Source organism: Myroides sp. WP-1, from assembly GCF_014145635.1.
Classification (GTDB): domain Bacteria; phylum Bacteroidota; class Bacteroidia; order Flavobacteriales; family Flavobacteriaceae; genus Flavobacterium.
Map to the genome: position 1 here is coordinate 1 of NZ_JACHTC010000023.1, position 43,463 is coordinate 43,463.

The 43,463-nt window shown below is 35.7% G+C and carries 37 protein-coding genes, 1 rRNA gene and 1 pseudogene; 24 read left to right on the plus strand and 15 right to left on the minus strand.

Features of this window, described 5'->3' with window-relative positions:
* A pseudogene (locus H4K33_RS14830) lies at positions 1-118 on the plus strand (IS30 family transposase); the annotation flags it as partial.
* 316 nt (positions 119-434) lie between these two features.
* Here the strand turns inward: H4K33_RS14830 and H4K33_RS14835 are convergent.
* The 4 genes from H4K33_RS14835 to H4K33_RS14850 form a co-directional block, all read right to left on the minus strand.
* Positions 435-1,010 (minus strand): RNA polymerase sigma factor, encoded by a 576-nt coding sequence (locus H4K33_RS14835; protein WP_182650374.1) that lies wholly within the window; start codon positions 1,008-1,010, stop codon positions 435-437.
* Positions 1,007-2,113 (minus strand): glycosyltransferase, encoded by a 1,107-nt coding sequence (locus H4K33_RS14840; protein WP_182650376.1) that lies wholly within the window; start codon positions 2,111-2,113, stop codon positions 1,007-1,009. Before H4K33_RS14840 ends, H4K33_RS14835 begins: the two co-directional genes overlap by 4 nt.
* Positions 2,114-2,175: 62 nt before the next feature.
* The gene (murB, locus tag H4K33_RS14845) at positions 2,176-3,186 is read right to left on the minus strand and encodes a UDP-N-acetylmuramate dehydrogenase (RefSeq protein WP_182650378.1); all 1,011 of its coding nucleotides are present in this window, start codon (positions 3,184-3,186) and stop codon (positions 2,176-2,178) included.
* A 25-nt stretch (positions 3,187-3,211) separates the two neighbouring features.
* The gene (locus H4K33_RS14850; RefSeq protein ID WP_182650381.1) at positions 3,212-4,294 is read right to left on the minus strand and encodes a DNA replication and repair protein RecF; all 1,083 of its coding nucleotides are present in this window, start codon (positions 4,292-4,294) and stop codon (positions 3,212-3,214) included.
* 134 nt (positions 4,295-4,428) lie between these two features.
* On the opposite strand from H4K33_RS14850, the gene H4K33_RS14855 reads away from it, so the two are divergent.
* The 6 genes from H4K33_RS14855 (at position 4,429) to H4K33_RS14880 (ending at position 10,597) form a co-directional block, all read left to right on the plus strand.
* On the plus strand, positions 4,429-5,217 hold the full coding sequence (locus H4K33_RS14855; protein WP_182650383.1) for a tetratricopeptide repeat protein: 789 nt from the start codon (positions 4,429-4,431) through the stop codon (positions 5,215-5,217).
* 1 nt (position 5,218) lies between these two features.
* A complete protein-coding gene (ribH, locus tag H4K33_RS14860; protein WP_182650385.1) occupies positions 5,219-5,707 on the plus strand; it encodes a 6,7-dimethyl-8-ribityllumazine synthase in 489 nt (162 codons plus the stop codon).
* Between the two features lie 156 nt (positions 5,708-5,863).
* Positions 5,864-7,984 (plus strand): DNA mismatch repair endonuclease MutL, encoded by a 2,121-nt coding sequence (gene mutL / locus H4K33_RS14865; RefSeq protein WP_182650387.1) that lies wholly within the window; start codon positions 5,864-5,866, stop codon positions 7,982-7,984.
* A complete protein-coding gene (locus H4K33_RS14870) occupies positions 7,984-8,733 on the plus strand; it encodes a rhomboid family intramembrane serine protease (protein WP_182650389.1) in 750 nt (249 codons plus the stop codon). Before mutL ends, H4K33_RS14870 begins: the two co-directional genes overlap by 1 nt.
* 1 nt (position 8,734) lies before the next feature.
* Positions 8,735-9,559, plus strand: coding sequence for a rhomboid family intramembrane serine protease (locus H4K33_RS14875; RefSeq protein WP_182650391.1), 825 nt, complete (start codon positions 8,735-8,737; stop codon positions 9,557-9,559).
* 3 nt (positions 9,560-9,562) lie between these two features.
* Entirely contained in the window at positions 9,563-10,597 is a 1,035-nt protein-coding gene (locus H4K33_RS14880) for an endonuclease/exonuclease/phosphatase family protein (protein WP_182650393.1), read from the plus strand.
* Here H4K33_RS14880 and H4K33_RS14885 read toward each other — a convergent pair whose 3' ends face one another.
* Positions 10,598-11,734 carry an MFS transporter gene (locus H4K33_RS14885; RefSeq protein ID WP_182650395.1) on the minus strand — a complete coding sequence of 379 codons (1,137 nt, stop codon included), beginning with the start codon at positions 11,732-11,734 and terminating at the stop codon, positions 10,598-10,600. It lies immediately after the preceding gene.
* Positions 11,735-11,822: 88 nt separating this feature from the next.
* Here H4K33_RS14885 and H4K33_RS14890 point away from each other — a divergent pair, with 88 nt between their 5' ends.
* A complete protein-coding gene (locus tag H4K33_RS14890) occupies positions 11,823-12,596 on the plus strand; it encodes a helix-turn-helix transcriptional regulator (protein ID WP_182650397.1) in 774 nt (257 codons plus the stop codon).
* Between the two features lie 39 nt (positions 12,597-12,635).
* Here the strand turns inward: H4K33_RS14890 and H4K33_RS14895 are convergent, their stop codons facing one another.
* Positions 12,636-13,811, minus strand: a complete 1,176-nt coding sequence (locus H4K33_RS14895; protein ID WP_182650399.1) for an MFS transporter — start codon at positions 13,809-13,811, stop codon at positions 12,636-12,638.
* A 431-nt stretch (positions 13,812-14,242) separates the two neighbouring features.
* Positions 14,243-14,728: a GNAT family N-acetyltransferase gene (locus tag H4K33_RS14900; protein ID WP_182650401.1), complete on the minus strand. Its 486-nt coding sequence runs from the start codon at positions 14,726-14,728 to the stop codon at positions 14,243-14,245.
* A 364-nt stretch (positions 14,729-15,092) separates the two neighbouring features.
* Here H4K33_RS14900 and H4K33_RS14905 point away from each other — a divergent pair, with 364 nt between their 5' ends.
* Both H4K33_RS14905 and H4K33_RS14910 read left to right on the plus strand, forming a co-directional pair.
* Positions 15,093-15,656: a DUF1572 family protein gene (locus H4K33_RS14905; protein ID WP_182650403.1), complete on the plus strand. Its 564-nt coding sequence runs from the start codon at positions 15,093-15,095 to the stop codon at positions 15,654-15,656.
* Positions 15,657-15,752: 96 nt separating this feature from the next.
* Positions 15,753-17,786 (plus strand): dihydrofolate reductase, encoded by a 2,034-nt coding sequence (locus tag H4K33_RS14910; RefSeq protein WP_182650405.1) that lies wholly within the window; start codon positions 15,753-15,755, stop codon positions 17,784-17,786.
* 48 nt (positions 17,787-17,834) lie between these two features.
* On the opposite strand, the gene H4K33_RS14915 is transcribed toward H4K33_RS14910, so the two are convergent.
* Positions 17,835-18,614, minus strand: coding sequence for an AraC family transcriptional regulator (locus H4K33_RS14915; RefSeq protein WP_182650407.1), 780 nt, complete (start codon positions 18,612-18,614; stop codon positions 17,835-17,837).
* Positions 18,615-18,702: 88 nt separating this feature from the next.
* On the opposite strand from H4K33_RS14915, the gene H4K33_RS14920 reads away from it, so the two are divergent.
* A complete protein-coding gene (locus H4K33_RS14920; protein ID WP_220485340.1) occupies positions 18,703-19,911 on the plus strand; it encodes an MFS transporter in 1,209 nt (402 codons plus the stop codon).
* A gap of 217 nt (positions 19,912-20,128) precedes the next feature.
* Here the strand turns inward: H4K33_RS14920 and H4K33_RS14925 are convergent, their stop codons facing one another.
* Positions 20,129-21,376, minus strand: a complete 1,248-nt coding sequence (locus tag H4K33_RS14925; RefSeq protein WP_255493770.1) for a PKD domain-containing protein — start codon at positions 21,374-21,376, stop codon at positions 20,129-20,131.
* Between the two features lie 230 nt (positions 21,377-21,606).
* On the opposite strand from H4K33_RS14925, the gene H4K33_RS14930 reads away from it, so the two are divergent.
* Both H4K33_RS14930 and H4K33_RS14935 read left to right on the plus strand, forming a co-directional pair.
* Complete coding sequence (locus tag H4K33_RS14930) at positions 21,607-22,311, plus strand: DsbA family protein (RefSeq protein ID WP_182650408.1); 705 nt, start codon at positions 21,607-21,609, stop codon at positions 22,309-22,311.
* A 125-nt stretch (positions 22,312-22,436) separates the two neighbouring features.
* Positions 22,437-23,174, plus strand: a complete 738-nt coding sequence (locus H4K33_RS14935) for a toxin-antitoxin system YwqK family antitoxin (RefSeq protein ID WP_182650409.1) — start codon at positions 22,437-22,439, stop codon at positions 23,172-23,174.
* Positions 23,175-23,298: 124 nt separating this feature from the next.
* On the opposite strand, the gene H4K33_RS14940 is transcribed toward H4K33_RS14935, so the two are convergent.
* Complete coding sequence (locus H4K33_RS14940; protein ID WP_182650411.1) at positions 23,299-23,982, minus strand: hypothetical protein; 684 nt, start codon at positions 23,980-23,982, stop codon at positions 23,299-23,301.
* A 168-nt stretch (positions 23,983-24,150) separates the two neighbouring features.
* On the opposite strand from H4K33_RS14940, the gene H4K33_RS14945 reads away from it, so the two are divergent.
* The 4 genes from H4K33_RS14945 (at position 24,151) to H4K33_RS14960 (ending at position 30,406) form a co-directional block, all read left to right on the plus strand.
* Positions 24,151-25,365 (plus strand): exonuclease subunit SbcD, encoded by a 1,215-nt coding sequence (locus H4K33_RS14945; protein ID WP_182650414.1) that lies wholly within the window; start codon positions 24,151-24,153, stop codon positions 25,363-25,365.
* A 7-nt stretch (positions 25,366-25,372) separates the two neighbouring features.
* A complete protein-coding gene (locus H4K33_RS14950; protein WP_182650416.1) occupies positions 25,373-28,414 on the plus strand; it encodes an SbcC/MukB-like Walker B domain-containing protein in 3,042 nt (1,013 codons plus the stop codon).
* 86 nt (positions 28,415-28,500) lie between these two features.
* Positions 28,501-29,451 carry an energy transducer TonB gene (locus H4K33_RS14955; RefSeq protein WP_182650419.1) on the plus strand — a complete coding sequence of 317 codons (951 nt, stop codon included), beginning with the start codon at positions 28,501-28,503 and terminating at the stop codon, positions 29,449-29,451.
* 463 nt (positions 29,452-29,914) lie between these two features.
* Positions 29,915-30,406 (plus strand): lipocalin family protein, encoded by a 492-nt coding sequence (locus H4K33_RS14960; protein ID WP_182650421.1) that lies wholly within the window; start codon positions 29,915-29,917, stop codon positions 30,404-30,406.
* 142 nt (positions 30,407-30,548) lie between these two features.
* Here H4K33_RS14960 and H4K33_RS14965 read toward each other — a convergent pair whose 3' ends face one another.
* From H4K33_RS14965 to H4K33_RS14980, 4 genes are all read right to left on the minus strand, one after another.
* On the minus strand, positions 30,549-30,944 hold the full coding sequence (locus tag H4K33_RS14965; protein ID WP_060872976.1) for a biopolymer transporter ExbD: 396 nt from the start codon (positions 30,942-30,944) through the stop codon (positions 30,549-30,551).
* Positions 30,925-31,635, minus strand: a complete 711-nt coding sequence (locus H4K33_RS14970) for a MotA/TolQ/ExbB proton channel family protein (protein WP_182650423.1) — start codon at positions 31,633-31,635, stop codon at positions 30,925-30,927. The genes H4K33_RS14965 and H4K33_RS14970 overlap by 20 nt, the downstream gene beginning before the upstream one ends.
* 90 nt (positions 31,636-31,725) lie before the next feature.
* A complete protein-coding gene (locus H4K33_RS14975; protein ID WP_182650425.1) occupies positions 31,726-32,871 on the minus strand; it encodes an MFS transporter in 1,146 nt (381 codons plus the stop codon).
* A 159-nt stretch (positions 32,872-33,030) separates the two neighbouring features.
* Positions 33,031-34,698, minus strand: coding sequence for a formate--tetrahydrofolate ligase (locus H4K33_RS14980; RefSeq protein WP_182650427.1), 1,668 nt, complete (start codon positions 34,696-34,698; stop codon positions 33,031-33,033).
* 244 nt (positions 34,699-34,942) lie between these two features.
* Between H4K33_RS14980 and H4K33_RS14985 the strand changes: the two genes are divergently transcribed.
* On the plus strand, positions 34,943-35,524 hold the full coding sequence (locus H4K33_RS14985; protein WP_182650429.1) for an alkylphosphonate utilization protein: 582 nt from the start codon (positions 34,943-34,945) through the stop codon (positions 35,522-35,524).
* A gap of 21 nt (positions 35,525-35,545) precedes the next feature.
* On the opposite strand, the gene H4K33_RS14990 is transcribed toward H4K33_RS14985, so the two are convergent.
* Positions 35,546-35,968 (minus strand): NUDIX domain-containing protein, encoded by a 423-nt coding sequence (locus H4K33_RS14990; protein WP_182650431.1) that lies wholly within the window; start codon positions 35,966-35,968, stop codon positions 35,546-35,548.
* A 327-nt stretch (positions 35,969-36,295) separates the two neighbouring features.
* Here H4K33_RS14990 and H4K33_RS14995 point away from each other — a divergent pair, with 327 nt between their 5' ends.
* The 6 genes from H4K33_RS14995 to H4K33_RS15020 all read left to right on the plus strand — a co-directional run.
* Complete coding sequence (locus H4K33_RS14995; RefSeq protein WP_182650433.1) at positions 36,296-36,877, plus strand: cell wall assembly protein; 582 nt, start codon at positions 36,296-36,298, stop codon at positions 36,875-36,877.
* A gap of 40 nt (positions 36,878-36,917) precedes the next feature.
* A complete protein-coding gene (locus H4K33_RS15000; RefSeq protein ID WP_182650435.1) occupies positions 36,918-37,292 on the plus strand; it encodes a CD225/dispanin family protein in 375 nt (124 codons plus the stop codon).
* A gap of 5 nt (positions 37,293-37,297) precedes the next feature.
* Positions 37,298-37,672 (plus strand): DUF2752 domain-containing protein, encoded by a 375-nt coding sequence (locus H4K33_RS15005; protein WP_182650437.1) that lies wholly within the window; start codon positions 37,298-37,300, stop codon positions 37,670-37,672.
* A gap of 230 nt (positions 37,673-37,902) precedes the next feature.
* Positions 37,903-39,921 carry a S8/S53 family peptidase gene (locus tag H4K33_RS15010; RefSeq protein WP_182650439.1) on the plus strand — a complete coding sequence of 673 codons (2,019 nt, stop codon included), beginning with the start codon at positions 37,903-37,905 and terminating at the stop codon, positions 39,919-39,921.
* Positions 39,922-40,158: 237 nt separating this feature from the next.
* Complete coding sequence (locus tag H4K33_RS15015; RefSeq protein ID WP_182650441.1) at positions 40,159-42,171, plus strand: S8 family serine peptidase; 2,013 nt, start codon at positions 40,159-40,161, stop codon at positions 42,169-42,171.
* Positions 42,172-42,883: 712 nt separating this feature from the next.
* Positions 42,884-43,463: ribosomal RNA gene (locus H4K33_RS15020) — 16S ribosomal RNA — on the plus strand; the annotation flags it as partial.

Here is a 43,463-nt window from a genome sequence, read left to right on the forward strand (position 1 = left end):
GATTAAGTGGATTGAAAATAAACTCAATAATCGACCTCGTAAAAGACTTGGATACCTCACGCCAAACGAAAAATTTAAACAAATTATTAATCAGAATTCTGTTGCATTTGCAAGTTGAATTCAGCACTTAATACGCCTAACAACAAGACAATTACTCCAAGTTTACTTCCTAGTTTTCGCGATTTTGTATCCATAATGATCACTTTATTAGTTCATTTTTGTCTATCAAATATAAAGGACAAAAATGTCCTTTATATTGATATTTATCAGTTTATGACTGAAATACAACATTTTATTTTTTTAATTCACGAAGAAAGATGGGAGAGTAGAGGTCGCAATGAGAGCAGCTTCTAAAGGGTAAAAAAAAAGACTACTTCATGAGGTAGTCTAAATTTATGAATAAAACAATACGCGTTGCGGGTATTGTTGTTTTTTTAAATTGTAAAGTTTTGATCAATTTGTTTCAAAATAATTTCTGCTAACAATTTTTTTGCACGCATAATTTTAATTTTGACATTGTTAAGGGGTTCGTTGAGAATACTTGCAATTTCGTTATAAGACAATTCCTGAAAAAAACGCAACTCAATTACTTCTTGATAGTGGGGTTTTAAAAGGCGAATGTAGTTTTTAAAAATTTCGAGGTTTTGCTCTCGAATTAATTCGTCTTCTATTGTATCGGAATCATCAATGATATTATTGTATTGTTGATTCTCATCTGTGATGTCCACAAAATGCACGTTTTTTCTTTTGCGAATTAAATCAATATGCACATTTTTGGCAATGGTAATCAACCACGTGTTAAAAGCGTATTTGTTGTCATAAGATTCAATACTGCTAAACGCTTTAGAGAACGTTTCAATGGTGATATCTTCTGCGTCCGTTTCATTTCCAGCTTGCTTTAGAATGAAATGATAAACTTCAGACCAATACTGGTTTAATAGAGAAGTAAAAGCAGATTGATCACCTCTTTTAGCTGCTTCTATATTTTGATTTGTTGCACTTGTTTTCAAATTTTCTTACGTGTGATGAAATGTTTAAACGCAAAATAATGACCAGATAGTATATGGATTATTTCAAAAAAAGGAAATATCCAAATCAAATCTTTTTCATTGAAGTTTTTTAACAATTTTGCAAAGTAGAAGGTAGTAATTATATATCGAATTACCACTATTCCTACCACAAATTCCCATTGATATAAATGAAGTAAAAGGATTAGAAGGACAACGTATAGGGCCAAAACACTAAAGTGATAAAAACGCACTTTCATTTGGTTGAAAATACCTAGGCGTTTGAGTAATAAACCGTATTTTTTCTGTGTTTGAAAAGCACTGTTCCAAGAAGATTTTTCGTCTAATGTGTTCATGCTTTCAGCGGCAATGGTAATAGCCGTATTTGATTTTGTAGCGATTTGTCTGATAAACTCTTGTTCTTCTCCCTGAACGACTTTCATTTCTTTGATGAATCCATTAACCTTGTAAAACAGACTCTTAGTATAGGCTTGATTATAGCTGTTCCCGTAAAGGGGTTTACCCATTTCGATCCACACAAAATTGTGTAGTGATCTTAGGAAATATTGAAATCTCGCATATTTATTGCTCCAACTTTTTTTCTTTTTAGCTAGCGAAGTGTGCGCTAAAACTACTTGTTTTTTAGCAGAGAAATGAGCCGTCATACTGGCAATCCAAAACGGGGAGTTGGGAAGTATTTTGGGTTCCGTAAATAAAAGATGTTCAAAAGACGTGATTTTGATACCCAAGGTTAAGGCATACTTTTTATTACCCCAAAAAGCTTCGTTGTTTTCTACGTTGACTAATCGGGCAAATTTGTGTTGTGCTACAAATTGTTCAAGTATCTCTAAACTTTCGTCTTCTGAAGCGTTGTTAACTAAAATAAGTTCGAAACTGGTATACTCTTGTGTGAGCATGGCGTCGAGGAAAGCAGGAAGTTCTGCTTCATTATCTTTGATATACACAACAACAGATACAGGAATATTCTGTTGTGTTGGCCTGTTTTTTAAGGCACCATTAAAGGCAATATTGCTGTATAAAACAACGTAATAAAGCACGTGAAACAGTAAAATACCAATCAGTATGTAAAATAAGATGGTTAGCATGGTGTGTATACAATTTTATCGAGGAGCAAAGGTACCAATAATCACTTTTTTGTGCAATACCTCTAAAAGATATTGACTTCCGCTTCTAAGTGAATATTAAAAATGTTAAAAACTTCATTTTGAATGCTTTCGGAAAGTTTTTTGATTTCGATGCCTTGAGCCTTACCGTAATTAACCAAGACAAGTGCTTGCTTACTATGCACTCCAGCATCTCCAATTCGATAACCTTTGTACCCAATAGTTTCAATTAACCAACCTGCAGGGATTTTGGTGAATTGTTCGTCTATAGGGTAGGCCGGAATTGTCGGATACTTCACGCGTAAGCTCTCATACAATTCATTGCTGATAATCGGATTTTTAAAGAAACTTCCACTATTTCCCAATTCTGCTGGGTTAGGTAACTTACTACTTCGAATCGCTATGACAGCTTCACTAACATCTTGAATTGTTGGAGTTGTAATCCCCCTCTTTTCCAATTCGCCGTTGATTACGCCATAGTTGGTATGTAAGTGGTGATTTTTCTTTGTTAATTTGTATGTCGCTGAAAGAATAATGTACTGATCTTTGGCTTCTTTTTTGAAAATACTCTCCCTATAGTCAAATTGGCACTGGGCATTGGTAAATTCTTCAATTTTTAATGTTTTTATATTCAAAGCTTTACAGCAAACCATCGTGTCTTTTATTTCCACCCCATAAGCACCGATATTTTGAATAGGAGTCGTACCAACATGGCCTGGAATCAACGATAAATTCTCCAGACCTCCGTAGTCTCTTGCTAAGGTCCATTGTACAAAGTCATGCCATACTTCACTTGCATTGGCTTCAATCCAAACGAAATCGTCATTTTCTTCAACTATTTCTATACCTTTGATATTGAGCTTAATGACTAGATCTTCAATGTCTTGGGTTAGCAGCATATTACTTCCTCCACTTAGAATAAAATATTCTTGTCCAGGTGTAGATTGAATAATTGTCGTTAATTCAGTAAGGGTGTTCGCTTGAACAAAGCGCTTAGCTTGTACATCAAGGCCAAAAGTATTGTAGGGTTTTAGAGAGACATTTTCTTGAATCATAGCGTATTCTTGTATCAGTTTGTTTTTATTCTACGGTAAAGATTTTGAAATCTTGGTTGATCGAATTGAGTAAAGCTTCTGTTCGATCTAAATGGGTATCTGTAATAAACATTTGCCCAAAGGTATCTAAGTTAACTAGCTCTAAAATTTGACGTACACGAAGCTCGTCTAATTTGTCGAAAATATCGTCAAACAATAAAATAGGCGCGATGCCATGTTGCTTTTTCAAAAATTCAAATTGAGCGAGTTTTAAGGCGATCAAAAAAGACTTTTGTTGTCCTTGGGAACCAAATTTTTTAATAGGACTTCCCTTGAGTAAAAAAATCAAATCGTCTTTGTGAATTCCCACAGAAGTGTATTGCAAAGCACGATCTCTTTGTATGTTTTGAATAAATAATTCACCCATACTATGATGTTCTAATTGCGATTCGTAAACCAAATTAACATCGTCTTTGTTTCCTGTGATCAATTGATGATAGTGATTGAAAATCGGAATAAACTCTCGTAAAAAATCACGGCGAATTTCATAGATTGGTTGTGCAATCGATGCAATTTGCTCGTTGTAAATTTCTAGCGTATCTCGGTCAAAATAGTTATTGGTTACAAAGCTTTTCAACAGCGCATTGCGTTGTGTAATCAATTTTTGATGCTGAATAAGCAATTGCAAATAATTGCTATTCATTTGAGAAATCACGCTATCTAAAAATTTGCGTCTTGTTTCACTTCCTTCAATGATCAGATCACTATCCGATGGAGAAATAATAACCAAGGGAATAAAACCAAAGTGATCCGAAAAGCGCTCGTAATTTTTATTGTTGCGTTTGAGTATTTTTTTTTGTCCTTTTTTTAGACTACATAAAATCTGCTCGCGTTGTCCATTTTTTTCAAATGTACCATCGATGACAAAAAAATCTGCTCCGTGTTTGATGTTTTGAACGGCAATCGGATTAAAATAACTACGACCATAGGCAATATAGTAGATCGAATCCAATATATTGGTCTTGCCAACGCCATTTAATCCAATAAAACAGTTTATTTTAGCATTAAATTCAAAAGATTTATCTTCAATATTTTTAAAATTTAGAAGATCTATTTTTTTTAAATACACGGGAATATAGGTATTTTTAACGAGTGAGTGATTGTATTGTCTAATTTGGTTGCAAATTATCAAAAATATTAATAGTAAGCACTTTTATATTACAATAAAAATCATATTTTTGCCTTTCATTAAACTTTTTATACATGGCAACTTATAATAAAAGAGGTTATAAAGCTCCTAAACCGCAAGACGAAACGGTAGATAACGAATTTGATCAGTATAGTTCAGTTGATACTTCTAACAGTACTACGGCAGAGGTATTTAATTCCTTAGATCAAGGAGCAAATAAAATGGAAGGTTGGGTAGCGAGAAATCAAAAAGCAATTTTTGGTATCGTTGGAGCAATCGCTTTGGTTACTATTGGTTATGTTGGATATAATAAGTTTGTAGTTGAGCCTAAAAATGAAGAAGCAGCAAATGAGATGTTTCAAGCTCAAGCATACTACACTGACGCTTTCAAAAATGAAGCGGACAAACAAAATCTATTTAACTTAGCTTTAAATGGAGGAGAAGGTAAATTAGGATTCTTGGGAATCATCGATAACTATAAAGGTACATCGTCTGCTAATTTAGCGCACTACTATGCAGGAACAACTTACCTAAACCAAGGAGAGTTCAAAAAAGCAATTGAGCAATTAGAACAATATAAATTGGGTTCTGACATCATGATCGGGTCATTGGCATTAGGTGCTATCGGAGATGCTTTCTCTGAATTAGGACAACATGCAGATGCTTTTGATTACTACAAAAAAGCAGCAGAACACAATAAAAATGATTTCAGTACACCTAGATTTTTATACAAAGCGGGTATTTCGGCTTTAGAAGATGGGAAGAAAGCGGAAGCATTGAAAATGTTTAATGAGGTTAAGAACAACTATTCAACAGCTATGGAAGCGACATTAGTTGAGTCTTTAATCGGTCTTGCTCAATAATATGGCAACAGCGAATAAAAACTTATCGGCTTACGATAAAACAAAATTACCTTCAGCTACAGAGATGAAAGTTGGAATAGTAGTTTCTAATTGGAATGATACTATTACAGAAGGCTTATTCGAAGGAGCGAAGAAAACACTTGTAGATTGTGGACTCCAAGAAGAGGGACTGATCCGTTGGGATGTGCCAGGAAGCTTTGAATTAGTTTTCGGTGCAAAACGAATGATTGAGCGCTTTGAAGATTTAGACGCCGTGATTGTGATCGGATGTGTAATCAAAGGAGAAACGATGCACTTTGAATTTGTATGTGAAGGTGTTACACACGGAATAAAAGACTTGAATTTAATAGCAGATATTCCAGTTATCTTCTGTGTACTCACAGATAACACGCTAGAGCAATCACTGGCTCGAAGCGGTGGTGATATGGGAAATAAAGGGGTTGAGGCCGCGGTCACTGCTCTGAAAATGATTGCTTTAAATCGTTTATAATAAAACAAAGATAAGCCTGTGTAAAAGCAGGCTTTTTTTTATCATGCTTAGGCAATAAGTGAAAAAATAGTTAAGGAAGTAATTCCCCTATTTATTTCTTTAAATTTGTAAGCATAGAGTTAAAAGTTTTAATCAAAAAAAATCTTCATTTTTTAAATGTCTAATATTATTCGATTATTACCAGATCACGTAGCCAATCAAATTGCCGCAGGAGAAGTGGTTCAACGACCTGCTTCTGTTGTGAAAGAATTGATAGAAAACGCTGTCGATGCTGAAGCAACCGAAATTAAATTGGTGCTAAAGGACGCTGGGAAAACCTTAATTCAAGTAATCGATAATGGTAAAGGAATGAATGAAACAGATGCTAGAATGGCTTTCGAACGCCATGCTACATCTAAAATATCCAAAGCGGAAGATTTATTTGCTTTGCATACGAAAGGTTTTAGAGGAGAAGCCCTCGCATCTATTGCGGCTATTGCACATGTAGATTTAAAAACCTGTCTTCGAGATAGCGAATTAGGTACTCACCTAATCATGGAAGGATCTAAAGTAATCACACAAGAAGTTGCAGTAACTCCTCCAGGGACAGTTTTTTCTGTAAAAAACCTATTTTTTAATATTCCTGCACGTCGAAATTTCCTTAAATCAGACAATGTTGAATTTCGCAATATTGTAGATGAATTTGAACGAATTACATTAGTGCATCCTGATATTAGTTTTACGCTTATTCACAATGGAAGTGAAGTGTTTAATTTACCAAGCTCTAATTTGCGTCAGCGTATTGTCAATGTGTTTGGTGCTAAAACAAATGAGAAACTTGTTCCCATTGAAGAAATTACGGAAATTGTAACGATTCGTGGTTTTATAGGTAAACCTGAATTTGCTAAGAAAAGTAGGGGCGAACAGTTTTTCTTTGTCAACGATCGATTCATTCGCAGTGGATATTTGCACCATTCCGTTTTAGCTGCCTATGAAGGATTGCTAAAGGATGGAACACATCCCACTTACTTTATCTATCTCACCGTGCCAACGAATTCAATTGATATTAATATCCATCCTACTAAGACGGAAATTAAATTCGATGATGAACAAGCACTGTACAGTATCTTGCGATCGTCGATTAAGCACAGTTTAGGGCAATTTAACGTCGCACCTGTGCTCGATTTTCATCGCGATGAAGGATTAGATGTTCCGTATGAATTTAAAGACAGAGAAGCAGAAACACCCTTGATCGAGATTGATACACACTATAATCCCTTTACCAATGAAGGAATAAATCCAACAGAAGAAGTTTACAATCCGTTTAAGCAAACACCAAGTAGTTTAACTGGTGGTGAACGTTCTGATTTTGTAGACCGAGGATTTAACCCTTTTGAAGAGAGTTCTTTTTTGCGAAAAGATACTCCAGAAGTGGAAGAAGAAGAAGAGGAGGAAAAGGAAGATATCTTTGAAAGTAAATTGACAACAGCGAAGTCAACCATTGATTTTTCATCCTTTAAACAAGAAGGAAGAAAAGCCGATGAAGCCGTTTTCTTTGCAAGTAAATCCAATAAAACAGAAATTAAGAAATCGTCAGCCAACGAGGTTGGTGCATGGCAAGAAGTTTTTGAAGGATTGAAAGGAAAGGGAAGTTCGCTTGATGTCAGCGGAATTACATTTGAAGAAGAAGAGGTTACTGGAAGTTTGTTCGACGAAAGTACAGAAACAACGTTGGCCTCTCGTACGTTTCAAATTCAGCGAAAATACATCGTCAGTCCGATTAAATCAGGGATGGTAATTATCAACCAAGGAAGAGCACATCAGCGTATTTTATATGAGAAGTTTATTGGAAATATAACCAAGTCCAATGCTGTTTCGCAACAGTTGCTTTTTCCATTGACCTTATACTACGCGCCTTATGAAGTCGTTTTATTAAAAGAAATACGCGCTTCTTTAAAGCAAATGGGATTTGATTTCGAAGATATGGGCGAAGATCACGTTATTTTATCAGGATTACCTGTTAACGTAGCAGAAAGTGAAGCGCAAATTGTATTAGATGATTTAATCATGAGCTTTCAGGAGGGAATTCCAGAAACAAATTACATCCAAACAGAACGCATAGCCAAAACACTGGCACAAAGTTTGGCTGTAAAATCGGGAACCATTTTAAATGAAACCGAACAAGAAGATATTGTTAATTCTTTATTTGGATGTAAAGAACCCAACATATCACCATTTATGAAACCTACTTTTATAACCATGAAAGTAGAAGATATTGAACGAAAATTTATACTGTAATGAGACTAACAGAAGGAGTAAAACAGTTATTGATTATAAACATCCTTTTATTCGTAGGAAGCATGCTAGTACCTGCTACTTATGATTATTTGGCGATGTACTATTTTGAGAATGCTAAATTTCAATTTTGGCAACCGTTGACTTATATGTTTATGCATGGTGGATATATGCATATCTTTTTCAATATGTTTGCGCTATTCTCATTTGGAACCACATTAGAAACAATTTTTGGAACAAAGCGTTTATACGCTCTTTTTCTAATTTCAGGATTAGGAGCAGCCTTGTTACATATGGGAGTAAATTATTATTCTGTAGCCCAAGGTGTCAATCAACTTGTAGCAGCGGGTTATCAAGAAATGGAAATTTATAACCTGTTGAAAAGTGGAATGTACAACACTGGATGGGAGTCCGTTTTAGGTTCTAGAGATTTGAGTGCGATGATTACTGCTTTTAATACGCCAGTTGTCGGGGCTTCAGGAGCCGTTTACGGGTTTTTAGTAGCCTTTGCGTATATGTTCCCTAATGCGGAATTGATGATGATGTTTATTCCTGTACCAATTAAAGCCAAGTATTTTGTACCTGGTATTTTAGCTATTGACTTAATTGGTGGATTAACAGGAGGGTTTAGTATTTTTGGTGGAGGAACAGGTATTGCTCACTTTGCACACGTAGGTGGTGCATTAACGGGTTTCTTACTTGTGCGTTACTGGAAGAAAAATCAGTTCAACCAAAATCGTTGGGATTTGTAAAATGAAAGCAATAGAGGATTTAAAGCGCAAGATCAATTTAAGCGATAAGGTACAACTACTTATTATCGTTAATATTGTTGTCTTTGTCTTGCTATATGGACTATCAATTCTCGCAACAGCTGTGTATCACAGCATTTTTCCCTATGTGGCTTTTGTAGCTAATGGGGTAGAGTCACTTACGCGTTTTTGGACGTTTATTTCCTATTCTTTTGTACATGCAAATATTTGGCATCTACTGCTGAATATGATTATGCTCTTTTTTGTGAGTAATCTCTTCTTTACTTTTTTTACCACGAGGCAATTCTTGTTTGTCTATTTTGTTGGTGCACTTGGAGGAAGTTTACTGTACTATTTATCATCTTTCTTTTTCTCGATGGGATACGGCTTAGTAGGTGCTTCAGCTGCGGTTATGGCTCCTTTAATCGCTGTAGCTAGTTTTGCACCCAAAATGGAAGTGCGCCTAGCTTTAATCGGAAGAATAAAAATGATCTATATCGCCGCGGTGATTATTGTAATTGATCTTTTTCAACTCTCATCAAGTAACGTTGGTGGACATTTAGCGCATTTAGGTGGTGCTTTAGTAGGCTTTGGTTACATTGCTTTGTTGAAGAATGGCGTGGACTTAGCCAAACACAAAAAGAAGAGCGCTAAAAATAAAACAACATTTAAAAAGGTTTATGTCAATAAACAGGTAGATAAAAACGTTAATAGAGAAGAATCTGCACAAAAACAAATCGATGCTATCTTGGATAAGATTAGTAAGTCAGGTTATGAGAGTTTAAATAAGGAAGAAAAAGAATTCCTTTTTCGTCAAGGAAATAAGTAAGAAATGAAAAAGCTATCTTGGTTTAATAGAGTTGTGTTTTTCTTTAATGTTCTGGTTGCTATCGGAACATTATTGGGCTATCTATTGCCTTTTTTAGCGCCCAAGTTATTTCCATTTCTTTCCGTGTTTACCCTGATGCTTCCTTCGTTGCTATTATTGAATTTTTTCTTCTTAGTGTATTGGAGTGTTCAGGTGAAAAAGCAAGTGATCTTATCTGCGTTAATCTTGCTTTTAGGTGTTACTTTCATTACTAAATTCTATAAAATCACAGGAAAAAATGAACCTACGGCATCCGATGATATCGTATTGATGACCTACAATGTTCGCTTATTCAACCTTTTTAAATGGATTCCCGATGAATTTGTTCCGCAAAAGATCAAAGAATTCGTAGACTTACAAGATCCTGATATTCTGTGTTTACAAGAATACTCAAAAAGTGCAGCCTTAGATTTTAAACAATATCCGTATAAATACGTCGTTTCACATGGTGATAAAATCATGACAGGACAGGCGATTTATTCCAAACATCGCATTATCGATAAAGGAGAAATAAATCTTCCCAATTCAAATAACAATGTGATTTTTGCCGATGTTCTCATTCAATCTGATACAATTCGCGTATACAGTATTCACTTACAATCCATTAGTATTAGTCCGGATATTCACGAGAAGTTGGATGAAGAAAAATCAAAGCGCATTTTTAAGCGTATTTCTACTGCTTTTAAAGAACAACAATTACAATCTGAGTTGATTCAATCGCATATGAAAGACGCTACTCACCGCAAAGTAATTTGCGGCGATATGAATAATAGCGCCTTTTCTTATGTGTATAGTAATATTAAAGGCGATTTAAAAGATGCCTTTATAGAAGCAGGAAGTGGGTTCGGAAAAAGCTATGATTTTCCTTATTATCCTATGCGTATTGACTATGTTTTTGTCGATCCTAGCATTCAAGTTAAATCGTTTAAAACGTATAGTGATTTTCAAAATTCAGATCACTTTCCTATTGTAACTCGCTTGTCATTAACAGACCGATAATTACTGTTTTTTGGATAAGGTGAGGGCCAAAAGCAACGCAATTCCCGAAAATAAAAGCAGTACATAACCTAAATCAGGTAGCAAACTACTAATATATAAACCCAAGCCAATAAGTAAATAGTAGAGAAGTCCAAACAGAGCTCCTGCCGAACCAATGGACGTTTTATACTGAACAAGGGCTTGACTTAAAATATTGGGAATAGCTATACCAAAAGCCGCAACAATCAATAGAACAGGAACTAAAAACCACATTGAATCCAAGAGTAATACAGTAATACCCGCTTGGATAAAGGCCAACACGGCAGAACCTAAAATGAGTCTATTACTTGAAATTCCTCGCTTAATGCAACTTTTGTTAAAGTAACTACCTACAAATGACCCCAACGCCAATACGATTCCACTATACCCATAAATGGAAGCATCATATCCGTGCGATTCAAAGATGAAAGGCGCAAAGGAATAGTAGCTAAACAACATTACATTATAACTCATTACTAATAGTGCAAAGCGCCAAATACTGCGATCTGTATATATTTTTTTAGCGAGTTGAAGCAATATCCTCAGGGTAATTTTATCTTGGGTTTGTTTGGTTTCAGGTAATTGGTAGTATGCTTTTACAACCAAAAATAAGGCGAGTAACGCCAGTAAAGCAAAAACGCCAACGTGTTCAAATGTCGAAACTGTAATTCCCCCTAGTAACAATCCTATGACAGGGCTGATCGATAAAGCAATTCCCATAATAGAAAAAACTTTGTTGAGCTCCACGCCCGTATATACATCTCGCATCATGGTTTGGGTAATGACAGATCCCACAGCAATACCAAAAGCAGCAAGAACTCTAGCTCCAAGCACAATTTCAAAAGTAGGAGCGACCAACGCGATGACTGATGCAACCATATACGTTGTTAACCCCCATATCATTGCTTTTCTTCTTCCTATGTAATCACTTTGGATTCCCCACCAAATAACACCTAAAGCAAAAGCTATAAAATAAGTGCTAATTGTGAGTAACGCTTTTGTTTCACTAACTTGATAATGTTGTGTAATACTAGGTAGAGCTGGGCTATAAATGGTCTCGACAAACTGCGGAAACATCATTAAAAGAACCATAAAGCTCAATTGTACTTTTGTTTTCATTTCTTTTTTTATTTCTCCTGCAAAATTCTGATCAATTCCTGTTATCTTTATAACAGTATAAAAACAAAAAATATCAAAAAACGGACAAATGGCGTATCTGAGTAAAGAACAAGAATTGAATTTAGAAGCAATCCATCAAGAAGTTATTGGTTTAGCATCTGATTTAGTACAGCATGATTCTGGATATCACAGTCATGAAAAGCACGCTCAAATACTTTATGCCCCTAGTGGATGTATGACATTACTCACGCGAAATCGCCAGGTGATCTTACCTCCACAAAAGTTATTGTATATACCCGCAGGACTTGAGCATCGGGTAACGTTTCGCAATGTTGTTGCCTATCGATCAATTTACTTAGCTGTAGATCAACCGCAATTAGAGGGGATAAACTTGCAAGTGCGAGGAGTATCTCCTCTGTTTGCAGAAATTATCGAACGTATTTGTTGGTGGGAATGGACTGGAATACACACTGTACAACAGCAGCATATTTTACGTGTGTTTTGGGACGAATTCCAAGAAGCGAAAGAAGAATCTTATGCTTTGGAGATTCCCGCCGACTATCGCCTGCAATCGTTTATGAATGCTTATATGATAGAAAAAAAGGTTCCTCCTTTTTTAAATGAACTCGCTCATTATGTAGGAGCAAGTGAAAAAACAATTACCCGTATATTTAAAAGAGAAACCAAAATGACCTATCAAGCCTGGCGTCAACAATGGAGATTGTATCGCGCCATTGAACTCCTAGCAGAAAGCGAAACTATTTCGGAAGTTAGCGCCCAATTAGAATTTTCTTCAGACAGCGCTTTTATTGAATTTTTTAAAAATCATACAGGAACAACACCCGCTAAATATTTTTTGTAAACACCATCTCATCGACTCACCATCTCATCGACTCACCACCTATTTTACCGAAAACTTTCTAGAAAACATATACACTAAACTCAATACAATGATTGCGGTACTTACATACATGATTACCGGAATATGTTCGATGTGATCTTTGTAATACCAACCAGCGGCAAAAGCACCTCCACCAATTCCTGCTTCTAAAGCGATATACATAGTTGAAACAGCTCTTCCACGTTGATCAGGTGAACTAAAGTCGATTGTCCAAGCATTCAACGCTGGCGATAAGATTCCCAAGGATATACCATACATAAAGGCCCCCATGTACAAGCCGTTCACTGTTTGAAAAAAGGCGATAATCAAAAGAGAGATGATAAGTAAAACTAACCCAATATTGATAATCAAGACACGTCCATATTGATCCGATACCTTACCTGCAAAAAAGCGCACCAATAGCGAAGAAATGGTAAAGATCATAAAGAAAACCCCTTTATTTTCAATACCAAGATGTCCTGTCCAATCGGGAATTAATGTAAGGATAACTCCATAGGCAATATAGGAAAGAAACGTCACTAAAGCAGCTGGTAGTACATTAAAGTCAAACAGATCTTTGCGGGAAATTTTGAAGAGAGAAATAGAAAACTTTTCTTTTACCTTTAATGTTTCCTTCATATTGAGTAAAATGAGGATAGATAATAAAGCAAATAAAGCAGAAGTATAGAATAAAAAATTAATGGAGGTATAAATCTTAATCGTACTTCCAATAGCTGGGCCAATAGCCATTCCTGTGCTAAAACAAATACCGTGTAAGCCCAAGGCTTCTCCCCAGCGTTCTTTCGGAACAATATCTGCTACATAAGCCGCTGTTGCTGTCGGTTTAAAACCAGTTGAAAATCCGTGTAACAAGCGCAGGAATAAAAAGCCCGATACAGTGGTTAAAATAGGATATAGCAAGCTGCAAATAAAACAAACAATAGAACCAATAGCCATGATTGGTACACGTCCGATCTTATCGGTTAACTTACCACTAAAAGGTCTTGAAATCCCTGCTGTAATAGTAAACAAGCCAATGATTAATCCCTTATATTCTGCTCCACCTAAACTCGATAAATAATCAGGTAACTCAGGAATTAGCATATTGAAACTAGCAGAGAATAACAGCGAACTTAAACAAACCAACATAAATTGAAGGTTGTATATCGGATGTTCGGATCGGGAGAATAATGACATAGTTGTAGTAAATTGCAGCAAATTTATTGGAATAAATCGGGGTGGGCAATTTTTTGTTGTTGAGATGATGAGGTGTTGAGGTGTTGAAATCGGAACGCAGTGTAGATTCATCGAACACTAAAACCAATATAAACTAGGTGAGATAGATGTTGAGATGTTGAGATGTTGAAATCGGAACGCAGTGTAAATCGAAACGCAGTGTAAATCGAAACGCAGTGTAAATCGAAACGCAGTGTAGATTCATCGAACACCAAAACAAATATAAAATAAGTGAGATATATTCATCGAACACCAAAACAAATATAAAATAAGTGAGATATATTCATCGAACACTAAAACCAATATAAACTAGGTGAGATAGATGATGAGGTGTTGAGTTAGAATTAAAAAAATATATCAAAATTCACCAATCTCTCCTAACCGCAAACCGATTACAAAAAGTACTCAAAGTAGCTCTTGTTCTCTTTTTCTTCAATAAACGAAAAATTCATTCGGTTGATCATGCGTACAGATTTTTCATTGGCAGTTTGTGCAACTGCAAGGATACGCTTGACTTGTGGGTGTTGTTGTTTGATCAACTCTATTAATCCCCACGTACCTTCTGTGCCATAACCACCTTTCCAAAAAGCTCTTCCAATTGAGAAACCAATTTCAGCAGATGTATCATCAACAAGTGTATAAACTGCTGTTCCCATTAATTGAAGCGTTTCGCGATGTACAAATCCGCAGCGAAATTTCTTACCTAATGCATTTTCTTTTTCTACTTGTTGAAGGTATATTTTTACATCTTCCAGGGTTTCAAAAGGAAGTGTCGTTCGATATTGCATGGCATCTTTATCGGAATAAATTTCGAAAAGTGCTTTTTCGTCTTCTGTTGTTAGAAATCTAAAATACGTACGTTCCATTCGTAGTAACATAACACAGTCTATTTGAGTTTTTACAAAATAAAGAAATAGATTTTTCCTTTTGCGTTTTTTCAAAAGATTTCTTTGAGAAATACGACTTTCATTCCTCATTTAAAAAAAAAATGCCCTATACGATATTTGGGGGGCGTATAGGGCAAAAGTAGTATGAAAAAAAGTTTTTACTTGAAATACAATTACTGTGCCAAATAAGTAAATTAGACATTAAAATTAATATAATTATGGAAGAATTTTAGAATTAAAATACAAGTTCGGTAGAAGTGAAAGCAGAATATTTGTTTTTTTAAAAAAGCATTTATTTTATTTATAAAATGAATTAAATTAGTGGAAATCAAAATACTAAATCAAATTATAAATCATGACAATACAGGAAGTACAAGGCATTCGCAAGCAGTTTGAATACTACCGTATGCTTGCAGATAAAACGATTTTACTACTTTCACAGGAGGAGTTGAATTGGCAATACAATGAAGAAAGCAATTCTATTGCGATGTTGATGAGACATTTAGCGGGAAACCTAGCTTCTCGGTTTACTAATTTCTTTACAGAAGATGGAGAAAAACCTTGGAGGGATCGCGATAGTGAATTTGCTATTGGAGTTTACGATCGCCATGAACTAATTACCAATTGGGATAAAGGTTGGTCTATTTTATTTCAAGTGATCGATTCTATTACAGAAGATAATGTAAATGCTATTGTCAAAATTCGAAACCAAGATCACACGGTGGGAGAAGCGCTTTATCGTCAACTTGCGCACTATCCGTATCACATTGGTCAACTTGTGTTTTTAGGAAAACTTATTAAAAACAAAGACTGGCAATCTCTTTCTATTCCCCGCAATAAGTCTAAAGATTACAATCAGGAAAAATTTAATAATCCAAGTTCAGATTCACATTTTACTGATGATTATTTAAAGAAATAGAAGAAAAAAAATAGAATCTTGTTTTTTGACTGGGATAAAAGATGGGGGTATAACCGTTTTTTATATATTTGTTGAAAGACGAATAAAGCATAAATTATGAAATTAAACACAATGGCATGTATTGTATTAGCTTCGGCAATGGCATTATCATGTGGAAAAAACAAAGAAGAAGAAAAAAAAGATACGGTGGAAGCAGTTGAAAATTTCGAATTTAGTGTAGATCAATTTGCTGATATTGAAGTTTTGAGATATCAGATTCCGGGTTGGGAAGACTTGACACTAAAAGAAAAGGAATTGGTATACTATTTAAGTCAAGCTGGATATGCAGGACGCGATATTATTTGGGACCAAAACTACAAACACAACCTTAAAATCCGCAAAGCATTAGAGCATGTTTATGTAAACTATGCTGGAGATAAGGAATCAGACGATTGGAAAAACTTCGTTGTATATGTAAAGAGAGTATGGTTTTCTAATGGTATTCACCACCACTATTCAAATGATAAAATCAAACCTGCTTTTACGCAAGGGTATTTTAACTCTTTGTTAGAAGCAACTAATACTACATTAGATGCTGCTGTTGTAGATATTTTATTCAATGATGTCGACAGTAAAAAAGTAAACTTAGACTTAGCCAAAGGTTTGGTAGAAGGTTCTGCAGTGAACTTCTATGGTGAAGGAATTTCTGAAGCTGAGGTAGAGGCATTCTACAACAACATGAAAAGCCCAGATCCTTTACGCCCTTTATCAACTGGACTAAATTCTAAGGTGGTAAAAGAAAACGGAAAACTAGTTGAAAAAGTTTGGAAAAGCGGTGGAATGTACGGTCAAGCGATTGATAAAATTATCTATTGGTTGGAAAAAGCAGTTACAGTTGCCGAAAATCAAAAACAAGCTGATGCCTTAAAATTACTGATCAAATATTACCAAACGGGTGACCTCAAAACATGGGACGATTACAACGTTGCTTGGGTTGCTGCAACAGATGGGAATATTGATTACAACAACGGTTTTATCGAAGTTTACAATGATCCATTAGGGCATAAAGCATCTTATGAAAGTGTAGTACAAATCAAAGATTTTGATATGTCTAAGAAAATGGAAGTACTTTCAAAAGAAGCACAATGGTTTGAAGATAACTCACCTTTAATGGAAGCGCATAAGAAGAAAAATGTAACAGGGGTTACCTATAAAACGGTAATTGTCGCTTCTGAATCTGGAGATTCATCTCCGTCAACACCAATTGGAGTAAACCTACCAAATGCAGATTGGATTAGAGCAGAACACGGATCTAAGTCAATTTCATTAGGAAACATCATCGATTCATATAACCACGCAGGTGGATCAGGTAAATTGAAAGAATTTGCTCACGATGAAGAGGAAGTGAAATTAGAAGAAAAATACGGAGAGTTAGCAGATAAATTACATACGGCTTTACACGAAGTAATCGGACATGCTTCTGGACAAATTAATCCAGGTATTGGTCAACCAAAAGAAACACTAAAAAGTTACGCTTCAACATTAGAAGAAGGCCGTGCTGATTTAGTTGGGTTGTTCTACTTATACAATCCTAAACTACAAGAAATCGGACTGGTAGAAGACTGGAAAGCTGTAGGTATGGCGGCTTATGATGGTTACATCAGAAATGGTTTGATGACACAGTTAGTGCGTTTAGAACCAGGAGCTGATATCGAAGAAGCTCACATGAGAAACCGTCAATGGGTGAGTGCTTGGGTTTTTGAAAAGGGTAAAAAAGACAATGTAATTGAAAAGGTAGTACGCGACGGAAAAACGTATTTCAATATCACAGATTATGAAAAATTACACGCTTTATTCGGTGAATTGCTAAAAGAAACGCAACGTATTAAATCAGAGGGTGATTACAAAGCAGCCAAAGAATTAGTAGAAACTTACGGAGTAAAAGTAGATCAAGCGATCCACAAAGAAGTATTAGAACGTAATGCGAAGTTTAATTCTGCTCCATATAGAGGATTCGTAAATCCTTATATTGTACCTGTTACAAATGATAAAGGAGAAGTTACGGATTACGTAATTAAACAACCAAAAACGTTTGAAGAACAAATGCTATTCTACGCAAAAGAATACAATTTCTTACCCGTAGAAAATTAAAAGAATACACAAAAAAGCCAACTTGTTAAGTTGGCTTTTTTTATTGCGTTATTTTGGATCTGATTCGAAATAGTCACTGGGGCGTTTACCTAATAATTTAGTAAATACGTTGCTATAAGATTGGGCACTGCTATACCCAACATGAAAGGCGATCTCCCCAATGTTCAACTGCCCTTCACTGAGTAATTCAAGTGATTTGATGATGCGTACCATTTGAATATACTTCGCCAAACTTATCCCCGTTTCTCTTTTAAATTGACGTTCTAATGTGCGTATACTAACAAAACCTTTTGAAGCTAATTCTTCAATAGAAATAGGTTTGCTATATGCCTGATGGATATAGGCTGTTACGGCTACCAAATTAGGTGATTTGGGTACAGGAGTAATTAAGGGAATGGACTCTTGAATAAAGGACGGAAGTTCTTCCAAAATGGCAAGTAAAAAGGTTTGTTCACTTTGGCGATACTCCATATTCAACGACCATTTTTCGGTGTACATTATCATTTCTTTCAACACAGGTGGAACGGAAAATAAATACAAATCATCATAAAAGGAAGGCATACCGTCAGTATTGAAATAAAGAGTTCTCAAGGATACAGATTCGGATGCAGAAGTCGTTTTATGAGGGAGATTAGAAGGAATCCATGCCGCGTGATGTTGTGGCAACAAAAATTGATTGTTTGACGTGTGCAAATACTGATAGCCCGACTCAACAAAGACTAGCTGTGCCTTGTGATGCTGGTGAAATTCGTTGTTGTGCTTCCAGTTTTCTGCATGCCAAACAAAGCCATTTTTTTTGACTTGATCTACTAATTCTGGTCCATACATACTTGTCGTTTTAGTTATGATATATGGCGAATATAATCATTTTTTTCCTTTTACTTTTGAACTTGTAAAACAAACGCATCTAATAAATATGAATAATACGATAGTAAACAAAGGAGAAAACGGTTCAAAAGCGAAAGAAATTTTGATGTTGCTTGGTGTGATTTTTATTGCATCAAATCTCCGCGCACCTCTAACTTCTGTTGGCCCTGTTATTGGTGAGATCAGTCAATCACTGGCATTATCTAATACAACAGCAGGATTGGTTACCACAATTCCTCTTATGGCTTTTGCCTTTTTATCGGGTATTGTACCTAAGTTTTCTAGAAAATATGGTATGGAAATAGTCTTATTGATTTCCTTGATTTTGTTGAGTATAGGATTGTTTATTCGTCCATTGGGAAATATTGTTTCTCTGTTTCTAGGAGCTGCTTTGGTTGGAACTGCCATAACTGTTGGAAATGTTTTAATGCCGGCCTTTATCAAAAATAATTTTCCACATAAAGTAGGAAGTATGATGGGAATTTATTCCGTCGCTATGAATTTAACGGCTGCTTTAGCCGCAGGCTTTAGTATTAGTTTGGGTTCTTATACCGCAATGGGATGGAAAGGATCGATCGGTATTTGGTTGATACTTTCTTTAGTAACAATTTTTGTGTGGCTTCCACAAGTAAAAAAGAAGAAAATAGAAACAGTAAAAGGAGATTTTGCAGTTGAAGAGCAAACCGTAAATCTTTATAAATCGAGTTTAGCTTGGGCAGTAACTGTCTTCATGGGAGTTCAATCGTTGTTGTTTTATTGTTTAGCTGCTTGGTTACCTAAAGTAATGCAAACATGGGGGATGTCCGTTGAAGATTCAGGATGGATTTTGTCTTATGTTCAATTTGCTCAATTGCCGATGACCTTCATTGGTGCAATTATCGCAAGTAAAATGAACAGCCAAAAACTATTGGCCTATGTTGTAGGAATTTTATTTATAGTTGGAATCAGCGGTATTTTAATTTTCCGTACCGATTATATTATTCTTTGGTGTATTCTGATCGGATTAGCAAGTGGTTTGGCTTTTAGTCTGTCTATGTTATTCTTTGTATTGCGTACCAGAAGTACCGTACAATCTGCAGAATTATCGGGAATGGCACAGTCTTTTGGATATTTAATCGCTGCATGTGGTCCTCCTATTTTTGGAGCATTATTTGATTTTTCCAACGATTGGATCTACTCACTTGTATTCTTGTTGATCATGTCAGGTACTCTTTTAATTTCTGGAATTATCGCAGGAAAAGACACTTGGGTGAAATAAAAACACACAGGTGTATGGCACGTAATTTATATATGTTTTGGTCAAAAAAAAAGGAAGCTCATGGCTTCCTTTTCTTTACTCTATAAAGTTGATGGTTGGGTAATAAGTAGACAACTGTATAAAAAATGTATAAGGTGAATTAATAATTAATTTATACACAGTTGTAAATCTAGGTAAAAAAAGTGAAAGATTTGTTTTCTTTCCTTAAATATGACGATTATTTTACTACAAATCGATAGTTTTCTTGTCCATTTGTTGTTTTAATTCGCAACAAATAAGAGCCTTTTGCAAGGTGGCGAACATCTAACTTGTAATAACCTTCGTGTGTGTTAACCACAGTAGATATGCTTTTCCCCGCAAGATCATAAATCTGAAAAGTTACTGTCAAAGCTGTTTGAACAACCAGATAATCTTGTGTTGGGTTGGGGTAAATGGTAAAATTAGCATCGTCAAATTTCAGGAGACTCAAATTCTCAATGGTGATTGTGTCTTGATAAGTATAGGTATCATTGCAACTGGTTATGGTAGCTGTGACTGTATATTGACCTGTCTCTGTATAAGTGTGTATAGGATTTAATTCTGAGGATGTTGTACCATCGCCAAAATCCCACGTTACTTTTGTAGTGTTAGGTGTAGTATTAGTGAAGTGCACAGTTGCTGAATCAGTTATCTCATATTCGAATTTTGTGTTGTTGTAATGTATACCTACAAACCAACGCTCGAGGTCATCGTAAACGATTTCTTTTACAATACGCTTAATATTATTCGCCTGATCCGTTGAAAGAGAACCTTTGAAAGTAACTAAAGTTGGATCTTTTTTGTAAATAATCGTATAAAAAGTATAAGCGGCAACCATAGATCCTAGCGGAGATGGATGTGAATTATCTGAAGTATACAATTCGTAAGTAGGATATAGCTGACGAATTTTTCGCCATACTCGTCCCACTGGAGAAACGTGTGCTCTGTTGATCGTAGCCATTTCCATATAACTGTCATATATTTTATCATCCATAGCTTCATAACTACAGAATTGCGTTAACCCTTGTTGACAATTTCTAGGAACTCCTTGCTTATGACCCCATGTCATGTAAAATAGTGTCTTGGCACATGGTGAAGAGTTTTTTATGCGATCATTTAAAACAGCCGCATAAGGATATGAATAACTACTTTCTAAGGCTGGACGCTGACTTTGCTCTTGTAAAACAACATAGTCCCAAGATTGACTATTGATTTTGTCCGTTACTTCTTGGCTATATAAATGATCTTGAAAACTAGCCCCTCCAGGTGTAGTTTGTTCAAAAAAGAGCTCGTCTTGGGTAGACTCCGCCGCTTTTTTAATCAAATTAGGAAGATCATTGTAGTAGGTGTAGCTATTACCAATAAAATACACTCTTTTAGATACTTGTCCATAGGAAAAAATAACGGAAAGCAGAAAGATAAAAAATAAGTAAAGTTGTTTCATCATTTGCAGTGATTTTTAGTTTGGTTAAAAATATTAAAAAAATGTTAATATAAATTAGCGTTGTTAAATTAAAAATGAGCAATTTGTAAGGTAACAGTTTTGTATCAGGTTGTTTGATTGCAATAACCACTTGGTAACTGTTAAATGTGTAGGCTAAAGTGGGAGGTAAATCGTATCTTTGAAAGATAAGGGGCAGAGAAAAACGCTTCTCATTAATTTAAAAAAGTAGAAAAATGAAAGTAGAAATATGGTCGGACGTTATGTGTCCTTTTTGTTATGTTGGAAAAAAACACTTTGAAAATGCATTAGAACAATTGCCTTTTAAAGACAAAATAGAAGTGGAGTGGAAGAGTTTTCAACTAGATCCAACTTTACCTGTTGAAGGAGCTTCTCAATCAACGATTGATTATCTAGTAAATAGAAAAGGCATGCCGAAAGAACAAATAGAAGGAATGATGAATCACTTACAACAAGCGGGAGCTGCAGTTGGAATTGATTTCAAACAGGATATTTCTATTCCTGTGAATACTTTTAGAGCCCACCGTTTGATTCACTTCGCTCAAAGTCAAGGCAAGGGAAATGAAATGGAAGAAGCCTTGTTTTTAGCTCACTTTACAGAAGGAAAGAATGTAGGGAAAATAGAGGTTTTAACAGAGTTAGCTACGAGTATTGGTTTAAATAAAGAGGAAGTAGTTGCTTTATTAAACAGCGAAAACCAAACGCAAGAAGTGAAAAATGATATTGAAGAAGCTCAAGCATTGGGAATCTCAGGAGTACCTTTCTTTGTCTTAGATCGCAAATACGGTATTTCGGGCGCTCAACCGATTGATACATTTGCAGAGGCTTTAACGCAAGCGTATGAGGAAAGTCAGCCTAAATTCGAAATGAAAGGAAATACAGATGCCAATGCATGTGGTCCTGATGGATGTGAAATCTAAAGAGCAGAGATAAAAAACTGTTCGCTTACATATAAAATAGAAAGGCTGATGAATCATCAGCTTTTCTATTTTATATGTAATTCCAATGTGAGTAAATGATTAAATGTCAATTGACATAAACAAGTATGAAAAGAACCTTATTAGTTGTAGCAGTTGCGTTTTTCTTATTCAGCTGTAAAGAAAGAGAAATTAATTTCAATCAACTCGAGTTTAGAGCCGGAGTGTATTCCGAAGTGAATCAACCTACTCCTTATACGGGGATTGTTAAACAATATGATGAAAACGGCGTTTTAAAAGAAGAAGCCTACTTACAAGAGGGAAAACTCGATCGTTTTTTTACCTCCTATTATGAAAATGGACAAGTATGGGAAGAGCGAAAGTTGAAAGACGGAAAGAAAGAGGGAGAGTCCTTTGTTTATTATGAAGATGGGCAGGTGAGAGAGCATTCCCATTGGAGTAAGGGATTGCAAATAGGGGTTTTTAAAAAATATTATCCCAATGGGAATTTAGCAGTTGAGACCCCATTTAAAGAAGGAAAGGAGGACGGATTGCATCAAGCATTTTATGAAAATGGACAACTTTATGAGAAAGGCCTTTTTATAAAAGGAAAGAAACAAGGTTTTTTTATTGGGTATTTTGAGGATGGAAAAATAAGAGAAGAAGCAAATTGGAATGAGGGTTTAAAAGAAGGTTCATACAAAGACTACTATAAAAATGGCTATCTAAGCACTGAGGCTACTTTTATCAACGGAAAAAAGGAGGGTATTGTCAAAGAGTATCATTCAACCGGAACTTTAATGATCGAATCCTTATGGGAGAACGGAGAACAAGTAGAGATAATAAAAATATACGAAGACGACTAGTCAAACGCAATGGGCTATAGGATAAGCTTAAGGAGTCAATCAGCAATAAAAAAAACCGTTGTCTAACAACATGAATTTGTTTAAGACAACGGTTTTTGTTTTGATGTGAGTTCGTATAGTTTAGCTATGCTTTATCTGCACGAACCTGTATTTCTTCTTGTATGAGGTTAAAAACTTCTGTAAAATCGCGTTTGATGTTGGGGTTTGTTGTGAATTCATTCGTAGACAATAGCATGATTAACAGTTCTTTGCTTGTCATGTTGTTTGCTTTTTGTGCATCTCTCAGTACCGTTTCTGAGATTCTTCTTGAGTCAAGCATACTGTATTTCCACTGTCCGTCTTCTTTAAAAAAATGAGCAGGTTGCATACCGAAAATAGTTCCTGTAGCTTCGTATTCCTCAATCTTTAAGTTGGCAAGCACAGCACTAGAAAGTACCTCTATCTTTTTATCGTCCACTGCCGAGTTTAAAAATAAAGTTTCAACAAATTTCTTCGTATCTATTGTTTGTAAATCTTCATCGCTTAGTAACAGCAAACCTGTAGCAATGTTCATTTGCTCCACTAAAGTTCCTTCAATGTTTTTAGCTTTGACATTCGCCAATATTGCTTCATAGTGTGCAATAGACTCTTGATCTAAATTGTCGTATAACAAGGTTCCGTTTTTATTGAGTAAAGCACTGTTTATCTTGTCGTAAACAATGTTAATCTCATCGTAGGCCTCTGCAAGGGCTACAGGATCTAAGGTTTTCTTATTTTGACAAGAAACAACTAGCATCAAAACAAGAAGAAAAGGTATAATCTTTTTCATTTTTAAATTTTATGCAAAATTAACTATTTAATGAGATTGCACTATTTTTTATTGCTTGAAAATATTTTCAACTCTTCATCGATCACTACTTACCAATAACCGATCACTAAAAATACTAGCGATTCCCCGATATAACCTTTATCTTTGAAAGGTAAACACGAAGGGAGCATGAAAGTTAAGATACTACATACAGCAGATTGGCATTTAGGAAAGCGATTAGACAATTTTTCGCGTATAGAAGAACAGCGCGCAGTACTTGATGAAATTTGTGTTCTTGCAGAAGAACAACAAGCGGATATTATCGTAATTGCAGGAGATCTATTTGACGCATTTAATCCTCCAACAGAGGCCGAAGACTTGTTTTATCGCACCTTGCGTCGGTTAACGCAAAATGGATGTCGTCCTGTTTTGGCAATAGCAGGAAATCACGACAGTCCGGAGCGAATTGATGCGCCAGATCCTTTGGCACGAGCGAGTGGAATTCTCCTTATTGGACTACCTAACACGGTGGTTCAACCGCTAGAAGACAACGAGTATTATACTTTAACAAAGTCAGTAGAAGGATTTGTAGAACTTCAATTGGCTCACATTCCTTTTCCCATTCGGATTATTCACACGCCTTATGCTAATGAAGTACGCTTAAAAAAAGCACTGAATGTAGCGGATAAAACAACCGCTTTAAGTGAGGTTTTACAATCCAATTGGGAACATCTCGCACAAGAATTTTGTGATGAACAGGGAGTTAATATGCTCGTTTCACATTTGTATATGATGAAAAAAGGAGGAGAAGAACTCGAAGAACCCGATGGGGAGAAACCCTTGAAAATTGGAAATGCAGATTTGATTTACAGTGATAGTATCCCTGCACAAATCCAATATACAGCTTTAGGACACTTACATCGCGCCCATCAAATAGGAGAAGCAGAACGCCCTGTCGTTTATGCAGGTAGCCCCCTTTGTTATAGCTTTAGCGAAGCAGGGCAAGAAAAGTATGTGATGCTAGTGGAGATGGAACCCAACATACCCGCAACATATCAAAAAATAACATTGACAAAGGGACGCCCTTTAACTCGGAAAAAATTTGATAACGTTGAAGATGCTGTCAACTGGTTGCAACAACATCCACATCATTTGGTTGAGTTAACCTTAGTGAGTGAGACGTTCTTAAAAGCAGATGACATGAAGCGTATTTACCAAGCACACGACGGAATTATAACCGTTATCCCCCTAGTAAATCTCACCAATCCGGATGCAACAAAAAAACACCAAGTGAATTTAGAGCAAGATATTCAAGGTCTTTTTGTCGATTACTTTAAACAAAAAAACAACGGACAAGAACCTAATGAAGAAGTGATGGATCTGTTCAAAGAAATTATAAACTAACGTTACCATGATACCTATACAATTAGCTTTAGAAGGTTTTTATTCCTACCAAGACAAGCAAGTGATTGATTTTACCCAGTTAATTCAAGCGGGCTTATTTGGGATTTTTGGAAAAGTAGGATCAGGTAAATCTTCTATTTTAGAGGCCATTTCCTTTGGATTATACGGCGAGAGTGAACGGCTCAATGCCCGAGATAATCGCGCATATAATATGATGAACCTAAAATCAGATCGCATGTCGATTGATTTTGAGTTTTTTAATTTTAAAGAAGAAAAATATCGCATTTACAGAGAGTTTAGACGAAATTCTAAACGTTTTGACGATGTAAAACGAGGAGATGCTATTTTGTATCAATGGAAAGAGGAGCAGTGGATTCCCTTATCCCATACGGATGTAGAACGTGTGATTGGGTTGAGTTATGATAACTTCAAGCGAACGATTATCATCCCTCAAGGTAAATTTAAAGAGTTTATCGAATTAGGAGGAAAGGATAGAACCAAGATGATGCAGGAGATTTTTGGATTAGATCGTTTTGATTTAACAGGAAAAACCAAAGCATTATACAGTGAAACGCGACAAAAGTTCGATCATTTACAAGGGCAGTTACAGCGCTTTACGCCTTTGACCATAGAGCAAATAGAAGAACAAAAAACACTACACAAAAAAGAAGAACAACAGCTAACCCAACTAGCCGTAACCTATAAAAAAGAACAAGAACTCTATCAGCAATTAAAAGCAGTAAAAAGCGATTTTGAAACCTTAGAGGAAAGTCGAAAAGAGTTAAAAATAGTAGAAGAGCAAGCGGGTAATGTACGCGAGCAAGAACGTGAATTAGCACAATACGAAAAAGTAGATAAAACATTCCGTTCTTTACTGCAAGTAAACCAACAAACAAAGAGTAAGCTCGAAGAAAAACAAGCGAGTTTATTGGAAAAGAAAAAAGAATGGCAAACCAAACAAGAACAGTATACCCAAATTAAAGTGGAGTTTACTGCCGTTGAAAAACAGTTCGAGTCAATAGAAAAAGAGAAAGTAGAACTCGTTGAATTACAGGTAGTACAAGCGATTCAAGAAGCTAGCCAAGCTCAAAAGGCTTTGGCAGAACGGTTACAGAAGGGAAGGGAAGTAGTTGTTGAAGCGAAAAGTGAATTAGAGAAACAACAAACCCTGATTGAACAAGGAGAGCAACAACTTCTACAATTGAAGCAGAATCGCATGGATCCGATGCGTTTAATGGCGCTAGATAAATGGTTTACCGATTTTGAATACTTAGAACGCGGTACGCTCGAATTAGCAGAGAAACAAACACAAGTTCAACAAGAGATCTTGCGTTTGGATAAAGCATTAGAACAGGTTGATTTTACAACAGAAGAGCTATGGAAAGCTGGATTAGTAGAAAAGCGAGCATTAAATCAACAACTTCATTCTTTGATTACCAAAGAAATAAATCAATTACACGTGACGCAACAATTGTCACATTATGCTTCAGCTTTGCATGAAGGTGAAGCTTGCCCTTTGTGTGGTGCTTTAGAGCATCCTGCTATTTTAGTAGGTGAAGATGTATCTAAAGTAATAGGTGAATTAGAGTCAAAATTGCAAAAGATCCAAGAGGATGAACAGGCTTTGAATCGAAAAGAAAGAGAAATACAGGCGTTATTAGATAAAAAACACTTGGTGCAAGTACAGGCTAACGAGCTTCTGCTCCAAGTTCAATCCAAACGTGAATTGATAGTTAAACACCGAGAACTATATTGTTGGAATGAAGTTGAATGTGGCAATAAAGGACAGCTTGAGCAGTTTAAGCAACAAGCCATTGAACAGAATAAAGCTATAGAAAGAGCAGAATTACAGCAACAACAAGTAATCAAAGACGCCGAAAGCATTAGACATAATGTAAGTAAATACACTGAAGCATTAGTAGATATCGAACTCAAACAAGCAAGATTAGAAGCAGAAATAGCGAGTAAAGTACAGCAGATTCACCTGATTGATCTCCGTGAAAAATTAGCTCTTGAAAAGACAGTACTGGAGCAAGACATACAAAGAAAAGGAAAGTATATTGTTGAGGTAGAACAATCGTACAAAGTACTTGCCCAACATTTACAACAACTAGTACCAGTTTTAGCTTCATTAGAAACTGAAGTGAAGAATGTACAAGCCACAGTAGAAGAACTGACAATCGCTCTTCAAGAAACAACCCTTGTTATGGATCGAGAACTCAAAAAATTCAATTTCCAAAGCATACATGAAGTCGAAGCAGTTCTCGTTAAAAATATACAAGTCGAAGAAACGCGTGCTAGTATTCAGGCCTTTATTCTAAAGTTGGAAGTATTGCGAAATCAAGTGACACAATTATCAACTAAACTCGAATCTGTAGCTTTTGATCTGTCTCGTTTTCAGCAACAGGAAGCTAAAGTAAACGCATTAGAAGAGCAAGTAACGAACCAATCGACTTTAGTAGTGAAATTAGCAGGTGAAATTGAGCGCTTAGAACAAGATTACAAAGAAAAAGAACGCTTGTTAGAAGCATTTAATCATTTGGACAAGCGGCTAAAAAATATCAACCTCTTGGATAATATGTTTAAAGGAGCTGGTTTTGTTAACTATGTTTCGAGTATTTACTTGAGTAATCTATGCGAAATTGCAAACCAACGTTTTCATCGTTTAACCAATAATCAACTGAGCTTGCAATTAAACGAAAGTAATGAATTTGAAATTATTGATTATTTGAACAACGGAAAAGCACGCAGTGTCAAAACGCTATCAGGCGGACAAAGTTTTCAAGTATCATTATCTTTAGCTTTAGCACTAGCCGAAAGCGTGCAAAGCCTATCTAAATCAAATAAGAACTTTTTCTTTATTGATGAAGGATTTGGGACACAAGATACTGAATCAGTTAATATCGTATTTGAGACGTTGAGTAGTCTGCACAAAGAGAATCGAATCGTTGGGATTATCTCCCATGTGGATGAATTACAGGAGCGAATTCCCCTGTCCTTGTCTATTGTGAAAGATGAAGAGAAGGGAAGTAGAGTAGTTACTTCTTAAAAAGAAGTGAAGAAAAATATAGGAACCAAAAAAATAAGTACATTTGTTAGAACAAATGAACGAATTAATAGGATCGAATAGTTGATATGAATGTAAAATATACAAAAGAAGAAAAGACGTCCATCGTTATAACATTGGGAATTACCCTTTTATTTTTCCTTCTTTTATTTTTTATCAAATTTATAGATAATCACACGTCATACACTAGTTTTGGTGGAGGCGGAGGTGGCGGAGATGGTGTTGCTATTTCACTAGAAGGAACACCTGGAGATCATTTGACAACTTCTTCACAACCAGTGGTAGAAGTAGAAGAAGAGCAGCAAATTGCCAAGGCAGAACCTGTAGAGGAAAAAGAGGTTTTGGCGTATGAAAAAGGAGAAGAAACGGCGGTTGTAGTGACGAAGAAAGACGAAACGAAGAAAACGAAGCCAGTTGAAGAAAAGCGATTGGAAAATGTAGCGAAGAAAACAACGGAAAAGAAAGTTGAAACAACCGAGAAAAAAGCAACAACGCCAGCTAAAACTGATGTTTCCAATACCACAAAAGATGCTATTAGTAGCTTTATGAATGGTGGAACAGGCTCAGGAGGAGGTGGAACAACAGGAAGTGGAAAAGGCGGATTATCAACAAATGGAGGATATTACGGTACAGGTACTGGAAAGGGAACAGGAAGCGGTAGCGGTGTTGGAAGCGGAACAGGAACAGGTATCGGAAGCGGATCTGGAGGAGGAGTTGGAAACGGACATGGAGATGGTAGAGGAGACGGAATAGGATACTCTTTAGATGGACGAAGTGCAACAGTCAAAGCAATCCCCAAGTATACTTGTAATGAGATTGGAACCGTTGTGGTTGAAGTATGGGTAGATCAAGCTGGGAATACAGTAGAGGCAAGAGCAGGTGTAAAAGGAACAACCAATACAGCAAATTGTTTATTAGAACAAGCTAAAATAGCAGCCTTGCAAACTAAATGGCAAGCGAATGATAAAGCTCCTGCCAAACAAATAGGAAAAATCGTGTATCAGTTTAAACTGAATTAATAAACAACGGAGAATAGATCTTTACCTCTATAAAGAGGTGCACTAAAACTCTAATAAAAGTAAACAACAAAGCCTTGAAGTTTCAAACTTCAAGGCTTTGTTGTTTAAAGGAGAAACTATTTAGAAGCGTTGAGTTAAAAGATAATATAGAATATGAACCCAGAGGATTCGCTAGTTGTAATTGAAAAATTGAATTAGGAGGGTAAACAAGGTACAATTGATAGGAAAGAAGTAGAGGTATTTTTATTAAATCCCAAAATAGGAAAGTTAAGCGAAATAAAATCAAGTTAAACCTGAATTTCAAACCGTATGGAGATTATACAATTAAAGAAAAACTCAATTAATGATGTTTTGAATTAATTATGTTAATAATTATTAAATTTATAATATATTTATATCTTTAATATGTTTATTTTATTTTTATTATCTTATTTTTGGTTAATAATTATAAAATATAAATATTATGAGAAAGATTTTTATGATGTTAGTTGCGGCTATTATGACCTTTGGTAGTGTTGGTTGTGCTAATGATGATGGCAATTCTGTTTCTAATCCCAAACCAACCCCTCAAATATCTCTTCAAGATGCAATTAAAGGAGAATGGGTAGAATCTGAAAATATCTATTTGGATAAAGACAAAAAAGAAGTTGAGGTTTTGGAACTAAACTCTAGAGGTTGTCCAAATAGGATGATGAATTTTAGAGATCAGCTTGTAACTGAAACTATTAATGATAAAATGGAGCCAGATTCTCCTTGTATTGAATACAAATATAGAGGGAAATACACTATTGTTGAAGATATACTGAATATTGAATATGGAGATTATGATGCTATTATGGTAGAAAGGTATGAAATAGAGGAAATAACAGCAGATAAATTAGTCTATTTAATGGAGGATTACTTTGTAGATGGAACGCTTTTAGGTTATTTCAAAATTGTTTTTGTTAGAAAATAAAAAAATAGAAAGCGATTACTTTTCAAAATGAATCTATTTTGAAAAGTGCATTAATAATGGATTAAAATAAAGAACGAGCATTTTTACTACTAAAAATGCTCGTTCTTGTTTAAATAATTTGAAGCTGATAAACGCCTACTTTTTATTGCTTTTGTGTAGCAATTACAAACTTGATGTTGTTCTTAACGCCAATTTGTAAAACATCTACTAATTCTTGTATCTGTGAATTAAACGGAATGCGAATAACTACAGATTGATCCGTATTACCGCCTAGCTCCGCTAATAACGTTTGTTCCAGTTCTTCATAGGGAACTTCCGTCTTATTAATGAAGAAACGCTTGTCTTCTGTAACTGAGATGGTCAAATGTTGCTTGTTTGTCTTCTCGTTTGACGCCGCTTTAGGAAGCATCATCTTTATCACATTGGGATTGGCTAATGTAGATAAAATAAGAAAAAACAAAAGCAAGAAGAACATAATATCACTCAGAGAGGATGTTGCGATTTCTGCTTTAAATCGTTTATTTCTTTTGATTGCCATTTGGTCGTTGAATTGCATTAATAAAATCTAAAATCGTTTGTTGCGTGTTCAACAAATAATTATCAATAGATGTATTCAATAAGTGGTAAGCTGCATACGCGATAATACCCACAACCAAACCAGAACCACTACTAATCATCTTTTCATAAAGTCCTCCAGAAATATTTGCAATACTGATATCCTCTGAAATACTAATATTGTAGAAAATACGAATAACCCCTAAAATCGTTCCAACGAAACCTAATGTTGGTGCAATACCTGCAATCAATCCAAGGTGGCTCATTTTTTTCTCCATTTTTCCAATTTCAATATTCGCTAGGCGCTCCATATTTCCTTCAATCTCCGTAATAGGTCTTCCGATAGAGTGTGTCCCTTCTAAAATTACCTTCGTATAAGAATTGTTATCCCTAGACAATGTTAAATCTACAGAGTCCATCTGACCTTTTTCCAATAGGTTGAGCGTATTTGGAAGGACAGTAGCATCATATTTTGTCTGTTTTCTAATGTATAGATAACGCTCTATCGATAAATAAATCGTGTAGATAAATAAAAGGATGATCGGAATCATAAAGATTCCTCCTTTCATAACAAAATCTAAAGCTGAAATTTGACTTTCTTGTGTTACTACTTCGTTCAAATCAGTGACTGCAGTAGTAATTGCATCGGGTGAAGTTTGCAAAAATGTAAACATTAATGATAGTTTAAAATATGATCAAATATAAAAATAAAAATGAACAATTGGATGAGGATCCGTCATTCAATTGTTAGAGAATATATAAAATTAGTTTGAACTGTCTAATACGAGGAATCGGTTTAAAAGTGTAATAGATAATCCAAAAAAAGCAATGATAGCAAAAGCCATTTGTAAAGAAGCTTGTTGGGCAATAAATCCAATGACCGGCGGACCTAAAAAGAACCCAATAAATCCAATACTCGTTACTAAGGTTAAGGCTTGTTGTGGAGGCATTGTTTTACTGTGCCCTGCGAGGTGATATACCATAGGAACTACGGCTGAAACACCAAAACCAACGATCATAAAAGAGGCAATAGTCGTATAAACATGAGGGTATAATACCGCTGCCCCCAAACCAATAAAAATCAAAAAACCACATACAGAGAGCGTTTTGCGTTCTCCATATTTTCGAACGGTATAATCTGAAATGAATCGACCACTTGCCATGGTAAACATATAAGCCGTTAAACCATAGCCTACTAATTCAATGGGAGCAAGAGCAATGTGTTTCATATATTCACTTGACCAATCAGTCATTGTACCTTCCGTAACCATCGAAAAAAAGGCCAGTAATCCTAAAATAGCTAAATTCTTATCGGGCCAAACCCATGTTTTGCCTCCTTCTTTTTTAACGGGTGGAGTTGTATCTGCAACTAAGAATCTAAACATAAAGAGAGCTGCTACAATCCCAACAGATGAAAAGTAAATGAAATGGTCTAATGGAGGAACATAACTACTAATCATTTCAGCGCCCAGCCAAGAAGCGGCAAACCCTCCAATACTCCACGTACCGTGCAGCGAACCTATGATTTGTCCCTTATATTGTTTGGATACATTGATCGCTTGCGTATTGATGGAAATATTGGTCAGATTACTGCAAACCCCAAACAGGACTAGATTGATTTTTAACTGCCAAAGAATATCCCAATACCCGATACCTACTAAAAGTACAAAATAACAAAGTAAAAAGTACAACGTAGATCGCTTGCTTCCCATCTTCGCAATAATAGATCCCGCAAACGGCAAAGAAATTAAAGTTCCAATAGAAATATAAAGTAAGACAAATCCCCAAGCAGAATCATTAACTCCAAAATATTCTTTAATCGTAGGAATTCGAGAAGCCCAAGAAGCAGATATACCGCCAAAAAAGAAGAATAAAACCGTAACGGCAATTCGAGCGATGTGTTTAGACATATGCTAGGATTAAAATTGAAAATTTGCTTGTTTTAAAGGGCAAAGGTATAAAAAAGAAGAAGGGCTTATACCGAATTCTGTTGTTAATAAAACAGGATATTAAAAAAAGCGAAAAATTTAATTTTTCGCTTTTTATATCGTTTAATAATTTACTCGAAGTTAGCTTAGACCTTCTACTAAACCATCTACTAAATCAATTTTTGTTGCCTGTGGAACTTTGGGAAGTCCTGGCATACGCATGATGTCACCTGCTATAGCGACAATAAACTCAGCGCCATTATTAATAACAATATCATTAATGGCTATAGTGAAGTCTTTTGCTACACCGTATGCGTTGGCATCAGCAGAGAATGAATATTGTGTTTTTGCAATGCAAACTGGAAATTGATCCATTGCTGTTGCTTTAATTTGATTTAACTTTTTCTGCGCAGTAGGACTAAAAGTAACTTCTGTTGCCCCGTATATTTTAGTTGCAACAGCTTTTACTTTGTCTGCAATTGACATAGCATCCGAATAAGGGAATTGTAAAGATTTACTAGGGTTATTCTCAATCATCTGTACTACTTCATTAGCCAGTGCTATTGCTCCCGTACCTCCTTCAACAAAGGCATTATTTACGGCAAACCCCAAGCCATTAGCACGACAGTAATTTTCTACTAGTTGAATCTCTTCGATACTATCAGTTGCATATTTGTTGAAAGCTACCACAATACTTTGACCAAAAGATTGTAAGTTCTCCACGTGTTTTTGTAAGTTCTCTAGTCCTTTTTTAATTCCCTCTATATTTTGGGATTTAATATTTTCTAGCGCAACACCACCATGCATTTTTAAACCTTGTGCAGTTGCAACTACAACAGTTAACTTCGGTTGTAACCCAGATTTTCTACATTTGATGTCAAAGAATTTCTCCGCTCCTAAATCTGCGCCAAAACCAGCTTCAGTAATGACATAATCACCGTAACTCATGGCCATTTTTGTAGCGATAACAGAATTACAGCCATGGGCAATATTTGCAAAAGGACCTCCGTGAATAAAAGCAGCCGTATTTTCGGTAGTTTGCACTAAGTTTGGATTCAATGCATCTTTTAATAAAACCGTAATAGCCCCAGCCACACCTAATTCTTTTACTGTAAATGGACTACCGTCATGGCGATATCCCAATAAAATATTTTCAATGCGTCTGCGCAGATCATCAATATCAGTAGCTAAACACATGATGGCCATGATTTCAGAGGCAGGTGTAATATCAAAACCGCTTTCTTGTGGAATGCCATTTGCACTTCCTCTTAAACCTGTTGTGATATAACGTAAACTGCGGTCATTGACATCCAATACGCGTTTCCATAAAACTTCCTTAAGACCATTAGATTCTGCTCTATTTTGATAGATATAGTTATCCAATAAAGCACTTAAGGTATTGTGTGCTGAAGTAATCGCATGAAAATCTCCTGTAAAGTGTAAGTTGATGTTTTCCATGGGTAAAACCTGTGCGTATCCTCCACCTGCAGCTCCACCTTTCATACCAAAACACGGACCTAATGAAGGTTCTCGCAAGGCAACAACTGCATTTTTTCCTATTTTATTTAAACCAAGTGCCAAACCAATAGATACAGTAGTCTTTCCAATTCCCGCTTTGGTAGGAGTAATTGAAGTGACTAAAATTAAATTGGATTTTTGTTGTTGTTCTGGCTGTTGTGCTTCTAACACAACCTTTGCCATATTTTTGCCATAAGGAATAACATACTCTTCTGACAATTGGATATTTTGGGCAATTTCGTAAATGTTTTTTAATTCACTTTCTCTTGCGATTTCAATATCTGTTTTCATCGTATATATAAATGTGTTGTTAAGGAGTAAAGTTACATCTTTTTAGCAAAATATTTTCGTACTCGACGAACACAAAATGAAGGCAAAAAGGGATAGTTAACGTCAAGTGGAGTAGATAATATTTAATTTGCTAAATTCTTACCATATCTGTGTATTTACTTTTAAAGAGAAGGTGTTTTATTGTTTTTTATAAATAGATTTTTAAAGTTATATTTGCACTTTTAAATTATATTCTATAAGTATTATGAAAACAGAAGCGGAGTTAAAAGACAGAAGTGGAAATAAATGTGAACTATGTGAATCTACTGGACAATTAAAGGTTTATGAAGTTCCGCCTGTAGCTGCTAATGAGGCAGATAAAGAAATTTATATTTGTGAAACTTGTTTGGATCAGATTGAAAAAAGACAAGAGTTAGATAGTAACCATTGGCAGTGTTTAACTACATCTATGTGGAGTGAGGTTCCTGCAGTACAAGTTGTTGCTTGGCGTATGTTGAATCGCTTTAGACAAGAAAGTTGGGCAGCGGATAATTTAGAAATGATGTATTTGGATGATGAATTAATGGAATTTGCTAAAGCAACAGGTGATCATACAGGAGATGGCTCAGTTGAATTGCACAAAGACAGCAATGGAAATATTCTATCCGCAGGAGATACGGTTACCTTAATTAAAGATCTTGATGTAAAAGGATCTTCATTAAATGCTAAAATCGGTACGGCTGTTCGCAATATTCGCTTAGATCCGAATAATGTAGAATATATAGAAGGTAAGGTCGATGGACAAATGATCGTGATTCTTACGAAATACGTGAAGAAACAAGGGTAGTAAATCATAAAAAAATCTCAGCTATAGCTGAGATTTTTTGTTTTGTAACCAAATAGGGATACTAAATTCTTCTAACAAATGCGCTAAGGGAACCTGTTGATACGTATCATAGGTTAACCATCTGATTTCTTCCAGCTCAGCATGGGGAACAAGTATTGGATTTACAAGCTTAAGATGATAAATGGTAGCGTGAACAATTGTGTTGGCCTCATTTACAGCTTGCGTTTGATGCGTGCCTAAATGATGTATAAGATGTGATTCAATCGCTAAATCCAGTTCTTCCTTTAATTCCCGTTGTAAGGCTTCTATAGGTGTTTCGCCAGGCTCAATCTTTCCCCCTGCCATCATATAGTATATAGACCCCTTTTTGCGAACCGTTAATAGCGATCCTGCTTCATTGGTGATCAATGCAGAAGCTAAATATAAGGTCTGTGGTTTAGACATAAAACAGGTTTTAGATCTCAAAAATAAAGGATTTTACCCAATAAGAAGTAAAAATGAAAATGAGGTTTAGTAAACTTAAATGATAAATACTGACTTTTGATTTGTTAAAATACACGATGTATGCGTTTTTTTTGATTGTAAATCATAATTTTATGGTATGATCAAAGAAAAAAATAAGAATGTTTACAGAATTGTTTTTTGTAAAAGAAAAAATTTTATCTTTATTCGATCAAAGCAAGGTTCAAGATAAGAGAAGAATCTTGTATCATTTAATTTTAATTTAAGTTGAAAATAGAGCCTCTATCCAAGGCAAAAATGAACAGTACAATGGTAAAACAAGAATTTACTGCATTATTTAAAGGATACAAAATTCCTAAGGAATTAAAGAACTTATTAGAGTTTCAAGTATCAGAAAATATTCCATCTTATTATTCAAATGCAATTTATTTAATGACGGAAGAAACTTCATTAATTGAGAATTACTCAACAGATGAAGCTTTTCTAAAGGCATTTATTCCTTTTGCGGAAGCAAATAGTTCAGGAAGTATTTATGCTTTTTGGATTGAAAACACAGAAATTGAGGATTTAACCAATGCTCCAATTGTCGCTTTTGGCGATGAAGGAGGGATTTTTGTTGTTGCTCGAAATATCCAAGAATTATTGCAAATTGCTGCTTATGACGTTGAAGCAGTGGTATATGAAGATGAATTTTATTTTCAAGATAAAGAAGTGTTAGAAGAAGAAGGCGAGTTTGTCGCAGCTGAATTTAATATGGAATACTTAGACTGGTTGCGCTCAGATGCTAAATTAAAACCAGTATTGACAATTGATGGTGTAGACGCCATTGTAGACAAAGCACAAGTAGCTTATCAAGAAAAATTAGAACAATATATCAAACGCTTTATATAATAAAGCGAAATAGTAGTATATTGCGTTAAAATTTTAAGAAATGGAACAAAATAACTTCGAACAGAATTTTGATGCTTTCTCAACGCAAGCACAAAATCAAATGCCAGCTAAACCAAATAATTATTTAGCCTTGTCAATTATCTCAACAATTTTGGGATTTTGTTCATGTATTGGTTTGATCTTAGGAATCGTAGCGATTGTTATGTCAGCTCAATCAGGTTCAAAATATGATAAAGGAGATTATGAAGGAGCTGTAAAAGCAGCTAAAACAGCAAAAATATTAAGCCTTATTGTATTAGCTACAGTAATACTTAGTTTTATTTATTCTTGGTTCAGTATTCAGGCTATTGGCGGATGGGATGCCTATATGGAAATGTTTGAAGAAGGAATGAGACAAGGAGCTGGAGGAATGTAAAAGCAATGATGCGGATAGTATATCGAATCCTCTGTTATCTTGTAGTACCTCTTCTTGTAGGAGTAATAGTAAGAAATGGGTTCAATAGCTTTCCTATAACTGTAACTTGTTCAATTAAAGATTATACAGGTCTTGATTGCCCCGGTTGCGGTGGACAAAGAGCCATTGATGCGCTACTCAAAGGAAAACTGAAACAAGCGTTTTATTTCAATCAACTCATTTACGTATATCTGGGAGTTTTAGGTTATATCTACATACTCTTCGTTGAAACGTACTTGATTAAAAATAAGGTTTTTAAACAACGATTTGGCTTTGCCAATTGGTTTGTCATAAGCTTTATAAGTTTGATTCTCTTGTTTTTTATTATAAGAAATTTATAAAGGTTTGAATGGAAACATTCAAACCTTTTTTTATGAACCTTGTCAATCTTTCTTTTTTATCAATAAAAAAAATTGAACTTTTCTCGTTTTTATTACAAAATGAACCTATGTGTTTTTTGTTTTTTTATAAAAAAATAAGTTTTCGCTATTTTTAGTTAAAATTAAGATGGAATTAATGTATTATGCTTAACTTTCACATCCCAAAAAGACAATTAAAAAACACACCCTTTATGAAAAAAAATACTTTGTTGTTATTCAGCTTATTAACTCTATGGGGAGTAAGCGCGAATGCCCAAACTCCTCAAATGAGAAAGAAAATCACAGCTACTTATGATCAAACGAAAGTAGAAGAATTTCAATCGTTAGAGAAAAAACGCGTTTTAGCACGTGAAGTTGCATTTAAAGCAGCTAAAGAAAGTGGTAAGCCTACTTCGGGAGTTACTAAAGATGGAAGAGTTTTCTCATTACAACGCATAGATGATAGAGGAAATTATATTTATTACATGACTAGTAATGCAGGAAGTAGAAAGACGGCAAACGTAAATGATGTTGCACCAGGAGGAAGTCTTGGATTAAATCTTGACGGAAGAAATATGACAGTTGCGGTTTGGGATGGAGAACCTGCCTTAAATACGCATGTTGAATTTCAAGGTGGTGCAAATGGAGGAAGTAGAATGGTGTTGAGAGATAACTTGAAAAATTTACAAAACATGTCGCAAGATGAACGTTTATACTTTGAAGAAGGGCGTTCTCATGCTACACACGTTTCTGGAACAATCGGTGCTACAGGAATTAATGCGAATGCCAAAGGAATGGCGCCAGCTGCAACAATCTTGAGCTATGATTGGGAGAATGATGCGGTAGAAATGAGTAGAGCAGCTCAACAAGATGGATTGTTGGCTTCTAATCACTCCTATGGTTTTGCTGCCATCGATGATTTTGGAAATGCAGTTTTTGCTCCTGAAATTTTCGGAACCTACATGGAAGAAAGTATTGGTTTTGATCAAATTACTTTTCGCTATAAATACTATCAACCAGTCGTTGCTGCAGGAAATGATAGAGATTACTATAGAATTATTAACCGTTCGAAAAACGGAAATGATTTGTTGACAGGAACTGGAGTTTCGAAAAACGTGGTTGTAGTGGCAGCTGTAGAACAAGTAGATTTGTATACAGGACCATCTAGTGTGCGTATGTCTACATTTAGTAATTTCGGACCAACCAATGATTTTCGTATCAAACCAGATATCTCTGCAAAAGGAGTTCGAGTATTCTCTACAAATTATACTTTACCAGTACCTGTAACAGGTGCTCCTAATAATACAAGATACATTGGCATGGATGGTACTTCAATGGCAGCACCTGCTGTTACAGGTATTATTACTTTGTGGCAACAATGGGCAATGGAAAACAGAGAAATGCCTTTGAAATCTGCAACAATTCGCGCTTTAATGGCTCATACAGCTAGCGAAGCAGGAACAGCTCCAGGACCAGATCACAAATTTGGATGGGGATTGATCAATGCGAAAGCTGGAGTTCAAATTCTTGAAGGAAGCAAAGTCAGTGGTGTTGTGTTAGAGGAAAATGAATTAACACAAGGACAAACTTATGAGAAACAGTTTAATGTTAGTGATAGTGGAGTTAAAATCTTAGTAACTATTGCGTGGACAGATCCAGCAGGAAGATATTCTGATAATAATTTCGACGAAAATTATGCAAAAAACAACCCGTCTTTGGTTAATGATTTAGATGTACGTGTTTATAAAGATGGAGAAGAGTTTTTACCTTGGAAATTGAATAAAGATTTTAATAATCTAGTGGCATTAAAAGGAGATAATGATGTAGACAACATAGAGAAAATTGAAATCGATGCTGCAGAAACAGGAACTTATGTAGTTAAAGTTACACATAAAGGGAACTTACAAGGAGGGAAACAAGAGTACTCGTTAATTATGAGTCGCAGTGATTTTGACAATTTATCTACAGAAGAATTTAAAATTGATGAATCGCTATTTGCAGTATGGCCTAATCCAGTAGTGGAAACATTGAATATTACAATTCCAGAAGAAGCGGAACTAAACGGAGCTTCTATAGAGTTGTTTGATCTGAGTGGTCGACGTGTTCACTATATTTCAACGATAAACACAAACCAAGTAGAGTTAGATCTGAAAGGACTCTCATCTGGAGTTTATATTGTGAAAGTAAAAGGCAACGGCTTTGAAAAGACAGAGCGCATTGTGAAGAAATAACAAAAGAGGGTGTCCCAAAAGGTCACCCTCTTTTTTTTGATACGAAGGCATGTATTTATATAGTGAATTTAAACTTACAAAAATTGTTCGCTATAAATAGTGATCTTGCGAATTGTTTTTGTTTTGTTTTGATACATATTGTGTATTATAGCTTTTTAAGTTAAATTGTTGAAGTATTTGTTAATATGTGGTTAGATTTGATTGTAAAATAAAATTTGATCATAAATAGATTAGCGTATGAAAAAAAATACTTTATTATTTATCCTATTGGCCTTGTGGGGAGGGACTTTAGCTGCTCAGACTCCTACATATAAGAAGAAAGTTATGGTTACCTACGAGCAGAAAAAGATAAGCGAACTTAGACGTATGGTAAATCAGGTTACTTTAGCGCGTGAGTTGGCATTGGAGAAGGCAAAGCAAATGAAAAAAGCAATTAAAGCAATTGATAAAAAAGGAAATATCTATACGTTAAAAGGAATTGATAAAAAAGGAGACTTTGTATACTATGTTTCACGAAATGCTGGGGGGAGAAGGTTGTCAGGCGTCACTGATATTGCACCAGGAGGAAGCTTAGGATTGAATCTCGATGGCAAAGGCGTGGTTGTTGGATTGTGGGATTCTAATGTTGCATTGGATTCTCATGTGGAATTTCAAGATGAACAAAGGGGAAGCCGAGTAATACGTAGAGACATAGTGCCCGCTTTGGAGGAAATGAGTAATGAAGAACTAAAGGAATATGAGATAGGGGTATCTCATGCTTCTCATTGTGCTGGAACAATAGGAGCAAAAGGAGTTAATCCGGAAGCGAAAGGCATGGCTCCGGCAGTGACTATCTTAAGTTACAATATGGAAAATGATTTTGATGAAATGCTTAGAGCTGCCCTAGAAGATGTGTTGTTGGTTTCTAATCACTCTTATGGACCAGCGGCTGTCGATGAAAATGACGAAGCAGCCGTAGAGGAGGATTTTTTTGGAAGCTACGACGAGGATAGTAGCTTGTATGACCAAATTGCACACACGTTTAAATATTATCAACCTGTAATTGCTGCAGGAAATGATAGAGAGTCATATGATATAATAAATCCATCAAAAATGGAAGCCGATTTATTGTTGGGGAGCGCTGTTGCTAAAAATGCAATCGTTGTTGCTGCTGTGGATGATAATGGACCATATAGTGGACCTGAAAGTATTACTATGTCAGAATATAGTAATTTTGGACCAACGAATGATTTTCGAATTAAACCTGATATTTCTGCTAAAGGAACTGCGGTGTTTTCTGCTAATTATGTATTGCCAACTCCAGTGACGAGCTCACCTAAAACTGGATTGTACCTAACTGAGGATGGAACCTCTATGGCGGCACCTGCTGTTACGGGTATTATTGCTTTGTGGCAACAATGGGCAATGGAAAATAGAGAGATGCCTTTGAAATCTGCAACAATTCGCGCTTTAATGGCTCATACAGCTAGCGAAGCAGGAGCAGCTCCAGGACCAGATCACAAATTTGGATGGGGATTGATCAATGCGAAAGCAGGAGTGCAAGTGCTTTTGGGGAATCGAGACGGCGAAGTTTTGATGGAAGAAAGTGAGTTAACGCAAGGGGCAAGTCACGAAAAGACGTTTGTCGTTCCAGAAGGTGGTGGGAAATTTATTGCAACACTAACTTGGACAGATCCGGAAGGAGTGTTTAGCGATGATAATTATGATGAAGACTATGCAAAAGAAAATCCTTCTTTGGTAAACGATTTAGATTTGCGTGTATATAAAAGTGGTGAAACGTTCTACCCTTGGAAGCTAAATAAAGATTTTACTAATCTAATTGCTTTAAAAGGAGATAACGATGTTGATAATGTGGAAAAAGTGGAGATAGAACTAGCAGAAGCAGGAACGTATAGAATTGTAGTATCCCATAAAGGAAATTTACAAGACGGAAAACAAGAGTATTCACTTCTTGTAAGTACTGGTAATTTTGATACTTTATCTACAGAAGAATTTAAAATTGATGAATCGCTATTTTCGATATGGCCTAATCCAGTAGTGGAAACATTGAATATTACAATTCCAGAAGAAGCGGAACTAAACGGAGCTTCTATAGAGTTGTTTGATTTGAGTGGTCGACGTGTTCACTATATTACAACGATAAACACAAACCAAGTAGAATTGGATCTGAAAGGACTCCCATCTGGAGTTTATATTGTGAAAGTAAAAGGCAACGGCTTTGAAAAGACAGAGCGCATTGTGAAGAAATAATAAAAGGAGAGCATTGCTCTCCTTTTTTATTGTTTGTTGTTTGTAAAAGATTATCGTTTAAAGAAAGGGCTTTCTATTTCTGGACAATCCACCGATACCTCATAACAGATCAGTGATAACCCCCAACGAACAACGAACAACGAACAAAAATTAAAAGTCTACCGATTACAGATAACAGATAACTGAATATTCCTAAATAAGGACGGTTGTTTTTCAACGAGAATCTTCTCAACAAAAAACAAACGACAAACGACAAACAAAAACTTTCACATCTAACACCCGTACTACAAGCGAGTTGCGAAAAACTTTGAAAATACTTTAAAAAAAAGGTTTGAAATAATTTGGAAGTGGCGAAAAAGGTACTACTTTTGCATCCGCATTAAACAAGCAGACGTTCATAGAAAAGCACAGAAAAAGACTTACGATTGTTTCAAAAATATTTTTAAAAAATAAATTTGGATAATCGGAATAAAGAGTCTTATCTTTGCAGTCCGCTTCAGTAAAGGTTGGGGATTAGCGAAAAGAAAAAAAATATTTTTTCAAAAACATTTTGCTAATTCAGAAAAGTTTTTTACTTTTGCACTCGCTTTGAAAAACAAGTGAGATTAGAAACGATCATAGACATATTGGACAACAGCATACGAAAAAAGAGAGTAAGGTGATTTTAGGATCACGAAATAAACTAGCTAACTTTTTACAATATTAAAAATATACGATGAAGAGTTTGATCCTGGCTCAGGATGAACGCTAGCGGCAGGCCTAACACATGCAAGTCGAGGGGTATAGAGAGCTTGCTTTCTAGAGACCGGCGGATGGGTGAGTAACGCGTATGCAACCTACCTTTTACAGGGGAATAGCCCGGAGAAATTCGGATTAATGCTCCATGGTTTATAAGAGTGGCATCACTTTTATAATAAAGATTTATCGGTAAAAGATGGGCATGCGTATCATTAGCTAGTTGGTGTGGTAACGGCATACCAAGGCGACGATGATTAGGGGTCCTGAGAGGGAGATCCCCCACACTGGTACTGAGACACGGACCAGACTCCTACGGGAGGCAGCAGTGAGGAATATTGGTCAATGGAGGCAACTCTGAACCAGCCATGCCGCGTGCAGGATGACGGTCCTATGGATTGTAAACTGCTTTTGTACGGGAAGAAATGTGATTACGTGTAATTATTTGACGGTACCGTAAGAATAAGGATCGGCTAACTCCGTGCCAGCAGCCGCGGTAATACGGAGGATCCGAGCGTTATCCGGAATTATTGGGTTTAAAGGGTTCGTAGGCGGTT

Coding starts and splice junctions, on each gene's coding strand:
- H4K33_RS14875 (WP_182650391.1), top strand. CDS start 8,735: ATGAAAGCAATAGAGGATTTAAAGCGCAAGATCAATTTAAGCGATAAG.
- H4K33_RS15015 (WP_182650441.1), top strand. CDS start 40,159: ATGAAAAAAAATACTTTATTATTTATCCTATTGGCCTTGTGGGGAGGG.
- H4K33_RS14910 (WP_182650405.1), top strand. CDS start 15,753: ATGAAATTAAACACAATGGCATGTATTGTATTAGCTTCGGCAATGGCA.
- ribH (WP_182650385.1), top strand. CDS start 5,219: ATGGCAACAGCGAATAAAAACTTATCGGCTTACGATAAAACAAAATTA.
- H4K33_RS14925 (WP_255493770.1), bottom strand. CDS start 21,376: ATGATGAAACAACTTTACTTATTTTTTATCTTTCTGCTTTCCGTTATT.
- H4K33_RS14905 (WP_182650403.1), top strand. CDS start 15,093: ATGACAATACAGGAAGTACAAGGCATTCGCAAGCAGTTTGAATACTAC.
- H4K33_RS14980 (WP_182650427.1), bottom strand. CDS start 34,698: ATGAAAACAGATATTGAAATCGCAAGAGAAAGTGAATTAAAAAACATT.
- H4K33_RS14975 (WP_182650425.1), bottom strand. CDS start 32,871: ATGTCTAAACACATCGCTCGAATTGCCGTTACGGTTTTATTCTTCTTT.
- H4K33_RS14995 (WP_182650433.1), top strand. CDS start 36,296: ATGGTAAAACAAGAATTTACTGCATTATTTAAAGGATACAAAATTCCT.
- H4K33_RS14930 (WP_182650408.1), top strand. CDS start 21,607: ATGAAAGTAGAAATATGGTCGGACGTTATGTGTCCTTTTTGTTATGTT.
- H4K33_RS14890 (WP_182650397.1), top strand. CDS start 11,823: ATGGCGTATCTGAGTAAAGAACAAGAATTGAATTTAGAAGCAATCCAT.
- H4K33_RS14935 (WP_182650409.1), top strand. CDS start 22,437: ATGAAAAGAACCTTATTAGTTGTAGCAGTTGCGTTTTTCTTATTCAGC.
- H4K33_RS14985 (WP_182650429.1), top strand. CDS start 34,943: ATGAAAACAGAAGCGGAGTTAAAAGACAGAAGTGGAAATAAATGTGAA.
- H4K33_RS14855 (WP_182650383.1), top strand. CDS start 4,429: ATGGCAACTTATAATAAAAGAGGTTATAAAGCTCCTAAACCGCAAGAC.
- murB (WP_182650378.1), bottom strand. CDS start 3,186: ATGATTCAAGAAAATGTCTCTCTAAAACCCTACAATACTTTTGGCCTT.
- H4K33_RS14990 (WP_182650431.1), bottom strand. CDS start 35,968: ATGTCTAAACCACAGACCTTATATTTAGCTTCTGCATTGATCACCAAT.
- mutL (WP_182650387.1), top strand. CDS start 5,864: ATGTCTAATATTATTCGATTATTACCAGATCACGTAGCCAATCAAATT.
- H4K33_RS14920 (WP_220485340.1), top strand. CDS start 18,703: ATGAATAATACGATAGTAAACAAAGGAGAAAACGGTTCAAAAGCGAAA.
- H4K33_RS15000 (WP_182650435.1), top strand. CDS start 36,918: ATGGAACAAAATAACTTCGAACAGAATTTTGATGCTTTCTCAACGCAA.
- H4K33_RS14880 (WP_182650393.1), top strand. CDS start 9,563: ATGAAAAAGCTATCTTGGTTTAATAGAGTTGTGTTTTTCTTTAATGTT.
- H4K33_RS14965 (WP_060872976.1), bottom strand. CDS start 30,944: ATGGCAATCAAAAGAAATAAACGATTTAAAGCAGAAATCGCAACATCC.
- H4K33_RS14960 (WP_182650421.1), top strand. CDS start 29,915: ATGAGAAAGATTTTTATGATGTTAGTTGCGGCTATTATGACCTTTGGT.
- H4K33_RS14840 (WP_182650376.1), bottom strand. CDS start 2,113: ATGCTAACCATCTTATTTTACATACTGATTGGTATTTTACTGTTTCAC.
- H4K33_RS14945 (WP_182650414.1), top strand. CDS start 24,151: ATGAAAGTTAAGATACTACATACAGCAGATTGGCATTTAGGAAAGCGA.
- H4K33_RS14870 (WP_182650389.1), top strand. CDS start 7,984: ATGAGACTAACAGAAGGAGTAAAACAGTTATTGATTATAAACATCCTT.
- H4K33_RS14950 (WP_182650416.1), top strand. CDS start 25,373: ATGATACCTATACAATTAGCTTTAGAAGGTTTTTATTCCTACCAAGAC.
- H4K33_RS14940 (WP_182650411.1), bottom strand. CDS start 23,982: ATGAAAAAGATTATACCTTTTCTTCTTGTTTTGATGCTAGTTGTTTCT.
- H4K33_RS14970 (WP_182650423.1), bottom strand. CDS start 31,635: ATGTTTACATTTTTGCAAACTTCACCCGATGCAATTACTACTGCAGTC.
- H4K33_RS15005 (WP_182650437.1), top strand. CDS start 37,298: ATGATGCGGATAGTATATCGAATCCTCTGTTATCTTGTAGTACCTCTT.
- H4K33_RS14885 (WP_182650395.1), bottom strand. CDS start 11,734: ATGAAAACAAAAGTACAATTGAGCTTTATGGTTCTTTTAATGATGTTT.
- H4K33_RS15010 (WP_182650439.1), top strand. CDS start 37,903: ATGAAAAAAAATACTTTGTTGTTATTCAGCTTATTAACTCTATGGGGA.
- H4K33_RS14915 (WP_182650407.1), bottom strand. CDS start 18,614: ATGTATGGACCAGAATTAGTAGATCAAGTCAAAAAAAATGGCTTTGTT.
- H4K33_RS14955 (WP_182650419.1), top strand. CDS start 28,501: ATGAATGTAAAATATACAAAAGAAGAAAAGACGTCCATCGTTATAACA.
- H4K33_RS14895 (WP_182650399.1), bottom strand. CDS start 13,811: ATGTCATTATTCTCCCGATCCGAACATCCGATATACAACCTTCAATTT.
- H4K33_RS14900 (WP_182650401.1), bottom strand. CDS start 14,728: ATGTTACTACGAATGGAACGTACGTATTTTAGATTTCTAACAACAGAA.